General features: G+C 68.9%; 45 protein-coding genes (1 of these 45 only partly in view). 25 read left to right on the forward strand and 20 right to left on the reverse strand.

Going from position 1 to position 45198, the window contains the following annotated elements; all coding sequences use genetic code 11:
* Positions 1-136 carry the 3' end of an AAA family ATPase gene (locus ACFSVL_RS21910; RefSeq protein WP_378306951.1) on the forward strand. The gene continues 2522 nt to the left of window position 1, outside the view, so 136 of the gene's 2658 nt are visible here — the last part of the coding sequence; the start codon falls outside the window, past its left edge; its stop codon occupies positions 134-136.
* A gap of 9 nt (positions 137-145) precedes the next feature.
* Here ACFSVL_RS21910 and ACFSVL_RS21915 read toward each other — a convergent pair whose 3' ends face one another.
* Genes ACFSVL_RS21915 through ACFSVL_RS21925 form a run of 3 tightly spaced genes read right to left on the reverse strand, consistent with a single transcriptional unit; the run spans position 146 to position 1528 of the window.
* On the reverse strand, positions 146-349 hold the full coding sequence (locus ACFSVL_RS21915; RefSeq protein ID WP_378306953.1) for a hypothetical protein: 204 nt from the start codon (positions 347-349) through the stop codon (positions 146-148).
* A 56-nt stretch (positions 350-405) separates the two neighbouring features.
* A complete protein-coding gene (locus tag ACFSVL_RS21920) occupies positions 406-840 on the reverse strand; it encodes a hypothetical protein (RefSeq protein WP_378306955.1) in 435 nt (144 codons plus the stop codon).
* A 52-nt stretch (positions 841-892) separates the two neighbouring features.
* The gene (locus tag ACFSVL_RS21925) at positions 893-1528 is read right to left on the reverse strand and encodes a DJ-1/PfpI family protein (RefSeq protein ID WP_378306957.1); all 636 of its coding nucleotides are present in this window, start codon (positions 1526-1528) and stop codon (positions 893-895) included.
* A gap of 122 nt (positions 1529-1650) precedes the next feature.
* Between ACFSVL_RS21925 and ACFSVL_RS21930 the strand changes: the two genes are divergently transcribed.
* The 9 genes from ACFSVL_RS21930 to ACFSVL_RS21970 all read left to right on the forward strand — a co-directional run bounded on the left by ACFSVL_RS21930 (position 1651) and on the right by ACFSVL_RS21970 (position 12000).
* Positions 1651-2595, forward strand: a complete 945-nt coding sequence (locus ACFSVL_RS21930; protein ID WP_378306959.1) for a GlxA family transcriptional regulator — start codon at positions 1651-1653, stop codon at positions 2593-2595.
* Between the two features lie 613 nt (positions 2596-3208).
* Positions 3209-4243: an ABC transporter permease gene (locus ACFSVL_RS21935; protein ID WP_378306961.1), complete on the forward strand. Its 1035-nt coding sequence runs from the start codon at positions 3209-3211 to the stop codon at positions 4241-4243.
* Positions 4240-5205: an ABC transporter permease gene (locus tag ACFSVL_RS21940; protein ID WP_378306963.1), complete on the forward strand. Its 966-nt coding sequence runs from the start codon at positions 4240-4242 to the stop codon at positions 5203-5205. Before ACFSVL_RS21935 ends, ACFSVL_RS21940 begins: the two co-directional genes overlap by 4 nt.
* Entirely contained in the window at positions 5202-6194 is a 993-nt protein-coding gene (locus ACFSVL_RS21945) for an ABC transporter ATP-binding protein (protein ID WP_378306965.1), read from the forward strand. Before ACFSVL_RS21940 ends, ACFSVL_RS21945 begins: the two co-directional genes overlap by 4 nt.
* Complete coding sequence (locus ACFSVL_RS21950) at positions 6194-7186, forward strand: ABC transporter ATP-binding protein (protein WP_378306967.1); 993 nt, start codon at positions 6194-6196, stop codon at positions 7184-7186. The genes ACFSVL_RS21945 and ACFSVL_RS21950 overlap by 1 nt, the downstream gene beginning before the upstream one ends.
* Complete coding sequence (locus ACFSVL_RS21955; protein WP_378306969.1) at positions 7179-8123, forward strand: LysR family transcriptional regulator; 945 nt, start codon at positions 7179-7181, stop codon at positions 8121-8123. The genes ACFSVL_RS21950 and ACFSVL_RS21955 overlap by 8 nt, the downstream gene beginning before the upstream one ends.
* A complete protein-coding gene (locus ACFSVL_RS21960; protein WP_378306971.1) occupies positions 8120-9817 on the forward strand; it encodes an ABC transporter substrate-binding protein in 1698 nt (565 codons plus the stop codon). The genes ACFSVL_RS21955 and ACFSVL_RS21960 overlap by 4 nt, the downstream gene beginning before the upstream one ends.
* A 37-nt stretch (positions 9818-9854) precedes the next feature.
* Positions 9855-10925 carry a hypothetical protein gene (locus tag ACFSVL_RS21965; protein ID WP_378306973.1) on the forward strand — a complete coding sequence of 357 codons (1071 nt, stop codon included), beginning with the start codon at positions 9855-9857 and terminating at the stop codon, positions 10923-10925.
* 49 nt (positions 10926-10974) lie between these two features.
* Positions 10975-12000 carry a LysR family transcriptional regulator gene (locus tag ACFSVL_RS21970; RefSeq protein WP_378306974.1) on the forward strand — a complete coding sequence of 342 codons (1026 nt, stop codon included), beginning with the start codon at positions 10975-10977 and terminating at the stop codon, positions 11998-12000.
* On the opposite strand, the gene ACFSVL_RS21975 is transcribed toward ACFSVL_RS21970, so the two are convergent.
* From ACFSVL_RS21975 to ACFSVL_RS21990, 4 genes are all read right to left on the reverse strand, one after another.
* A complete protein-coding gene (locus tag ACFSVL_RS21975) occupies positions 11994-12659 on the reverse strand; it encodes a putative bacteriocin export ABC transporter (protein ID WP_378306976.1) in 666 nt (221 codons plus the stop codon). The two genes, ACFSVL_RS21970 and ACFSVL_RS21975, sit on opposite strands and share 7 nt — an antisense overlap.
* A 3-nt stretch (positions 12660-12662) precedes the next feature.
* A complete protein-coding gene (locus ACFSVL_RS21980; RefSeq protein WP_378306978.1) occupies positions 12663-13970 on the reverse strand; it encodes a hypothetical protein in 1308 nt (435 codons plus the stop codon).
* A complete protein-coding gene (locus ACFSVL_RS21985; RefSeq protein WP_378306980.1) occupies positions 13967-14929 on the reverse strand; it encodes a hypothetical protein in 963 nt (320 codons plus the stop codon). Before ACFSVL_RS21985 ends, ACFSVL_RS21980 begins: the two co-directional genes overlap by 4 nt.
* Positions 14930-15035: 106 nt before the next feature.
* Positions 15036-15374, reverse strand: coding sequence for a lactococcin 972 family bacteriocin (locus ACFSVL_RS21990; protein ID WP_378306982.1), 339 nt, complete (start codon positions 15372-15374; stop codon positions 15036-15038).
* A 582-nt stretch (positions 15375-15956) separates the two neighbouring features.
* Between ACFSVL_RS21990 and ACFSVL_RS21995 the strand changes: the two genes are divergently transcribed.
* Positions 15957-16562, forward strand: coding sequence for a TetR/AcrR family transcriptional regulator (locus tag ACFSVL_RS21995; RefSeq protein WP_378306984.1), 606 nt, complete (start codon positions 15957-15959; stop codon positions 16560-16562).
* Between the two features lie 18 nt (positions 16563-16580).
* Here the strand turns inward: ACFSVL_RS21995 and ACFSVL_RS22000 are convergent, their stop codons facing one another.
* Positions 16581-17780: an MFS transporter gene (locus ACFSVL_RS22000; protein WP_378306986.1), complete on the reverse strand. Its 1200-nt coding sequence runs from the start codon at positions 17778-17780 to the stop codon at positions 16581-16583.
* 94 nt (positions 17781-17874) lie between these two features.
* Here ACFSVL_RS22000 and ACFSVL_RS22005 point away from each other — a divergent pair, with 94 nt between their 5' ends.
* Positions 17875-18435 (forward strand): hypothetical protein, encoded by a 561-nt coding sequence (locus ACFSVL_RS22005; protein ID WP_378306988.1) that lies wholly within the window; start codon positions 17875-17877, stop codon positions 18433-18435.
* A 277-nt stretch (positions 18436-18712) separates the two neighbouring features.
* Here the strand turns inward: ACFSVL_RS22005 and ACFSVL_RS22010 are convergent, their stop codons facing one another.
* Genes ACFSVL_RS22010 through ACFSVL_RS22025 form a run of 4 tightly spaced genes read right to left on the reverse strand, consistent with a single transcriptional unit; the run spans position 18713 to position 22034 of the window.
* On the reverse strand, positions 18713-19453 hold the full coding sequence (locus ACFSVL_RS22010) for an SDR family oxidoreductase (RefSeq protein WP_378306990.1): 741 nt from the start codon (positions 19451-19453) through the stop codon (positions 18713-18715).
* A 1-nt stretch (position 19454) separates the two neighbouring features.
* A complete protein-coding gene (locus ACFSVL_RS22015; protein ID WP_378306992.1) occupies positions 19455-20090 on the reverse strand; it encodes an O-methyltransferase in 636 nt (211 codons plus the stop codon).
* Positions 20087-20650 carry a nuclear transport factor 2 family protein gene (locus ACFSVL_RS22020; protein ID WP_378306994.1) on the reverse strand — a complete coding sequence of 188 codons (564 nt, stop codon included), beginning with the start codon at positions 20648-20650 and terminating at the stop codon, positions 20087-20089. The genes ACFSVL_RS22015 and ACFSVL_RS22020 overlap by 4 nt, the downstream gene beginning before the upstream one ends.
* Before the next feature lie 13 nt (positions 20651-20663).
* A complete protein-coding gene (locus ACFSVL_RS22025; protein ID WP_378306996.1) occupies positions 20664-22034 on the reverse strand; it encodes an MFS transporter in 1371 nt (456 codons plus the stop codon).
* Positions 22035-22176: 142 nt separating this feature from the next.
* On the opposite strand from ACFSVL_RS22025, the gene ACFSVL_RS22030 reads away from it, so the two are divergent.
* Entirely contained in the window at positions 22177-23034 is an 858-nt protein-coding gene (locus tag ACFSVL_RS22030) for an AraC family transcriptional regulator (protein ID WP_378306998.1), read from the forward strand.
* On the opposite strand, the gene ACFSVL_RS22035 is transcribed toward ACFSVL_RS22030, so the two are convergent.
* Both ACFSVL_RS22035 and ACFSVL_RS22040 read right to left on the reverse strand, forming a co-directional pair.
* Entirely contained in the window at positions 22942-24246 is a 1305-nt protein-coding gene (locus ACFSVL_RS22035) for a carboxylesterase/lipase family protein (protein WP_378307000.1), read from the reverse strand. The two genes, ACFSVL_RS22030 and ACFSVL_RS22035, sit on opposite strands and share 93 nt — an antisense overlap.
* Before the next feature lie 10 nt (positions 24247-24256).
* Positions 24257-25162, reverse strand: coding sequence for an MBL fold metallo-hydrolase (locus ACFSVL_RS22040; RefSeq protein ID WP_378307002.1), 906 nt, complete (start codon positions 25160-25162; stop codon positions 24257-24259).
* 102 nt (positions 25163-25264) lie between these two features.
* Between ACFSVL_RS22040 and ACFSVL_RS22045 the strand changes: the two genes are divergently transcribed.
* Positions 25265-26134, forward strand: coding sequence for a helix-turn-helix domain-containing protein (locus ACFSVL_RS22045; RefSeq protein ID WP_378307004.1), 870 nt, complete (start codon positions 25265-25267; stop codon positions 26132-26134).
* 18 nt (positions 26135-26152) lie between these two features.
* Here ACFSVL_RS22045 and ACFSVL_RS22050 read toward each other — a convergent pair whose 3' ends face one another.
* Positions 26153-27043, reverse strand: coding sequence for an RNA polymerase sigma-70 factor (locus ACFSVL_RS22050; protein ID WP_378307006.1), 891 nt, complete (start codon positions 27041-27043; stop codon positions 26153-26155).
* Between the two features lie 131 nt (positions 27044-27174).
* Here ACFSVL_RS22050 and ACFSVL_RS22055 point away from each other — a divergent pair, with 131 nt between their 5' ends.
* Positions 27175-27936: an SDR family oxidoreductase gene (locus ACFSVL_RS22055; protein WP_378307008.1), complete on the forward strand. Its 762-nt coding sequence runs from the start codon at positions 27175-27177 to the stop codon at positions 27934-27936.
* The gene (locus ACFSVL_RS22060) at positions 27933-29111 is read left to right on the forward strand and encodes a cytochrome P450 (RefSeq protein ID WP_378307010.1); all 1179 of its coding nucleotides are present in this window, start codon (positions 27933-27935) and stop codon (positions 29109-29111) included. Before ACFSVL_RS22055 ends, ACFSVL_RS22060 begins: the two co-directional genes overlap by 4 nt.
* On the opposite strand, the gene add is transcribed toward ACFSVL_RS22060, so the two are convergent.
* Positions 29094-30119 (reverse strand): adenosine deaminase, encoded by a 1026-nt coding sequence (gene add, locus ACFSVL_RS22065; RefSeq protein ID WP_378307012.1) that lies wholly within the window; start codon positions 30117-30119, stop codon positions 29094-29096. The two genes, ACFSVL_RS22060 and add, sit on opposite strands and share 18 nt — an antisense overlap.
* A gap of 206 nt (positions 30120-30325) precedes the next feature.
* On the opposite strand from add, the gene ACFSVL_RS22070 reads away from it, so the two are divergent.
* Positions 30326-31186, forward strand: a complete 861-nt coding sequence (locus tag ACFSVL_RS22070) for a hypothetical protein (RefSeq protein WP_378307014.1) — start codon at positions 30326-30328, stop codon at positions 31184-31186.
* On the opposite strand, the gene ACFSVL_RS22075 is transcribed toward ACFSVL_RS22070, so the two are convergent.
* Positions 31187-31585, reverse strand: a complete 399-nt coding sequence (locus ACFSVL_RS22075) for a hypothetical protein (protein WP_378307016.1) — start codon at positions 31583-31585, stop codon at positions 31187-31189. It abuts the gene before it with no gap.
* Between the two features lie 942 nt (positions 31586-32527).
* Here ACFSVL_RS22075 and ACFSVL_RS22080 point away from each other — a divergent pair.
* From ACFSVL_RS22080 to ACFSVL_RS22105, 6 genes are all read left to right on the forward strand, one after another.
* Positions 32528-32758, forward strand: a complete 231-nt coding sequence (locus tag ACFSVL_RS22080) for a DUF397 domain-containing protein (protein WP_378307018.1) — start codon at positions 32528-32530, stop codon at positions 32756-32758.
* 147 nt (positions 32759-32905) lie between these two features.
* Positions 32906-33808, forward strand: coding sequence for a Scr1 family TA system antitoxin-like transcriptional regulator (locus ACFSVL_RS22085; protein WP_378307020.1), 903 nt, complete (start codon positions 32906-32908; stop codon positions 33806-33808).
* 31 nt (positions 33809-33839) lie between these two features.
* Positions 33840-34721 (forward strand): SAM-dependent methyltransferase, encoded by an 882-nt coding sequence (locus ACFSVL_RS22090; RefSeq protein WP_378307022.1) that lies wholly within the window; start codon positions 33840-33842, stop codon positions 34719-34721.
* A 48-nt stretch (positions 34722-34769) separates the two neighbouring features.
* Positions 34770-35237 carry a GbsR/MarR family transcriptional regulator gene (locus ACFSVL_RS22095; RefSeq protein WP_378307024.1) on the forward strand — a complete coding sequence of 156 codons (468 nt, stop codon included), beginning with the start codon at positions 34770-34772 and terminating at the stop codon, positions 35235-35237.
* Between the two features lie 77 nt (positions 35238-35314).
* Positions 35315-36673 carry a serine hydrolase domain-containing protein gene (locus tag ACFSVL_RS22100; protein ID WP_378307026.1) on the forward strand — a complete coding sequence of 453 codons (1359 nt, stop codon included), beginning with the start codon at positions 35315-35317 and terminating at the stop codon, positions 36671-36673.
* Between the two features lie 137 nt (positions 36674-36810).
* Complete coding sequence (locus tag ACFSVL_RS22105; RefSeq protein WP_378307028.1) at positions 36811-38475, forward strand: hypothetical protein; 1665 nt, start codon at positions 36811-36813, stop codon at positions 38473-38475.
* A 2670-nt stretch (positions 38476-41145) separates the two neighbouring features.
* On the opposite strand, the gene ACFSVL_RS22110 is transcribed toward ACFSVL_RS22105, so the two are convergent.
* Positions 41146-41781: a response regulator gene (locus ACFSVL_RS22110; protein WP_378307030.1), complete on the reverse strand. Its 636-nt coding sequence runs from the start codon at positions 41779-41781 to the stop codon at positions 41146-41148.
* Positions 41774-42895, reverse strand: coding sequence for a sensor histidine kinase (locus ACFSVL_RS22115; protein ID WP_378307032.1), 1122 nt, complete (start codon positions 42893-42895; stop codon positions 41774-41776). Before ACFSVL_RS22115 ends, ACFSVL_RS22110 begins: the two co-directional genes overlap by 8 nt.
* A 185-nt stretch (positions 42896-43080) precedes the next feature.
* Here ACFSVL_RS22115 and ACFSVL_RS22120 point away from each other — a divergent pair, with 185 nt between their 5' ends.
* Positions 43081-43635, forward strand: a complete 555-nt coding sequence (locus ACFSVL_RS22120) for a GlcG/HbpS family heme-binding protein (protein ID WP_378307034.1) — start codon at positions 43081-43083, stop codon at positions 43633-43635.
* Between the two features lie 52 nt (positions 43636-43687).
* Here ACFSVL_RS22120 and ACFSVL_RS22125 read toward each other — a convergent pair whose 3' ends face one another.
* Positions 43688-44266: a TetR/AcrR family transcriptional regulator gene (locus ACFSVL_RS22125; RefSeq protein ID WP_378307035.1), complete on the reverse strand. Its 579-nt coding sequence runs from the start codon at positions 44264-44266 to the stop codon at positions 43688-43690.
* Between the two features lie 84 nt (positions 44267-44350).
* Here ACFSVL_RS22125 and ACFSVL_RS22130 point away from each other — a divergent pair, with 84 nt between their 5' ends.
* Positions 44351-45124: an oxidoreductase gene (locus ACFSVL_RS22130; RefSeq protein ID WP_378307037.1), complete on the forward strand. Its 774-nt coding sequence runs from the start codon at positions 44351-44353 to the stop codon at positions 45122-45124.
* Positions 45125-45198: the final 74 nt, after the last annotated feature.

Below are 45198 nucleotides of genomic sequence, written 5' to 3' on the forward strand. Positions count from 1 at the left end.
GTCGAAGGAGGTGGCTACGCGGCTGTTCCTCAGCCCGCGGACGGTGGACGCGCATTTGCGGAACATCTTCCGGAAGCTGGGGATTACCTCGCGGCGGCAGTTGCGGGGGATGCCGGATCTTCTCGATGCGGGATAGGCGCAGGGGCTACCGTTCCGCTCGTTCCGGAGAAGCGGCCCGCGCCGCCAGAAGGCCGCCGATTCCCGGGATCAGGGCCAGCAGCCACACCCGGTGACGGCCGCCCATCAGGAGCACCGCCGCGATCACCGTTGCCGTGTAAGCCAGTCCGTGCACCGGGCCGAGCACCCGCGAAACCTCCGGCAGATGCACAGTCGCCACATTTCCCAGCATCAACACCAGCGTAACCAACTCCACCGCACCAATGATCTCCAAAACCCGCCGCGGGCTCACAACCCGACCCCCGTCGTCGAGCCAGGGCGGTAGATCATCAAAACGACCACCACCGCCCAGAGCAGGTTGAAGATTCCGGTCAGCATTGCCAGCCGGGCCGCCACTCGGCGGTCGGATCCGCGCGCGTCGACAATGCGTTTCTGGCCGGGCAGGATAAAAGCAATAAGAATGGCTGCGGCCACAACGGTAAGGATCAGCGAGACAATCAGCCACGTGTCCCCCAGCACGCCCATGCTCGCGCCGGTCGCGATGCCGAAGACCGGGACCAGCACCCCGATCGCGGCGTAGACCCGGGTCGTGCGGTGGAGAACCTCCAGCGGGCCAACCTTTTCGGACCGGGCGGCGCTCGGGAACATGCTCGCGGCGACGGCAACCGGGCCGATCGCCAGAATGGCCGCTAGAACATGGATCGACAGCAGGAAAGCATTCACGCGCTGACTCGCTCCCCGATCACGCTGGCAATGATGTGCATACCCTTCCCTTTCACGATTGAGCAGCCAAAGCTTTCCAAGTAGTGCCGCGCCGCTCATACTCGAAAAGCTCCTCGACGGCATGCGCGGTCTGCGAACCGAAATCCCGCTCCAGCACGTAAAGCGCCACATCGAGGCCTGAAGTAACGCCCCCGCCGCTGATGAGGTCGCCGTCGTCCACGACGCGGGCGCGGACGGCGTTCACGCCAGCGGCACCGAGCCGGTCGACGCCAAACGCATGCGTGGTCGCGGTCCGGCCTTCGAGCAGACCCGCCATCGCCAGCGCCAGCGAACCGCCGCAGACAGTCACGACCGTGCTGTCGGCATTGTCGAACGCGCGCCGCATTAACGGCATCGCCGCACCCGAGGCGAAGCGCGACAACAGGACCGGGATGCTCTCGTCGCCCTCGAACGGGCCGGCCGCGCCCGGGACGAGGACGTAGCCGAGGGCATCCGGGTCGAATGCGGAGGTCGCGGTCAGGGTGAGGCCGGGGATGCCGGAGCGCACGACGCCGGGGCCATCGGCGCTCACGAGTTCCACCGCGAGCGAACCGCCGAGGAAGTCGCTTCCGGCCGTCAGCACCTCGAAGGGCGCGATGACGTCGAGCGGGTCGAACCCGTCGAAGAGCACGAACTGGGCCCGCAGCATGGGCGGCTCCTTTCACTGGACGCTTTCGTCCATCGAAGGCCACCCGCGATGATCAACACAATGGCGATATGGACAGCTTTCGCCGATATCTGGCCACATCACGGATAGCTTATCCTGCAGCGATGTACACCACAGCGGTGCTCGCGCTCCCGGATGCGATTGCCTTTGATCTGGCCACGCCCATCGAGACCTTCGGGCGCGTGCGGCTCCCGGACGGCCGCCCGGGGTACCGGACCGTCGTCGCCGGTCCGGAGCGCTCGGTCCAAGCGGGGCCGCTGCGGCTGGCGATCGACGAGGGGCTGGACGCGCTCCAGCGGGCCGACCTCATCGTCGTGCCCGGGCGGAACAACCCGCTGGAACCGACCCCGCCGGAAGTCCTCGATGCGTTGCGATCCGCCGCGGAACGCGGGACTCGGATCGCGTCGATCTGCGTCGGGGCATTCACACTCGCCGAAGCGGGATTGCTCGACGGCCGGGACGCGACGACACATTGGCTCTCCGCCGACGAATTCGCGCGGAAATACCCGGCCGTTCGCTTGAATCCCGACGTGCTTTACACCGATAACGGGAAAATCCTCACCTCCGCGGGCGCGGTGGCCGGAATTGATCTGTGCCTGCACCTCGTCCGGAATGATTACGGAACCGCAGTCGCGGCCGATGCCGCCCGGCTCGCCGTCGCGCCATTGCACCGGCCCGGCGGGCAAGCGCAGTACATCGTCCGCAATCGCGCGCCCAGCCGTCCGACCACGCTCGACCAGGTGCTGCCGTGGATCGAGGAGAACGCGTACCGGGACCTCTCGCTCGCCGACCTCGCCGACGCGGCCGGGCTGAGCGTGCGCACGCTGACCAGGCGATTCAAGGACGAAACCGGGCAAAGCCCCATGCAGTGGGTGGCCGGGGTGCGCCTCCGGCACGCGCAGGAACTGCTCGAAACCACCGACCACACCGTCGACCGGATCGCCGCGCAGACCGGATTCCCCACGACGAGCAACTTCCGCGCCCAATTCGGGCAGGTCGTCGGCGTCACGCCCGGCGCTTACCGCAAAGTGTTCCGTTCGGCGCGCTGACGTTCGCGGTCCGTGCGGGGAACCTTCACAGACTCAGAGTCCATGCCAGGGCCTTAAGCCGGGTGGCCTCAGCCTGCCAACCGTCCACAAAGGACCCATTCGTCGTCGAAATGCCCGATCAGCTCCATTATGCCCGTTTCTTCAAGTCCGTGAGGGGCACCCTGAGGGAATCAGATTCCCTCAGGGTGTCCCTCACGGACGACACGCTCAGCTCCCGTCGCCCGCATCGGCCGCGACGCGAGCCAACCCGGTCCGCCAGCCGTTTCAGCCTGGGTGGACACGCCTCGGCCGCACTCATAGCGCCGCCGTAAGTTCCCTGGCAGTGACCTAGAGATCAACGCCAGGGACTTGCGGCGGCGCTGTGGCTGCGGCCGACGCTCGCCCGCCCAGACCAAAGGGGCTGACCAGCGCCTGGCACCACTCTCTGCGGGCCGAGCGGGGCCGGTCGTCAGTGAAGGACTCCTTGAGGGAATCAGATTCCCTCAAGGAGTCCTTCACGGACCTCCGCCCCATTAGCCCATCTTATCGAATGCGATGCCGGTCTTCTTGCCGGAAAACCGGAACCTTCTCTAGTTTTTGCCGACAGTACGGCTAATCCGAGGGGGGTGGCCAGGTGTCCGAGCCCCATTCCGCACTGCCTGCCGCCACCGGTGCCCGATCAGAACCGGAGTACGGGCCGTGGCGGCGCGGGCTCCGGGCGCTGTGCCGCAGTCCCCGGGTCGTGACGTCGGCGGCGATCCTCGCCCTGGTCGTCGCGCTGTGCCTGCTCGCGCCGCTGTACGCCAGTCACGTGTCCGGCACCGATCCGTTCGTGGCCGATCCGGTCGGCACCACCGTGCTCGCCGACGGCCGCGTGGTCCCGCTGCTGCAGCCTGCGGCGCAAGGCGTCGGCGTACTGCCGATCGGGCCGACCGGGCAGGCGCATTTCCTGCTCGGCGCGGACGGGGACGGCCGCGACGTCGCCGCGCGGATCCTGTACGGCGGCCGGAACACCCTGGTGATCGGGGTGCTCGCCGGGCTGGTCGCGTGCGCCGGAGGCCTGGTGGTCGGGCTGATCGCGGGGTACGCCGGGGGCGTCGTCGATGGCGTGCTGTCCAGGATTCTCGACGTCGTGTGGGCGTTTCCGGTGCTGCTGCTGGCGATCTCGATTTCGGCGATCAGCTTCGCGTCCGGGATCAGCTTCGGCTTCGTCCGGGTCAGTTCCGGCAGCCTCGCGCTACCGGTCCTGATTATCGGGGTGGTGTACGTGCCTTATGTCGCCCGGCCGGTGCGCGGCGCGGTGCTGTCCGTGCGCGCCGCGGACTACGTCGGCGCGGCAACGTCCTACGGTGCCGGGCACGGCCGGATCATCCGCCGGGAAATCCTGCCGAACGTGCTGTCCCGGGTGCTCGTGCTGTTCCCGCTGATGACGGCGACCGCGATGCTGCTGGAGTCCGGGCTGTCCTTCCTCGGCATCGGCGTGCATCCGCCCGCCGCGAGCTGGGGCACGATCATCGAGGACGGCACGCAGCTGCTGCGCAACCGGCCGCTGATGGCGATCGTGCCCGGCGCGCTGCTCGCGATCACCGTATGCGTGCTGAACATCCTCGGCGACGCGATCCGGGACGCCTTCGACCCGAAGGCCGAGCTGCGGATGCGTGCCCGGTGATCGGCTACGCGGTGCGCCGGCTGTTCTCCGCCGCCGGGGTGCTGATCGCGGTGAGCGTCCTGGTGTTCCTGATCTTCTTCAAGACCCCGGGCGTCGACCCGGCCCGGCAGATGGCGGGCAAACAGGCGACGCCACAGGTGATCGCGCAGATCCGGGCCGACTTCGGCCTCGACAAACCGTTGCCGGCGCAGTACTTCGAGATGATGAAGCGCCTGGTCGTCGACCGGGACCTGGTTTCCTACACCGATCGCGGCCCGGTGCTTTCCCGGGTGGCCAAGACGATCCCGGTCACCCTGTCGCTGGTCGGCGGGGCGGCGGTGATCTGGGTGCTGCTCGCGCTCGGCGCGGGCACGCTCGCCGCGGTCTTCCGCGGCCGGGCGCTGGACCCGCTGCTGATGGGCCTCGGCCTGCTCGGCATGTCGCTGCCGGTGTACTGGCTCGGCGGCGTCATCAACCTACTCACCCAAGGCACCTTGCACCACAGTGTGTTCAGCTGGCTGCCGGAACTCGGCTACACGCCGATCAACGTCAACCCGCTGAAGTGGTTCGGGCAGCTGTTGTTCCCGTGGATCACGCTGGCGATCGGCACTGCCGGGCTCTACGCGCGCGTGCTGCGGGCCGATCTGATCGACGTCGACCGGTCCGATTTCGTGCTCACCGCCCGGGCGAAGGGGCTTTCCGAATCCCGGGTGCTGCTGCGGCACGTGCTGCGGAATTCGCTGATCCCGTTCGTCAGCCTGTTCGGCCTCGACCTCGGGGCCATGCTCGGCGGGGCCGCGGTGCTCACCGAGCAGGTGTTCGGCCTGCCCGGGGTCGGCAACCTGACCTTCCATTCGCTCAGCCGCTTCGACCTGCCGGTGCTGATGGCGGTCACGCTCTACGGCGCGTTCGCCGTCGTGCTCGTGAACCTCCTGGTCGACCTCGGGTACGCGGCGCTCGACCCGAGGATCCGAGTGCGATGACGACCTTGATCGCGGAAGGCCTCACCGTCGAGTTCCGCACGCCGGGCGGCCTGGTGCGGGTGGTGGACGACGTGTCGTTCGAGCTGCCGGCGGGCGAAACCCTCGGCGTGGTCGGCGAATCCGGCTCCGGCAAGTCGGTCGCCATGCTCGCGTTGCTCGGGCTGATCCGCGGCGACAACGCGATCGTCCGCGGCCGGGTCTTCTTCGACGGCCAGGACCTCCTCGCGTTGCCGCCGAAGCGGATGCGCGCCTACCGGGGCGAGAAGATCGCGATGATCTTCCAGGATCCGATGACGTCGCTGAACCCGGTGTACCGGGTGGGCTGGCAGATCGCCGAGCAGATCCGCCAGCACCGCCGGACGACCGCGCGGGCCGCCCGCCGCCGCGCGGTCGAACTGCTCGACCTGGTCGGCATTCCGGGCCCGGAGGCCAGGGCGCGGGACTATCCGCACCAGTTCTCCGGCGGCATGCGGCAGCGGGTAATGATCGCGATGGCGTTGTCCTGCGACCCCGACATCCTGATCGCCGACGAGCCGACCACCGCGCTGGACGTCTCGGTACAGGCGCAGATCCTGCGCCTCGTCCGCGACCTCAGCGCCCGGACCGGCACCAGCGTCATCCTGATCACGCACGATCTCGGCGTGCTGGCCGGGATCGCGTCGCGGGTGCAGGTGATGTACGCCGGGCGGATCGTCGAGCGGGCCCCGACCGCGCAGCTGTTCGCCCGGCCGCGGCATCCCTACACCGTCGGGCTGCTCGGCTCGATTCCCCGGCTGGACGCGCCCCGGCCCGCCCGGCTGCCCTCGATCGAAGGCCTGCCGCCGCTGGCCGCCGACGTCGGGCCGGGCTGTGCGTTCGCGCCGCGGTGCCCGTCTGCGGAGGCGATGTGCGTACAGCAGCGGCCGGTTCTGCTGCCGTCGGCCGCGGAGCATTTCGACGCTTGTCTGGTGCGGCAGGCGCAGCTGCCGGACGGAAAGAGGACGGCCTGATGCCTGCCCTGCTCAGCACCACCGACCTGGTCAAGTGGTTCCCCGTCCGCCGCGCCCGGCTGCGCGCCGTCGACGGAGTCTCCCTGTCCGTGCGCCACGGTGAAACACTCGGTCTCGTCGGCGAATCCGGCTGCGGCAAGTCCACCCTCGGCCGCTGCCTCGTCCGCCTGTACCAGCCCAACAGCGGGTCAATCGTGTTCGACGGCAACGACATCACCCGAACCGGCCGCCGCGGCTTGCGCCCAGTGCGCCGCTCGGTACAGATGATCTTCCAAGACCCGTACGCCAGTCTCAATCCACGCCGCCGGATCGGCGATTCGGTCGCCGAACCGCTGCGCGTGCACCGGCGGCCCGCGACCCGCGCGGACATCGCCGAACTCCTGGTTCTGACCGGGCTTTCCGCCGAACTCGCCGACCGGTTCCCGCACGAACTGTCCGGCGGGCAGCGGCAGCGCGCGGTGATCGCGCGGGCGCTGGCGCTGCGGCCGCGCGTGGTCGTCGCCGACGAACCGGTGTCCGCGCTGGACGTTTCGGTGCAGGCGCAGATCCTGAACCTGTTCGACGATCTCAAGGAACGCCTCGGCCTCACCTACGTGTTCATCGCGCACGACCTCGGCGTCGTCCGGCACACCTCCGACCGGGTCGCGGTGATGTATCTCGGCCGGATCGTCGAACAGGCGCCGGTCCGGGAGATCTTCGCGGCGCCGCGACATCCCTACACCGCGGCGCTGCTGGCGTCGGTGCCGATCCCGGATCCGGCGGCGGGCGCGGACTGGCGGGACACCACGCTGGCCGGGGACGTGCCCAGCCCGCTCGCCCCGCCGAGCGGCTGCCGTTTTCACCCGCGCTGCCCGCGCGCCACCAGCGTCTGCCGCACGACGGAACCCGCGCTGAACCGCGAACGCGCGGGCCACGAAGTCGCCTGCCACCACCCGCTCCAACCAGCGACCCCGCTGGCCCCCGCCAAACCGAAGGCCGCTCGCGATGACTAGCGCCGACACCGACCAATCCGCCCGCCCCACCCTGCCGCAACTCGCCGCATTGATCGCGATCTCCGCGACCGGCTCGTTCGCCGGCGCGGCAACCGCACTCGGCTGCACCCAGTCGGCGGTGAGCCAGCGCGTCGCGAGCCTCGAACGCGGGCTCGGCGTCCTGCTGGTGCACAGATCCCGCCAGCAGCGCCGGGTTTCGCTCACCGAGGCGGGCGACACCCTGCTCGCCGCCGCGGAGCAGGTCGGCGGGATCCTCTCGGCCGCGGTCAGCCAGGTGGAGACGATCCGCAAGGGGCTGAACGCGACCGTCCGGATCGGCTTGTTCACCAGCGCGAGCGAACGGGTGATCCCGCCGATGATGGCGCTGCTGCGGAGGCAGCCGGTCGACTACCGGATCGAGCTGATGGAACTGGACCAGCAGACCGAGGTGTCCCGGCTGGTGCGCAACGGGGACATCGACCTCGCCTTCGTGAAGCTGCCGCTCACCGACCCGGCCCTGCACACCGCCGAACTCCTCACCGACCCGTTCGTGCTGCTCGTGCCGCCGGACGCCGGCCCGGTCTCCCCCGGCCGGATCGCCGGGCTGCCGCTGATCGGCCTGCGCGGCCAGCTGGATCCGATGGAAGCCTGGGCCGCGTCCGCCGGCGCCGAGCTGAACTGGGTGCTGGAGATGGAAACCAACCACGCCGTCGAGGCGATGGTCGCGGCCGGCCTCGGGTACGGGGCCGTGCCCCGGCTCACCCTCGGCGGCCGGATTCCCGGCGTGCGAAGGGTTTCGCTCGCCGGCATCGTCCCGGCGCGGACCGTCGGCATCGCCTGGCGGCGCTATCACCCGAGGCTGGCGTTCATCCGCGGGGTCATCGACATCATCCAGCGGGTGTGCGCGCGGCCGGCGGAGATCCTGCCGCCGGTCGACGGCGAGAGGACGCACCGGTGAACCGCAAAGCCGTGCTCGCGGCGTGGGTGCTGCTCGGCGCGACCGGCTGCGCGGTGGACGACACGCTGGACCTGACGTCGGTCGCCCCCGGCGACAGCGGGCACCAGGGCGGGATCGAGGTTTTGCTGTCGTCGGGCAACATCGGCACCGCCGATCCGATGGTCAACTTCTCGACGTCGTCCTGGACGCTCTTCACCGCGACTTACGACGGCCTGACCGCGTTCACCAAATCCGGGCCGGACACCGGGCAGCACGTCGCCCCGGATCTCGTCACCGAAATCCCGAAGCCCACCGACGGCGGTCTCAAGTGGACATTCACGCTGCGCTCCGGCATCCGGTTCAGCGACGGCCGAGAACTCCGGCCTAAAGACGTCAAAGCGTCCTTCGAGCGGATGTTCAAGGTGCACGGCCCGACGACGTCCTCGCAGTTCGACGTCATCGCTGGCGCCAAGGACTGCCTGGACACGCCGGAAACCTGCGATCTGTCGAAGGGCATCGCGATCGACGAGGCGACCAACAAGCTCACCTTCACCCTGACCGAACCGGATCCCGAACTGCCGCAACAACTCGGCCAGCCACTGGCGTCGATCCTGCCCGCGGACACGCCGCCCGCCGACGTCGGCTCGGACGTCACGAAACTGCGTTCAACCGGCCCGTATTACTGGGCGAGTTACGATCCGACCGACCGGGTCGTGCTGAAACGCAATCCGTATTTCCGCTCGTGGTTGCCGCTCGCCGCGCCGGAGGGATATCCGGACCAGATCGTGCAGAAATTCGGCCTCGAACCGACCGACCAGATCACCGCGGTGATCAACGGGCAGGCCGATCTCGCGGTCGACCAGCCGCCGCCGGACCGGCTCACCGAGATCAGCGTCAACCATCCGGGCCAATTGCATCTCGACCAGCTCGGGCACGTCTGGTACTGGGCGCTGAACACCCGGATTCCGCCGTTCGACAACCTCAAGGCCAGACAGGCGCTGAATTACGCGTTCGACCGGAATTCGGCGATCCTGCAGGCGGGCGGCCCCGGACTGGCGACCACGACGTGCCAGGTGCTGGTGCCGAACATCCCCGGCTACCGGCAGTACTGCCCGTGGACGATCGACCCGGGGCCGGACGGGTTCGGGCCGTGGCGCGGGCCCGACCTCGCGAAAGCGAAACGGCTCGTCGCGGAATCCGGCACCGCCGGAGCCGCGGTTTCGGTGGTGCCCGGAAACAACCGGATGCACATCGCGATGGGCGAATACATGCAAACTTTACTGACCGATCTCGGCTACCATGCGACGCTGAAACCGATGGACGAAGGATTGCAGTACCCGTTCGTCCAGAATTCCGGAAACCGCGTCGAAGCCGCCCTGACCGACTGGTCGCAGGACTATCCGGCCCCGAGCGATTTCCTGAAAGTGCTCACCTCGTGCGCCGCGTTCGTGCCGAATTCGGACGCGAGCCCCAACATCGGCGGCTTCTGCGATCCGGCCGTCGACGCCCGGATGGCCGACGCCGCGCGGCTGGCCAACACCGACCCGGAAGCGGCGAACGCGGTGTGGGCCGAGGTCGACCGCGCGGTCACCGACCAGGCCCCGTGGGTCTCCATGTACGTGCCGAAGTGGATTGATTTCACCTCGGCGCGGCTCGGCAATTACCAGTTCAGCGCCCAGTTCGGGTTCCTGCCCGGCGTCGCCTGGCTGCGCTGACCCGTCCCGGAAAACCCCTGTCCCGCAAAGGAGTGGCATGCCGAACCCCGACGGTTCCTCGCTCTACGCACCGGACGCCGCCGCGTTGCGCCGACGTCTCCTGCTGCTGCTCGCCGCGCGCGGGCCCTCCGGCTACGAGGAAGAACCGGTGCGCGCCTGGCTGGAGGCGGCCGGGGAATTCGCGGACGTGCGCGTCGACCCGCTCGGCAGCGGGCACGCGGTCGTGAACCCGGGCGGCACCCCGCGGATCACGCTGATCGGGCACATCGACGAAATCGGGCTGAGCGTCAGCCACATCGACGACGCCGGGCGGCTGTGGGCAGTCAGCATCGGCTGCTGGGACGCCGCGATCCTGTACGGCCAGCACGTCGTGGTCCTCACCGAGAACGGCCGCGTGCCCGGCGTGATCGGAACCGCGCCGCCGCACCTGAACACCCAGGATTCGTCGCCGAAAATGGCCGACCTGTGGATCGACATCGGCGCCACCGGCCGGGCCGACGCGGAATCGGCGGTCACCGTCGGCGACCCGGTGGTGTTCGGCGCGCCTCCGGTCCGGCTGCGCAACGGCCGGATCGCCGCGCCGGCGCTGGACAACCGGCTCGGCGCGCTGGCCGTGCTCGAAGCGGCTCGCGCGGCCGCCGCGGCACAGGTCACCGCGGAGATCTCCGCGGTGGCGAGCGTGCGCGAGGAAACGAGCTACCACGGCGCGATGGGCGCGGTCTACGCGACGAAACCGGATTTCGCGCTCGCGGTGGACACCACGTTCGCCAGCGACATCCCGGAGGACGGCATCGAGCACCGGACCGGCGACCACCGGCTCGGCTCCGGACCGGCGATCGGCCGCGGCGCGGTCACCGACGAACGCATGGCGCGCTGCCTGCGCACGTTGGCCAAGGAGCACGGAATCCCGTACACCATCGAAGCGTACGGCGACGAAAGCGGCTCCGACGCCGACGCGATGGCCGCCGTCTCGGCTGGTATCCGGTGCGGCGTCCTCAACATCCCCCTCCGGCACATGCACAGCTCCGGCGAGGTGGCCGACCTCGCCGACCTGGCCAGCACCATCGACCTGGCCGCCGCGTTCTGCCTCGCCGGCGGCACGACATGACCGAGTTTCCCGGTGCGCGACGGGAACGCCTCAGCAAGGAGGTCAGTCCGTGATCGGTGTGGAACGACGGAACCGGCTCGGCCGGGTTTCCCTGGACGCCATCTGGTCGGACGGCGGCCGGCTCACCCTGCTGCAACTGAGAGCGCTGTACGCGGTCGCCAACGAGGGGTCGTTCGCGGCCGCCGCGGTGGCGCTCGGCTGCAGCCAGCCCGCGGTGAGCCAGCGCATCGCCTCGATCGAACGGCGGCTCGGCGTCGTGCTGGTCCGCCGGATGTCCGGGCAGCGGCAGGTGCGGCTCACCGACGCGGGCGCCGCGCTGGTCAACGCCGCCGAACAGGTGCAGGTCATCCTGCGCACCGCGACCAGGCACATCCAGGACATGCGGGACGGCCGCGAGCCGACCGTCCGGATCGGCGTGTTCTCCAGCGTCGCCGTGCGGGTGATGCCGCTGGTGCTGGCCGCGATGCGCACCCAGCACCTGCCGTGCCGGATCAAGCCCATCGAGGTCGACGACGACGTCCGCCTGCAGGAACTACTGCGGTTCGGCGAAATCGACATCGCGTTCGTGATCTTCCCGCTGCAAAGCGGCGAGGCACACGGGCTGGAGCTGTTCAGCGACCCGTTCATCCTGCTCGCGCCCCGGGAAACCCCGCTGACCTCGGTCGCCCGCATCCGCCCGGCGGACCTGCGAGGCCTCCCGATGGTGTGCCTGACCAGCGAACAGCTCGAGGTCGCCGCCGAACTCCGCCGCCAGGGCATCGAACCGAACTGGGTCTTCGGCACCGACAAGATCCACGTCGTCGAACCCCTGGTCGCGGCCGGGGTCGGGTATTCGATCGTGCCGCAGCTGGCGCTGGGCCAGCGGCAGCCCGGCGTCACGCGGTTCTCCCTCAGCGAGATCGTCTCACCCCGGGAAATCGGCATCGCCTGGCCACCGCACCACCCCCGGCTCGGCCTGCTCCTGCGAGTCGCCGACGTGATCCGCAGCGTATGCGCGGACTCCTCAGAGATTCTGCCCCCGATCGACGAACTGGGCCGCGCCCCGGGCACCCAGCGCATGCTCCGGCTTCAATGACCGACCGACACCACCCCGTGCCCGGAAAGATCCACCACCCGGGAACACCGCTCGGCCACCGCCGCGTCGTGCGTCGCCACCACGACCGTCTTGCCCGCCTCGTTCAGCTTCTGCAGGAGATCGAGCACACGGTCGCGGTTGCGGGCGTCGAGCGAGCCGGTCGGTTCGTCCGCCAGGATCAGGTCGCAGGGTTTCAGCAGGAGCCGCGCCACGGCGACGCGTTGCTGTTCGCCGCCGGAGAGCGAGTGGATCTTCCGGCGCTCCGCCCGGCGCAGCCCGACCTGGGCGAGCGCGTCCGTGATGCGGTCCGGCTTCGGGGTTCCGCGCTTCGCGTAGGTGAGCGCGACCTCTAGGTTGGCCGAGACGGTCTCGCTGTCGATGAGCGCGAAATTCTGGAACAGGTAGCCCAACCGGTTGCGGCGCAAGAGGTTCGCCGCCCGCGAGCGCGGCCGGGGCGCGTGCTCGCCGAAGAGGCGGACCTCACCGGCGTCCGGCGCTTCCAGCAGGCCGAGCAGGTTCAGCACGGTCAACTTCCCGGCTCCGCTCGCGCCGGTCAGCGCGGTGAATTCGCCGGCCTCGATGCTGAGGTCGAAGTCTTCCAGGACGGGGTGGCCGTCGTACTGTTTCCGGACTCCCCGGAGTTCGCACGAGAATTCCATGGGTCACAGCTCCTTCAAGCGCTTGACCGTGTTCCGGCGTTCCACGATGCGCGCGGTCACGACCACGAACAGCACCTCGATCGCCAGCGACAGCACTGATACGGCGGCAAGTTCCGGTATTCGGTCCCACGGGCTCGCCTCGGCGCCCGGCGGGGACAAGGTGTTCATCGCCAGTACTGCCAAGGCGATCCCGGCCAGCACCGTCTGGCCCAGCCACGTCCCGCCGAGCGCGAGCAGCAGTTCCCGGTACGAGCGGGTGAAGCCGATGCCGTGCAGTCTCCGTACGGTCAGCCGGCGGCGCAGCCGGTCGGAACCGACGATCACGATCGCCGCAGTCAACGCGACCAGAACGAACAGCGCCACGCCAGCGAACACGGTGACCTGCGTGATGCCGCCGCGCACCTCGTCGATCTGCGTGGCCATCGCCTGGTGCACGGTGACCAGATGCCGCAGGTTGTCGTCGAGCTTGAGTTCCTTCAGCTTCGGGCCGAGCGCCGCCAGCGTGGCCGCCGGATCGTCGCCTACGCGGACCTTCAGCCCGGTGTCCAGGCCGCCGGTGATCGCGTTGAGCCGGTCGACAGTGAGGCTGTTCGCCGGGGTCATGATCTCGACGATCGGGTCGGTGATCAGGTTGCCGTGCCCGGGATTGACCTGCGGGTCGTAGCTGAACACGCCCTGCCCGGAGGCCGTCCAGACGATCCGGACCTGCTGCGTCGAGAACCGCGGCCGGTCGCCGGTGATGCGCTGCTCCGCCTGCACCGCGCCGGTGATCCCCGGGCCGCCGGTGCGCGTTTCCTGAAGGAGTTCCCGGATTTGCGCTTCCCTCGGCTTGAACTGCTCCGGAACGGCGACGACCCACGCCGGATCGTTCGCGGCGACGGTGATCGGCTTCCGGGCGGCGTCGAGAATCGGGTACTGCGCAAGGTAATGCGTGTTCACCCGGATCGGCGGCACCGGCCAGCGCCCGGTCGGGTCCGGCGGCGTGTCCGGCGCGTAGTTGGCGGCGTCGACGAAGAGCGCGCCGGCCTGGTCCAGCACCGGATACAGGTCCCGGGCCTCCGCGACCGACGAGGCGTTGCCGCCGGTTTCCATTTCCTGCTGGTCGTTTCCGGTCAGGCGCGGGTAGAAAACGCCGTAGCCCTGGACTTTCTCCCACGGCGCCAGCAACTCCTGCTGCTTGGCCAGTTCGGAGAACTGCTGCCAGACCACCACGGCCAGCACCGCGAGGATCGCCCCGCACACAGCTTTCACGACGGCGGGCGCCGCGATCGCCAGGCCGAACGGTGAACGGTTTCGCGTCCGGTGATTCACTGCAAACTTCCTTTGACAAGGTCGGAAATGCGCACCCGGTTGACGACGAACAGCCCGAGACCGGCCGTTGCCGCGAATCCGGCGGCCATCACCGGTGCCACCGCGGCGGCCAGGGTGTACAGGAACGAAGTGTCCGCGCCAGGCACGGCGAGGACGACCGCGGCGCACGCGCCCAGCCCGGCAAGCACGGTGATGATCTGCGTTCTCCCCACCACCTCGTACCAGATCCGCGGCGCCGGATGCCCGATCAAGCGCAGCACACCGATCCGCTTTCCCTCGCGCAGCAAGCGAAACGCGATGACCACCGTGGCCGCTCCGGCCAGCAGATAAGCCAGAATGCGCAGCCCCGGCCCGGATTCCGGCGCGGTGCCGCCGTGGTCCGCCGTCAGGTCTCCGACGGTCAGCCCGGTAACGCCCGCGTCGACCAGCCGCTGGCTGACGATCGAGAGAAAGCGTTCGGTGGCTGGCCCTTCGACCACATAACGGCCGGAGGTGGGCAAGGCGTCGAAAGCCCGGCGCAACGGTGCGAAGGTGAGTTCGTATCGGTTCGCGAACACTGCGGGCGCCCCGACCCCGGACCGAGCCGACGACACCGTCGCCGAGCCGCCGCGCGTCTCCGCCGGGCTGAGCCAGCGGCCTCGCGCGAGACTGAATTCGTCGAACAGAGCCGTCCGGTCGCCGCCCATGAGGACGTAGTGCGTAATGCGTTTGCGGTCCGCCTGATCCGTCACGGCGGTGCGCACCACGGTGGTGCCGGTCGCCGCCGTCGCTTCGCCGAGAATGCGCAGCGTCGTCTCGGGATCGGCCGCCTGCGGACGGTCCGGCCAGGCAAACGACGTCCCGACGCGATCAGCGGCCGTCTCGCTTCGCGTTTCCTGCTCGAGGACGGCGTCCACGAGAACCACTGCCGGAATGGCGAGCAGGATTCCCGCGAAAAGCAGAGAGAGGATCAGGCGCACGATGGCTCGCTCTCGTCGCTGATGCGCTGTAGTGGAGACGCGGTGCCGGGACGCCGTTGCCCCGGCACCGCGTCGTCGCGTTCATGCCCGGGTTTTCAGGCCGCTATCACGCGTTCGGGTTGTAGTACGTGTAGCAGGTGTGGGCCCACCCGGCCTTGGCCCGAGCGTTGGACCACGACCCCGCGGAGTTGTACCGCTTGTCGTTGGCGCCCCCGATGGCCGCCGTCGAGCTGTGGTAATTGCGCGGGTGGTTGTAATTCGAGTAGCAGCCCTTCCAGATCCCGTCGGCGCCGGAACCGTGGCACCACGTTCCGCCGCCGGCGCTGCCGCAGCCCGCCGGAACAGCCGCGTGCGCCGGTGCGGCATTCGCGGCCGAAACAATCCCCGCGGACATCACGGCCGCGAGCGAAGCGACCGAAGCGGCCCTGGCGATCTTCAGAGACACAGACCCCATTGTCATGACTTCCCCATTCTTATTGCTATTTTCCCCTGCACGGACGTCCTCGTACCCGAACGAAAAACATTCAGGTTCACCCGGCACGGCAATGCCGGACGAGGACCGCCGTGTCCTCTCCCGCCGGCTCCCGACGCCGGCGGGACGCATGCGCCGGACCATTCCGGCGAACGGGCTCTGACCAGCGCGAACGCCAGCGCGCGCCGTCGGCGCGAGCCCGTGGACCTGCGATGAAAGCTACTCCGTCACGGAGTGCGGCGAGCACGCGTTCTCATGCGCGGCTCGAAGACAAGCGGTGAAAACACCTGGATCCCCCTAGCGCTTCGACTCCCCATCTGACGCTGGGAAAAACACTACCGAACGTACCCGCGCTCGGCCAAACGTCCCAGTGCGATGTCACCGAGATGGCGTAATAGCCTCGGGGTCTCCGGGCACGCGGAGCAAGCGGCACCGCCGAATGCAGCCGCTCGCATTCCGTCCGGAATTCCGCCGATATCCCCTGGTCGTTTCGGGATTATCGCGGCGCGCGGACTGGTAGAATCGCCGGACAATCGCGGACAGGAAGGACGCGCGGTGTCACGCGCTGCTGAGCCGGAAACGCTCGCCGAGCCGCCCGGCGCCTACCGGAGCCGTTTCACTCGCGCCCTGGAGTCGCTGCTGGCGGAGAAGCGGTTCCAGAAGGTCACGATCGGCGACCTCGTCGGCCGGGCGCACACGTCCCGCCGCGGCTTCTACGAGCATTTCGACTCCAAAGAGGCCTGTCTGCTCGCCCTGCTCGCGGAGGCGGCCGAGTCCGGGGCGGCACAGGTGTCCGCCGCGGTCGACCGCACCGCGCCCTGGCAGACGCAGATCCGCCAGCTCGTCACGGCCTGGATCGCCGTCGTGGACGCCCGGCCCGCCGTCATGCTCAGCCGCATCCGCGACCTGCCGCTGGTGGACACCAGCGCGGACGACGACGCTTACCGCACCGTCGTCCGCGCCGTCTCGGCCGGCAGCGAATTCCAGGCGTCCGGCGGCACCCCGCTCACGCGGATCCGCGCGCTGATTCTGGTGGGAGGGCTGGAAAAACTCGCGGAGGACGCGATCCGCAGCGGCAGGGAGCTGAGCGCGCACACCGAGGAGGCGGTGCGGGCCACGCTTCTCCTCACTCAGGCGGACACCGCGTCCACCAGCGTCTGACAGGCCCGAATCGTCGATCTACGTCGCCAATGGCGCTGGACGGCAAGTCTCGCGCGGCCGAGCAAGCAAAGTGACCACCGCCGCCGCCCCGATCACCGCCGCGGTGACCAGCACCGTCAACGCCCACCCGACCCGCTCGGCCGCCGCCGCGCCAAACGCCGTGCCAAGGCTTCCGCCAGCGAAATACACCACCATGTAAGCACTGTTGAACCGCGCGGGCGCATCCGGTTCAATCGCCAGCACCGTACTCTGGTTCGCGACCTGCGCAGCGAAAAGCCCCGCGTCGAACAACGCCAGGCAGACCAGCGTCGAAACCGTACTCGGCAATGCGACGGCAAGGACCGCACTCGCAAGACCAGCCAGGCTCAGCCCACCGAGGACGACCCGGCGAGCACCCACCCGGTCAGTCCACGATCCGGCGATTCGCGTAGCGAAAATCCCCAATATGCCAGCGAAAGCGTACAACCCGATGCGTTCGGCGGAATACGAAAAGGGCGGCTTCGACAGTGCCACCGCGAGCCCGGACCACACCGCGCAGAACGCGAAGAACCACAACGTGCCCCGAACCGCCGCGAGCCGCAGTACCGAGTATTGCCGGTACAGCCCGGGAATCGAGCGCAACGTCGCGAGATAGCCACGATCGTTCGCCCCAGCCGCCGAAGGAAGCACTAGCAGCACCGCCATCGCGACGACCGCGCATCCGCCCGCGAAAACGCCCAGCATCGCGCGCCAGCCGATGAGGTCGGCCAGCCAGCCGCCGACGATCCGGCCAGCCAGGATTCCCGCTGAAATCCCCGCGGTGACCACCCCCAGCGCAGTGGCCCGCCGGTCCGGGCTCGCCAGCCGCGCGGTCACCGAACTCAGCCCGGCCCCGACCGACGAGCACGCCCCGATCACCCCGAGCACCAGACCGAGCAACCACACCTGCCCGACGAGCGCGTTCAGCCCCAGCGCGACGGCGAGCGCACCGAACTGCGCGGAGAGAACGTAACGCGGCGGAAACTGGTCGACGAGCGGCACCAGCAGGGCGAGCCCGCACAGGTAGCCGACCGGCCCGCACGCGAGCGCGACGCCGACCGAGCCGAGCGATGCGCCGAGCGCACCACCGACCTCGGCGATCGCAGGCTGCAACGGATAAACGGCCGCGGTGCCCAGCGCGGCGGCGAGCGAGATGAACCCGACGATCTGGCCGCGAAGACGCGAATGATCTGTATGCACGAGGCGAGCGTAGGAAGCGCGGGATGCTGTGCGCTGGCGAGAAAACGCCATTACCCGTGCGAAGAACACCGCTGTTGTGGGATGATCGAGTTCCATGACGACGCGACCACAGCCCCGGGAGATCGACGTCAACCGCCTTCCCGAGGACGTCGTCGCGTTCCTCGACGCTGGCGAGAACCTGATCGTCACCCGGGACGGGGTCCCGATCGCGGCGGTTACCAGCGTCCAGCCCGACCCCGGACCGCCGCGCGAGGACTACGACGACGTGACCGTGGTCGCCACCGCTATGAAGCTTTCCGCCTCGGCCCGGATGTCGCTGTCGGCCGAACTCGGGCCGGACTATCTCGTGCTCGACCTGCATTCGGCCCCGGCCACCGCCGACGTGCTGCTCGTGCCGCCGGTCAGCCCGCAGCTGATCGGGGGTCTCCGGGCGAAGTTCCCGAAAGCGCGGGTCGTGCTCGCCGAGGTCGAGGACGCCGAGCTGGGGGTCAGCTACCACGGACCGGTCCGGCGGCTGCTCGACGCCGGCGCGGAGACCTACCTGACCTCGGCGAACGTCCCGCATCTGGCGAGACAGCTCGACCACGCCGTCACCCAGCGGCAGCAGCTCGAAGGCGGGGCCGCGACACCGTTGGAGATCGCTCCACCCTCGTGACCGGGCTGCCAATGCCAGGGATTAAGGCGGCGTTGTGGGTGCGGCTGAGGCGGCTGGCGGACCGTTGGCTTGCGTCGGGGGCGACGCGGGCGGAGGGAACTGGGCGTGTCGTCCGTGAGGGACTCCTTGAGGGAATCAGATTCCCTCAAGGGGCCCCTCACAGACTTGAAGAAACGGTCATACTCGCATTAATCGGGTATTTCGCTGACGTTTTCGTCCATTATGGACGGTCAGCAAGCTGAGGCCGCCCGGCTTAAGTCCCTGGCATTGGACCGGGCTACAAACCGACGCCACCGGACACGTCGACTTTCGTACCCGTGATCCAGCGCGCGTCCTCGGAGGCCAGAAAAGCGACCGCGTCCGCGATGTCCTCGACTTCCCCGATCCGGCCCAGCGCAGTCCGGCTGACATTGCCCGCCACGTTCTCCGGAACCTCAAGCAGCTCAGCGGTCATATCGGTGCGGGTATAGCCGACCCCGACGGAATTCACCGTGATCCCCCGGGGAGCCAGGTGCTTCGCCAGGGTCTGGCTGAACACGTCGAGCGCGCCCTTGGTCATCGGGTAGGCGATCCCGTTCGGCGCGGTGACGCGGGTGGCGACCGACGAGATCGCGATGATCCGCCCGCCGTCACGCAGGCGCGGCAGCAGGCGCTGGGTCAGGAAGAACGGCGCTTTGACGTTGACCGCGAACATCTTGTCGAACTCCTCAGAGGTGAGGACCTCGATCGGCCGCCGCAGGACATAGCGGCCGGCGTTGTGCACCAGGATGTCGAGGTGGGTGTCCAGTGCGGCGACGAGAGTGTCAACGTCGCCGGGAACACCCAGCTCGGCACCCACGGGAAAGGCTCGGCCACCGGCAGCGGCAATCGCCTCGACCGTCTCCCGCGCTGCGGCTTCGTTGCTGCCGTAATGCACGGCGACCAGGGCACCGTCCCGCGCCAGACGTTCGGCGATGGCTCGCCCGATGCCCCGGCTGGCACCGGTGACCAGGGCGACCTTGCCGTGCAGATCCCCCATCTCAGCGCTCCCGCCGATCGGCTACCTTGACGCACAGCTCGGTGCCGCCGTGCAACGGAAGCGAGACCGACACGAATCCGTTAGCCGGATCGTGGACATAAGCCAGAAAATCGGGTTCGGCGTTGTCGTTCAGCACATAGCCGCCGATCCGGACTTGCGGCGCGACGAACTCGATGACCTCCCGGGCGAGCGACGGTTCAGCGCCCAGCCACCCGTCGATCAGGGCGAAGTCGACCTGCCCGCCGAGGTCGCGCAAGGTGACCCGCGCGTCGCCTTCGCGGATTTCGGCGTAGTCGGCCAGCCCGGCCTCGGCGAGGTTGCGCCGGGCGGCGGCAATCTTGGCAGGGACTAGTTCCGCGCCGATCACCGTGCCTCCGCCGTTATCCCGAACGGCGGCAGCGGCGTACAGCGTCGACATACCGACCGACGTCGCGAACTCGACTGTCCGGGTAGCGCGGAGGCCCCGGCACAGCAGATAGATCAGGTCGCCCTGGTCCGGGGAAATGGAGAAGCCGTACTCACTGTATTCGTGCGGGTCGCGTTCACGGCCGGAACGCGGGTCCTTCGCCGGATACTGTTGTGCGGCAACGAGCTTGTCGATGACGGCGTTGACGGCTGGGTCGCGAAGCGGGGTCATGCGGAAGCTCCTGTCAGCCAGGCGTGGCCTTCTTCGATGATCTCCTGTTCCCGTTTGCTGAAACGGGTCGGGCAGTTGTCCGGCACCTGATGTCCGCTGTGCTCCAGCAGGTACGCCAACGCCGCGTACTCGCGCGGGTGCCGGAGCGGATCGAGGTCGTCCGTGCGCCGCATTCCGAAGGGATAGGTGAAACCGCCCATGTCGTAGACGGAATCCCGGCGCACGATCCGCCAAACGCCGTCGCGACGCTCGACCCGGTCGAGGAATCGGTTGTGGACAGTCACGCCGAGCTGCAATTCGAGGTGGTCGGCGACGAGCATCGCGTTGGTCTCCACAAAAGCGCGGTCGCCGACGACGTCCATCACCGGTGTGCCGATGAAGTGCTTGCTGTGCAACGGACCTCCGCTCATCCGCCGCGAGCCGTCGACGAAGTCCTTGGCCTTGCCGGAAAACCACAGGATCGTCAGGGTCGCGTCGTCGTGGAACAGGTCCGCCAGCGCGTCCCAGTCCTCGCGGTCACGATGGATCCAGCCGGTCATCACATCGTTGATTTCGTGCATGACAAGGAACCTCCTAGTTTCGAGTGGACACGAACAAGGCGGCGAGCGCGGCGACCACCGCGAAGGCCGCCAGGATGAGGAAAGCGACGGTGAATCCCGCTTCGCCCGGAACTCCGGAGATCACCGCGGCGGCGACCTGGGTGCCGATCGCACCGCCGATCATCCGGACAACGGTATTCATCCCGGTCGTTTCCGCGACGTTCTCGGCCGGAACGGAATGCACGCACACGGTCATCAACGTCGGGAAGGCAATGCTGAAGCCGAGGCCCATGAGCCCGAGGCTGATCATCATGTCGTAGGGATGCGCGTGCCAGGCAGCCATATAACCGAAGCCCGCCGCGGCGATCAGGGTGCCGAGAACGAGCGTGACGGTCGCGCCGATGCGGTCGGCCAGCCGTCCGGCGAAGGGGCTCACGACAATCGAGGGAAGCGACATGGGCAGGCAATACAAGCCACAGGCCAGAATCGTCGCGTGGTAACCGAATTCGGCAGACTGGGCGAAGATCGGATACACCGCGAAAGCGGCATACATGCCAGCACCGAAAAGGAAAGCGACGACGTTGGTCGTCCACACTCCGCGCAGCCGCATCAGCCGGACGTTGATCAGCGGGTTGCCGCTGGCCGCCTCGGCAAACCCCCAGAGCACGCACACCGCGACCCCGCCCGCGAGCAGGCCGAGCGTGCCGCCGGAAGACCAGCCCCACGTCCCGCCCTCGCTGATGCCCAGCACCACCGCCGTGACCCCGGCGACCAGCAACAGCGTGGTGAACCAGTTGATCCGGCCGCCGGGACGCACCGGCGATTCGCGCACCAGCAGCCAGGTCCCGGCGAACGTGACCAGCGTGATGACCAGCGGGATCCAGAACAGCCAATGCCAGCTCAACCGCGGCAGCAACAATCCGGGCAGGATGATCCCGACCGCGCCGATCCCGATGGTCGCGGTCACCGCCCCGATGCCCGCCGCGACGCGTTCGCGCGGAAACTCGTCCCGGATGATCCCGATCGCGAGCGGGAACAGCCCGCCCGCGAGCCCCTGGAGCGCGCGTCCGGCGATCTCCGGCGCGAGCGAATCCGACACGGCGCAGACGAGCTGGCCCACCGCCATCACGCACAGGACGATCAGCAGCATCCGCCGCTTCCCGAACATGTCCCCCAGCCGCCCGACCACCGCGGTCGCCGCCGCCGCGGCGAGGAAGTAGGCGGTCAGCAGCCAGGTCGCGCCGCTCTCGTTCGTGTGCAGATCCTGCTGCAGCAACGGCAAAGCCGGCACGACGACGGACCCCAGCACGCCGTAGGTCAGCGCGCCCAGCATCAACGGAGCCAGCACCAGCCCCACCTTGACGCCGCCCTCCGGCGGCCGCGTTTCCCTCGCCGTGATCGACATCCGGCTCCCCCTCAGGCACGTTGGTTAGGCTTGCCTAATCAGGATCACCGGCGGGAGAACGGCCCGCTACCGGCCGTCGGACAGCGGATACCGGTATCCCGCCAAGATCGCCCGCGGCCGATCGGCGGTATCCTGGAACCCGATGCCGAAACGCCGCCACATCTGCTGGTCCGGCGACGATCCCGTCCAGGGCCGGTGGGCACTGGTCCACGGCGAGGGGGTCGCCGCGCATCAGCATGCGCAAGGACAGCTGCTGTACGCGGCGAGCGGTCTGCTGGCCACCACCACCGAACGCGGCACCTGGGTCGCGCCGGCCGACCGCATCTCGTGGACCCCGCCCCGATTCGCGCACTGGCACCGCGCCTACGGCGAGACCGAGATCAGCATCCTCGAAGTGCCCGCCGAACTGTGCGCCGAGCTTCCCGCCACACCGACGGTGTTCGCCGTGTCCGCGCTGCTGCGGGCCGCGGTCCTGAAGCTGACCGGCGGCACCGCCGCGGCACCGGACGTCGGCGACCGGTTGCTCCGGGTGCTGGTCGACGAGCTGACCGAACTCCCGGAACAGCCGATGTACCTCCCCGCGCCCGCCGACGACCGGCTCCGCGCAATCACCGGCCTCCTGCGCGAGAACCCGGCCGAGTCCGCCACCCTCGGCGAACTCGGCCGGGCCGTGGGCGCCAGCGAGCGGACGCTCAGCCGGCTGTTCCGCGCCGAACTGGGGATGAGCTTCTCCCAATGGCGCTCTCAGCTGCGCATCCAGCACGCGTTGGTGTACCTCGGCCAAGGCCTTTCCGTCACTGATACCGCGCTGCGGTGCGGATGGGCCAACCCGACCAGCTTCATCGAAACCTTCTCGGCGATCCTCGGGCAGACTCCGGGAAGCTATCTGCGCCAGGTAAAAGTCGTCTCAACCGACGAAATGGTGCGGCTCGGACGCGGCCCAGCCCGGGTCGCCGGTCCGGGCGAACGCCACCCAAGCCGCATGAACCTCCGCCGCTAGCCCCGCCGGAGCGGAGTCCGGGCCGAGCAGCCCGGTGTCGCCGTGCAGCCATGGCTCGTCGGCGAGATCGAACACGAACGGCAGCTCGACGGTGTGCGCGGCACCGAGCCGCCCCTCCAGGGCCGTTGAGCGGTAGCCGAACGAATAGCCGTAGGTGCGGCCTGGCGCGATCTCCGCGTGCGCCTGCGCCATCCGGGCGGTGCCCGCGCCGAACAACCGCTCGCCTAGCTCATCCGCGGTGTCGGCCGGTTTTCCTTGTGGCACCAGGTAAAGCCGCCCCTCCTCGGTGTTCGTGCCGATCAGCAGGTCGACGTCGCAGACCAGACTGTCGGCCGGTTGTCTGGGCAGCACCAGGCTGAACGGACTGAGCCCCGCCAGCGGGTCCGTCGCGGTGCTGGTCCGCAGGTCAAGCCCGGCCAGCGCGGGCAAGATCTCCAGGAACCGCGCGTCCGGGATCTCCGCGAACGCCGCGGCGGTCGGCTCGACGCCCAACGCCGCAGCGGCCGCCACGGTCACCCGCTGCGCCTGCTCCGGCGTGAACGCGCCCGTGCCGCTTCCACTTTGGACAATCGCCCGGCGGAACAGCCCCTTGGCCTCCGGCGTCGCGAGCAGCGCGCCGGTGAGCGTGGCACCCGCGGACTGCCCGAAGACCGTGACGTTCGCCGGATCGCCCCCGAACGCGGCGATCGAATCGCGCACCCACCGGAGCGCGGCGAGGACGTCGAGCAGCCCGCGATTGTCCGGAGCACCTTGCAGGGAAAGGAAACCGAGGATGCCGAGGCGGTAGTTCACCGTCACGAGGACGATGCCGTCGCGAGCGAAAGCGCTGCCGTCGTAGAGCGCGGCGCGCGTCGATCCGGTGACGAACCCGCCGCCGTGCACGAACACCATCACCGGCCGGTTGCCAGCGTCCGCGGCCGGGGTGCGGACGTCGACCGTCAGATATTCCTCGCCAGGCACCCATCCCGGCCCGAAATACGGGGTCAGGTCGAGCCGCCCGAAGTCACGGGCGGGCTGCGGCGCGGTCGGCGACGGCTGTGTCCCGTCACGGACCCCGGACCAGCCACTGTGCGGCACAGGCGGGGCAAACCGGCCCGGGCCGATCGGGGCCGCCGCGTAGGGAATGGCCCGATACAGCTCGCCCGCCTCGTCACGACGCCCGCGGACAGCGCCCGCCGCGGTCTCGACGACCGGATTTTCCTGCTGAGACATAGGAACCCTTTCAGGAGATCCGGGAGAACCCGGCCCACTTCTTGATCGCGAACTTCGTCCCGTCCCGCTCGACCTCCGCCGCGCCCGAGCCGGGAAAGTGCGCCGGGAACAGGAGCGCGTTGTCCTCGGCGGCCTGGCCGAGCAGGTTGCGCCGGGTGGCCCGGGCCTCGGCCGGGTCCTCGCAGAAACAGGAGTTGGTCGCCGGTTCCGCGATCTGCAGCGGGGTATGCACCAGATCGCCGACGAACAACGCCCGGTCGCCGCCGGAATCCAGCGTCAGCACGGACGAGCCGGGAGTGTGCCCCGGCGCGAGGTCGAGGCGCAGATTCCGGTCGATCCGATACGTCCCGTCCCACAGTTCGGCCTGCCCCGCCTGCCGCACCGGCACGACGCTGTCCTCGAAGACGTTCTGGTTCCCGCGCCCGAGCACCGTCTTGTTTCCGTTGGCCGGGTCCCAGAACTCGAAGTCCCGCAACGGCATCAGGTACTTGGCGTTCGGAAAGGTCGGCACCCACGCGCGGCCGTCGAGGCGGGTGTTCCAGCCGACGTGATCGATATGCAGATGGGTGTTGATGACGACGTCGACGTCCTCCGGCCGCACCCCGGCCGCCGCGAGATGGTCGAGGTAGCTGGTGTCGAGGCGGCTCCACACCGGCGCGTACGGCCGGTCCTTGTGGTTGCCGACGCCGGTGTCGACGAGGATCGTGCGCCCCTCGCTGCGCAGCAGCCAGGACTGGATCGCCGACTGGCACTCGCCGGTCTCCGGATCCCAGAAATCCGGCGCCAGCCAGCCGCGATGCTCGTCCCAGGCACCATCCGGGCTGTCCGGGAAGAACTGCTCAGGGCTCATCTCGACCGACCCGTAGAACTCCTTGACGCGGGTGACCGTGACGTCGCCCAACTTGATCTCGTCCATGCCCTCGACCCTGCGCTGACCTGCGATGCTGGACCACTCCCCGGTTTTCCTACCCCGCGCAGGGTGTGGCAGAGCGAGGACCCGCGGCGGATAGTGGACGCCATGACCGCTGGCCCGCTGGGAGACTTCCTGCACGCGCGACGAGCCCGGCTGCGCCCGGAGGACGTCGGCCTGCAAGACCTCGGCCCGCGCCGCCGGGTCGCCGGACTGCGCCGGGAGGAACTGGCGCAACTGGCCGGCGTCAGCGTGTCCTACTACACGCGGCTGGAGCAGGGCCTTTCCCGCGGCGCCTCCGCCGAGGTCCTCGACGCGATCGCCGGCGCCCTGCGCCTCGACGCCCACGAACGCGCCCATCTGGACCGCCTCGCCGACGCCGCCCGCCGCACACCCCAGCCGCGCCGCCCACGCCCGGAGAAGCTCGCCGACGAAACCCGCGACCTGCTGCGCGCGGTCGACAACGTCCCGGCGCTGGTCCTCGGCCGCCGGACGGACGTGCTGGCCTGGAACACCCTCGGCCACGCGCTGCTCGCCGGCCACCTGGACCTGACGCAACGCCCCAACCTGAGCCGGATGCTGTTCCTGGACCCGCACTGCCGCGAGCTGTACGCGGATTGGAAACGCAAGGCCCGCGCGGTGGTCGGCAACCTGCGCATCACCGTCGGAAAGCATCCGGACGACCCGCTGCTGGCCGAGCTGATCGGCGAGCTGACCATGAAGAGCCCCGAGTTCGTCTCGCTGTGGCGGGACCACCGCGTCGGACCGTGCGACGCCGACTCCTACGAACTGCGGCATCCGGTGGTCGGCAAGGTCACGGTGACCCAGCAGACGCTGTCGGTCGCCCGCTCGCCGGAGCAGGTGCTGATCGTGTGCACGACCCCGGCGGGATCGCCTTCGGAGGAGGCGTTGCGGCTGCTCCGGCAGGTCAGCGAACGGGAGTCGATTGTGGACGCTCCGGTGCGGGTGCCTCGGTAGACGGGCTTAGCCGGAGGTTTAACCCCAGGGCCGACTACGGCTCACCGCGATTTCCCGTTCCACCCGAGACAGTTTCTCCGGATTCCGCACGTGGTACGCGCCCGTGACCAGCCCGTCCTCGACCCGCACCGCCAGCACCCCGTCGACCTCCCCTTCAACACGGATCAGCAGCCCCGGACCCCCGTTGATCTGCACCCATTCCACCGACCGGCGCGCGCCGCGCCGCCACCAGCCGGTGGCCAGCAGCCTCGCCACGCTGTCCGCGCCGACAACCGGTCGCAGCAGGGCGTGCTTTACTCCGCCGCCGTCGCTCAGGGCCACGACATCCGGGGCGAGAATGTCCAACAAACTCTGCAAATCCCCGGTTTCCACCGCGGTCTGGAACGCTTTCAGCGCCGCCCGGTGCTGGTCCGGCGAACCGGTTCCGCGCGGTTTGCGTTCGGCCACCCGCAGCCGGGCGCGGTGCGCGATCTGCCGTACCGCTGCCGGGGTTTTCTCGACGGCTTCCGCGATTTCGTCGTAGTCGACCGCGAACACCTCCCGCAGCACGAACACCGCGCGCTCGGTCGGCGCGAGCGTCTCCAGCACCAGCAGCATCGCCATCGAGACACTCGCCGCCAGCTCGACGTCCTCGGCCACGTCGGGCGCGGTCAGCAACGGCTCAGGCAGCCACGGCCCGACGTACGACTCCTTGCGCCGGCCGAGGGTGCGCAGCCGCTTGAGCGCCTGCCGGGTGGTGATGCGGACCAGAAAGGCGCGCCCGTCCCGCACCGTCGCCAGGTCGACGCCCGCCCACCGCAGCCAGGTCTCCTGCAGGACGTCCTCGGCATCGGCGGCCGAGCCGAGCATCTCGTACGCCACGGTGAACAGCAGATTGCGGTGCACCACGAAGGTCTCGGTCCGGTCCATGTCCCTACGATCCCGGCCGCCCCCGCGTTGTGACGCCGAAGCACAGTGGCCTGCGCCACACCGGCGAGCGGTCACACGGCGCGGGCCGCCGGGATCTCTTGGTCAAGTCCAAACCCGACCGAGGAGAGTCCATGAGCACATTCGCGGTAGCCGGAGCGACCGGGCGGTTAGGCCGCCACGTCGCCGACGTCCTCCGGGAGCGAGGGCACGAGGTCGTGCCGATGTCCCGGGCGACCGGTGTCGACGTCATCACCGGCGAAGGCCTCGCCGACGCGCTCGCCGGGGCCGACGTCATCATCGACGTCGCCTCCTGGCATTCGTCCGATCAGGACGAGGCGACGGCGTTTTTCCGTACGTCCGCCCGGAATCTGCACAAGCACGGCGAGCGGGCGGGGGTCAGCCGGATCGTCGCGGCGTCCATCATCGGCGCGGACAAGGCCACCGCCGGTTTCCTCGCGGCCAAGAAGGAGCACGAGGAACTCCTCCTGGCCGGACCGCTGCCGGTCCGGTTCCTGCGAGCCGCGCAGTTCCACGAATTCGTCAGCGATCTCCTGGACCGCAGCGGCGAGGTCGCCTACTTCCCGGCCCTGCCCACCCAACTCGTGGCCTGCCGAACGGTCGCCGAGGAACTGGTCGACCTCGCCATCGCTCCATCCTCGCCCGCACCGATCCCGGAAATCGCCGGACCGCGCAAGGAAATCATGGCGGAGGCGGCACGGCTGCTCGGCGAACGCCGGGGCATCAAGGTCGTCGGCGTCGACGGAGCCGCCATTCCCGACGCCGGCCTCGCCGCGAAGGGCGCGTTCCTGCCCAGCCCGCACGCGAAACTGGCCGGACCGTCCTTTTCGGAATGGCTCGCCACCCAGTCGGAGTCCGGAAAGGACGAACGATGACTACCCCGCCGGAAGTACCGTTGCCCATGCGCCGCAACGGATTCGACCCGGTCCCGGAACTGGGCGAGATTCGCGACGGCGAGGGGATCGCCCGCGTCGACACCGCGTTCGGCATGTCCGCGTACCTGGTCTGCCGCTATGAAGACGTCCGCCAGGTGCTGTCCGATCCGGTCCGGTTCAGCAGTGCCCTTTCCCCGGCACCCGGGGCCGAGCACCTGTCGGCCGAAGAACAGGCCACGATGCAAGCCGGGCAATTCATCGCCTTCGACCCGCCCGAACATACGCGGTTGCGCCGCGTCCTCACGCCGGAATTCACGGTACGGCGGATGCGGCGGCTCGAACCACGGATCGCCGAGATCGCCGAGGCGGCACTGGACGATCTGGAACGCGCGGGCAAACCGGCCGACCTCGTCGAGCATTTCGCGCTGCCGGTGCCGTCTTTGGTGATCTGCGAACTGCTGGGCGTGCCGAAAGCGGACCGCGCGGAGTTCCACGAGCGATCCGTCCGCCTGCTGGACACCTCACTCCCGATGGAGCAGCGCGTCGCCGCGCAACGGGAAGACCGCGCCTACCTGGCCGGCCTCGTCGCCCGCGCGCAGGCCGAACCGGGCGACGACCTGCTGGGCACCCTGGCGCGCAACCACGACCTCAGCACCGACGAGCTGATCGGCATCGCCAGCCTCCTGCTCCTGGCCGGGCACGAGACGACCGCGAACATGCTCAGCCTCGGCACGCTGGCGCTGCTGCAGCACCCGGAGCAGCTGGCCAAGCTCCGCGACGACCCGGCGCAGGCCGAACCCGCGGTCGAGGAGTTGCTGCGGTGGCTGTCCGTGGTGCAGGCGGCGCCCCCGCGCACAACCACCGAGGACGTCAAGATCGCCGGGCACGCCATTCCCGCGGGCTCGCTGGTGAGCTTCTCGCTTCCGGCGGCCAACCGCGACCCTGGTTTGCTCCCCGATCCCGAAACCCTGGACATCAGCCGCGGCGCCGCCGGTCACCTCGCCTTCGGCCACGGCGTGCACCATTGCCTCGGCGCACCGCTGGCGCGGATGGAGATGCGGATCGCGTTTCCCTTGCTGCTACGGCGTTTTCCGCAGCTCAAACTCGCCGCGCCAGCGGATTTCCGAGCGTTCAGCGTCGTTTACGGCCTCCGGACGCTACCGGTGACCTGGTGAGACAGCGTCGATCCCGGCGAGCATCGCGGACTTGGCCGGCGCGTCCAAAAACGATGCACGCACCGCGTTCCTGGCCAGCTCCGCCACTTCCGCCTCGCGCAGGCCGAGCGTCGTAGCCACCGCGCGGTACTCGCCCTCCAGGGTCGCGCCGAACATCGGCGGATCGTCAGTGTTGAGGGTGACGACGACACCGTGGTCGAGCATGCGGCGGACCGGATGCGCGGCGATCGAGGACACCTGACGCGTCCGCACATTGGACGTCGGGCACACCTCGAGCGGGATCCGGTGTTCGGCGAGGTACGCCAGCAACGCCGGATCCGCCGCGCAACTGGTGCCGTGCCCGATCCGTTCCGCGCCGAGATCGTGCACGGCCGACCAGATCGTCGCCGGCCCGCTGGTCTCCCCGGCATGCGGCACGCTGTGCAAACCAGTCTCGCGCGCGGCGGTGAAGAACGGTTCGAACTGCGCCCGTCCGACGCCGACTTCCGGGCCGCCGAGCCCGAAACTGACCAGCCCGTCCGGCCGTTCCCGCAACGCGAACACCAGCGTCTCTCGCCCGGCCCGGACGCCCTTCTCCCCGGGAATGTCGAAGCACCAAGCCAATTCGACGCCGTGCTCGGCCTTCGCGGCACTGCGGCCCTCGGTGAGCCCGGCAAGCAGCTCGTCGCCCGGCATACCGTCGAGGAGGTGGTTGTACGGCGTGACCGTCACTTCGGCGTAGCGGACGTTCTGGCGCGCGAGTTCGGCGGCGAGGCCGACCACGAGCGTGCTGATGTCGTGGCGGTCTTTCAGCATTGACTGAACCGCCCAGTAGACCTTGAGAAAATGCTCGAAGTCGCGGAACACGAAAAACTGTTCCAGCTCCGCGCGATCGGCGGGCACCCCGGCCTCCGGATGACGGCGGGCGAGGGCGAGCACCGTGCCGACGTTCGCCGACCCGACGAGATGAATGTGCAGTTCGACCTTGGGCAGGGCATGGATGAAGGCGCGCAGGCTTTCGCCAGGCATGAGAAAGCTCCCTGAAGAGTGGAAGAGGTGACAGAGCAACGAAAACGGGACAACTCAGGGAGCGAGGTCGCCACGATCGAGGTCGGCTCCGTAGAGCGGCAGCTTGAACTCCGGCACGAAGGCACTGTAGCGGAGTTCGCTGTCCGGACGGAAGAAATCCGCCGGATCGAACCAGCTACCCTTGCCTCGACCGAGGGGGAAGACCGATGCACGACACTGCCGCGGAGAAGCCGGTTGCACCGCAAGACAAACCAGACCGGATGCGGCAGCTGCACACCATCCTGTACCAGTTGCTCGTCTTCGGCCCAGCGTTCACCACGCTGACTCTGATGGTCCTGCCGCCGACCATCGAGGAAAGGCAGATGCTCGCGGACAACGGAGTGTCCCGCGCGCAGCTGACGCGGGTCTTCTTGGCCACGTTCCGCCAGGCGAGCGCGGTGCTGCTCGGCGCGCTGGCACTGCTCGCCATGCTGATCGCGTTCCAGCTCGAATATCTGGAGAAGCCTCCCGCGCCGGTCGTGCGGCTCGTTCTCCCCTTCGCGCTGCTCGCCGCCGCGGGCTGCGCGGTGCTGTCCGTGGCGAGCCTGTCCCCGCGCACCCGGCTGCTGGTGTCGGCGGCACGGTGCGCTCGCCTGATTCTCCTTCTCGACCCGCGCGCCGCGCAGCAGCCGTTGCCGCGCGCGTTCGGCCCGCGCTTCGCGAACCCGGTGTTCCGCCGACGCCGCGTCGCGGGCGTGGCCTGGGCGGTCACCCGGGACAGCGCCCGGCTGACCGGAAAACCGGCGACCGACGGAATGACGGTCGGCGAACTCCTGCTCTGGTTCGCCGAGACTCCCGGCGATCGTCGGCGCCGGCCCGTGCTCGTCGGATACCTCGCCGAACTGACGGCCGCGGCCGCCGCCGGCGCACCGATCCCCGGTGCGCATTTCGCCCCCGCCGCCCGCTTCCGCACCCGGTCGCCCCGGGAGGCGGCGCTACGCCTGCTCCGCACTCTCGTCGGCGGCGCGCTGACGACGGGAATCGTGCTCGCCGTCCTCACCGCCTTGCTGCGCCTGTGGATCAAGTAGCTACCGGCGATGACTGGGCCGAGCAGAGCCGAACAGCACCGCGCTGCAGATCAGCACCAGCCCGGTGACCGCGACCCCGACCACCGGGCCGACCAGCAGCACCACCGTGCTGATCACGCTCGCCGCGAAGGCGTACTGCAGGCACGTCCACAACACCGGCGTCAGCCACGACAGCATCCCCGACGCCGCGCACACCCAGCGGCCGCGGGCGGCCGGCTTGCGGTGGCGTCCCGGGCCGCGGCGGGCGAAGACCTTCGTCGCGGCGGCCAGCATCTCGTCGCGGGTGGCGATGCGCCGTCCGCCGCGGGCCGGGGCGACCGCGGCCCCGAAATCGACGCGCCCCACCCTTCCGGCGCGGTCGTCGTCTAGCGGGTCCGTGTTCTCCAGCGGTAGAGTCATTTCGTCTGTTCCTTAGCCTCGAAGCGGGTTTCAGACATCTGCGTGGCCCCCTGTTGCCGCAGGGGGCCACGCCCTTCTCTCTCCCCGGGCGCGCGACCCAGTTCGACAGTTCCTATCTTGGTCGGGAGCCGCCGCAGACCTCGATACCCACTTACGGTCGTCTCGCTGAGCGGTCCGCACCCGTCGATTAACGGCTAAGTGACATGCCGAATTACCGTGCGCGATATCAGTCCGCCGGTTCAGACCGGCAGTCTCCTGGACTTCAGCGAAACAGATCGCCGCGGCCCAACTCCGCGTTGCACGCGTCCTCGCACCTTCCGACCCGCTCTCACCTGCGCGAAAAGCCGAATCAAGAACTGCACGTGCAGCAGCGCGAGCGCGCAAAGAACCCGGCACGGCGGCGGCAAGCAGGCAGTTTCTAGCGCATCACGGACCGCTTTTCATCACTCACACGAGTGGTAGCATAGGGCTGATTGAAAAAGATCACGAGGAACCGCCGCCGCCCGCGCCGACCAGCCGCACACAAAGTCCTGACCAGCAATTTTCCGACAGCGATCACGCCGAGGGGCACAAGTGACATTCGGACGGCCCACCGCGAAAACCCCCGCTTATCGCGCGCCCAGCGGCCTCTGCCGACTGGAATATGCATGCCTGCCCGGCCAGTTCAGAATATTCTGACATACCCCGCCGACACGGTTCGCGACACCCCGTGGCGCCGGAAATCTGTCGCCCAGCCAATAACAGTGGACAAATCCCGGCCAGGAAAAGGACACCGCGTTCGACACCGATCACCGCGAGACAACCGCCCCAAAGCCAAACAGGTGAAGCTATCGGTCCATCTCGGGAACTTGCAAGTCCGCGCCTTGCCATTGGCATATTCCATCCTCGATCCTGAGGTTTGAATATTCCAGCGCACACAATCGCCTTGACAAGGACGAAACCATGCAATCTTACAACCCGGACACCGTGAGTTCTTCGCTCGACGACGCCGCCTGGCAGCGGCCGGAGGCATGCGGCGGCAACGGCGGCGACTGCGTCGAGGTCAATCTCAGCGATCCGGACGTCGTCGCGGTGCGCGATTCCAAGATCACCCGCTCCCCAGCGCTCGTTTTCGACAACCGGGAATGGGCCGCGTTCGCCGGCGCGCTGCGCGAGGGGCAGTTCGACCGGTGACCGCGCACTGATCGTCAACCCCGGTCCCCCATCCGGAACCCGCCCGGACCAACCCGTCCGCCTTGGCCGGGCGTAATGCGAGGACTACTATGATTTCGTGTCCGGCACCGGTGTCGCCTCGTCCCCTGATCGGACGGCTTGTCCCTCGTGAGCAGGCTTTCCGTCGAGGCCCAGCTGGTCGAACTGGGCCGGATCCTCGTCGCGGCGCGCGTCGAGCGCGGGCTGACCCAGGGCGAACTCGGCGACGTCCTCGGCTACACGCAGCCGAACATCAGCAAGATGGAACGCGGCAAGACCCGCATCCACCCGCATCTGCTCGACAAGTGGATCGACGTCCTCGCGATCGAACCCGCCGCGGCGGCGACGATGCGGCACTACAACCAGGCCTCCCGCGCCGACCGGGTCTGGAACGCCCGCCGCCTCGCGGCCAGCCCGGCCTGGTTCCATCCGGTGTTCGAGGCCGAACAGGAAGCCGCCATCATCCTGAAATGGACGGGGGAACGCATCAGCGGAATTCTCCAGACCGAGGACTACATGATGGAGCAATTCCAGGCTTACGGCCGCACGGACGTGAACAACGCCGTGCACGAACGGAAGCTGCGGGCCAAGCTCCTCGAGGATTTCCCGGACCGCACCTACAAGTTCATTCTCAGCGAAAGCGCGGTCTACCGGCTGACCAGGGCACACACCGCCAATCCGTACGTCGCGCTCGGCCAGGTCCGGCATCTGCTCGACCTCGCGCGCAACCACCCCGGCGCGACGATCCGGTTCGTGCCGTTCGCGAAGGGCCCCTTGCACGTCGGCCCCGATTTCACCATCCTGCAGTTCGCCAACAACGCGCTCGACCGTTCGTTCGCCGAAACGTCCAACGGCGTCCAGGTGTTCAAGGCCGACACCGAAACCTACGAAACCGACCTGCAATCGTGGGAATCCCTTTCGAGTGTCGCCCTTTCGGCGGAGGAATCGGCAATTCTTCTGGAAGAGGCCGAAGCGGACCTGATCAGCTTCGCCGCGGCCGCCGCCGGAAGGCCCGGAGAACCGCTACGCTGACTCCCGCGCCGTCGACCACAAGGAGCATCCGGTGACAGGCCTTGACCAGGAGTCGTTTCCGCCGCCGGGGCTCGATCTCAGCCGCCCCAGCGTGGCCCGCGTCTACGATTATTACCTCGGCGGAACCGCCAACTGGGAAATCGACCGGCAGTTCGCCGAACGCATGATGCGCGATTATCCGATGGTGCGCCCGATCGCGTTGGCCAATCGCCGGTTCCTGCACCGCGTCGTCCGGTATCTGGTGCGCGCGGGAATCCGGCAAATCGTCGATCTCGGCTCCGGCGTCCCCACGATGGGGCACGCGCACGAAATCGCCGAGCAGATCGCGCCCGGCGAAGTGAAAGTCGCCTACGTGGACTGCGAACCGGTCGCCGTCGCGCATTCCACCAGCCTGCTGCGGGAAAACGGCGACCTCGCCCGGCACGTCGCCATCCACGCCGACCTGCGCGATCCGCGGCGGCTGTGGTCCCGGATCGCCGGCACCGGCGTGCTCGACCTCGACCGGCCGGTCGCGCTGCTGCTCATCTCGGTCCTGCACTTCCAGCAACCGCCCGCCCCCGGCAGCGGCGGCACCGAGGACCTCGGGCCCAGCCTGGTCGCCGCCTACCGCGAACTCCTCGCGCCCGGGTCGTGCCTGGCCCTGTCCCACGCGACCGACCGGGGCGTTCCGCCGGACTACGCACGCATGCTCGCCGACGCCAAGGAGCGGTACGCGGCCACGGGCAACGACCTCGTCTACCGCGACCGCACGGAAATCACCGCGCTGTTCGGCGATTTCACCCTGCTCGAACCCGGCGTCACCTGGACCCCGCTGTGGCATCCGGAGGAAGCCAGCCCGGACGACACCACCATCCGCGCGGACGCGCCCAACGAGTCGCTCCTGCTCGCCGGGGTGGCCCGCAAGGACTTCTGAGATGACGAATATTTGCGTCATCTCAGTTATTACGCTAACTTGAGTCGCATGGACGAGGATCTCGCGTTCGCCGACGACGCCGGCCGCCACTTCGCGCGGCAGTACGGCATGACGCCGATGACCGGGCGGGTGATCGGCTGGCTGCTGCTGTGCGAACCGCGGCAGCAGACGATCGCCGAACTCGCGACCGCGCTGCGGGCCAGCCGCAGCGCGGTCACCAGCGCGATCAGCGAACTCGAAGAATGGTCCTGGATCCAGCGCACGCGCACCGCCGGGGAACGCGTCGACCGCGTGCAGCTCGCTCCCGAGGTGTGGCTGCGCGTGCTCGACAACCAGTCCGAATACGCCTCGCTCGGCGCGCTGGCGCGGCGCGGCCTCGACCTGATGGCCGACCAGCCCGCCGAACGACGGGCGCGGCTGGAGGAACTGGCGGAGTTCACGAGGTTCCTCGCCGAGCGGATGCCCGAACTCGCCGTCGAATGGCGGGCCCGGCGAGAAGCCTTGCACCGCAAGTAAAACCGAGCTTCACCACGCGCCGGGCGAACCCGTCCGGCGATTTCATCCTGCCCGCAGGATTTCACTGGGGAGTACCAATGTCCTTCAACCATGCCCACTGGCAGCAGCGGTTCGACACTCTGCGCGCCACCCACGGCGTTCCCGGCGCCTCGCTCGCCGTACTGGCCGACGGCCAGGTGCACGAACTCGCGAGCGGCGTCCTGCACCGCGGAACCGGCGTCGAGGTCACCACTGACTCGGTGTTCCTGTCCGGTTCGCTCGCGAAGGCCTACACCGCCACCGTGGTGCTGAACCTGGTCGACGCGGGCGCCCTCGACCTCGACACCCCGGTCGTCCAGCTGCTGCCGGAATTCGCGACACCGGACCCGGCCGCCACCGAAGCGATCACCGTCCGGCAGCTGCTCAGCCACACCAGCGGTCTGACCTGCGACTTCACCTACGACTCCGGCCGCGGCGACGATTGCCTCGCCCGCTACGTCGAGGCCGCCGCCGGGGTGGCGCTGGACTGCCCGCCGGGCACGGCGCTGTCCTACAGCAGCGTCGGGTACGCCGTGCTGGGCCGGATCATCGAGGTCGTGACCGGCAAGACGTGGGACCAAGCGTTGAAAGACCTGCTGTTCACGCCGCTCGGGCTGACGCACTCGATGACGCTGCCCGAAGAGGCGCTGCGTTTCCGGGTAGCGATGAGCCACCTCGGCGAGGAACCGGCGCCGGTCTGGGACCTCATGCCGCGCTCGGCAGGTCCGTACGGCCGCGTCATCATCTCCGCTGGCGACGTCGCACGCTTCGCCAAGATGCACCTGGACGGCGGAGTCGCGGCCGATGGCGCCCGGGTGCTGTCCAGCGAGGCGGTCGAGCTGATGCAGCGCCGGGTGATCGACAGCCCGGACAAGTGGACGGTTTCCGCCGACGGCTGGAGCCTCGGCTGGACGCTCTACGACTGGAACGGCGTCGCCGGCTTCGGCCACGACGGCAGCTCCGTCGCCCAGCATTCGTTCTTGCGCATCGTGCCGCACGCCGGGGTCGCGATCGTGCTGCTGACCAACGGCGGCGACTACAACCGGCTCTACCACGACCTGTTCAGCGAACTGCTCGCCGAACTGGCCGACGTCCGGCTGCCCGCCCCGTTCGCCCCGCCGGCCAACCCGCCCGAGGTGGACATCACGCCGCTGCTCGGCACCTATGTGCGGGAAGGCGTGGTCACCACGATCAGCCGCGCGGACGACGGGTCGGCGCGGATCCGGTACGAGTTCGTCGACGGGATGAAGGACCTGTCGCCGCCGCTGGAGGCCGAGCTGGTGCCGGTGACCGACAAGGTGTTCGCCGCGTGCGGGGAGTCCTTCGGGGCGACCCCCGCCCCGGTGGTGTTCTCGGCGCTCGCCGACGGGAGCCCGTGCGTCTACATCGGGATGCGGGCCACGCCGAAGACCTCGTGACCACGGGCGGTGGTCACGGGTAATCCCACGACGGCCGGGTGCGGCAGGTAGGCTTCACCAGTGTTTCGCCAGGTGATGTGCCCAGTCTGATGGCAAATACCTTCCCCCCCCCCGGACTTTCGTCACGGAGAGTACCCGTGGATCCCGGATTTGACCGCTGGCTGACCATTGGTTTCGAGCGCCGGGTCCTGGTCGTAGTGCGGACCATGACGACGCTCAACCGGTTGCTGGACGTGCTGACGCTCTTCGGCGGCGACCACCGCGTCCAGACCGTCTTCACCTTCGACCGGGAGCGCCCGGCCATTCTCGGGGCGGGCGTTCCCGGACTGCTCGAACGCCTCGGTGCCGCAGTGATCCCCTGGCGGCAGGCGATCACGACCGAGTTCGACCTCGCGATCGCAGCCAGCGAGAACGACGATCTCCACCTGCTCCGCGCCCCGGTGGTCCTGCTGCCGCACGGGATCGGGCACCAAAAGTACTACCCCGGCAGCTCGGTCGTCGCCGGGCTCAACCCGCAGCGACTGGTGCACGAAGGCCGGGTCGTCCCAGCGCTGATCGCGGTCGCGCACGCCGAACAGCGCGACCAGCTGCACGCGGCGAGCCCGGAGGCGGCCGAGCGGGCGGAGGTGGTCGGCGACCCATGCCTGGACCGGCTCGTCGCCGGCGCGCACCGGGCCGCCGAGTACCGCACCGCGCTGGCCGGCCGGGGCAAACGCCTCGTGACGATCGCGTCCACCTGGGGCCCGTCGTCGGTGCTCGGACAGCATCCCGATCTCCCGCTCCGGCTCGTCGCGGAACTCCCAGTCGACACCACCGCGGTGTGCACGATCCTGCATCCGGGGATCGCCGCCGCGCACAGCTCCTGGCAGCTCGACGCCTGGCTCGCCGAAGCAAAAAAGGCTGGACTGCTGGTGATCCCGTCCGAAACCGGCTGGCAGACCGCGATCACCGCGTCCTCCTGCGTGATCGGAGACGAAAGTTCGGTCTCGCTCTACGCCGCGGCTTTGGACCTGCCGCTGCTGATGGCCGGAAGTCCTTCTCCCGCAACGGTCCCCGGTTCACCAGCCGCGATGCTGGCCGCCCGGGCCACCCCACTGGCCGCCGACCGCCCCCTGGCCGCGCAGATCGACGACGCGATCGACCGGCACGTGCCAGGAAGCTACGAACCCGTTGCCAAGCAAGCAGTCGCGGTCCCCGGACAGTCCGCCGAACTGCTGCGCGCCGCCTGCTACCGGTTGATGAACCTGCCGGAACCAAGCACCCCAGCGGAATTCACCAGCTATCCAGTCAATCCCGCTGCCCGCACCGAACCAGTCGCGTTCCTCGCCGGTATCCGCGAACACGGCAACACCGACGTACTCGTACGGCTGCCAGCAACCGAGGTGCCCCAGCGACTGCACCATCTCCACGTGCTCGCACACCACACCCGAGCCTCCCTGCGAGAACTGTCGGCAGCGGCCATCGTGTTCACCGACGACGCCGAGCTAGACTTCGCCGACTGGGCTCCCGTTGTCCTCAAACAGTGGCCAGACGCGCAATTCGCCGCCCTCCGCCTCGAGGACCGCTGCCTCGCGGCAGACCGAAGCGGACGACACTACGAACTGACCCCGGCTTCCCGCCAGGTCGATCCCTTGGCGGCGGTCTCAATGCTCTACTTAGGACGGTCCGAACTGGACTTCGGGCGACAGCGAGTCAGCTGTAGCGATTCAAGCTCGCTGATGTATTCATTCGTCCGGGGATGCCCGAGCCGCCACGCGTCCCAGATCAGCCGCCCCCACGCGGTACGCGCGGATTCCAGCTGACCTTCCGCGACGAAGATCCGCGCCTCGATTTCGCGGATCTCCCACTGGTACTGATCCGCACCAGCATCTTTCAGCTCGGCCCGGGCCCTGCTCCAGCATTCCCGGGCCCGCCCCGGATCGCCCAGCGCGAGGAAGACCCGCGCAGCCACCATGTCCAACCTGTTCAGGTTGCTCCCGGCAGCGTGCCGCCGGCCCTTCTCGATCTCCGACATCGCCTCCGCCGGACGACCGGCCTTGATCAGCACCGACGCAAGCATCCGATAGTGAATGCCGAGCGCGTAACCGTGGCCGAGCTGCTCGTCAAGCGCGATGGACTTCCGCAGCCAATCCTCCGCCTGGACCAGCAACCCGGCCCGCTCCGCCGCGTCCGTGTCCGCCCGTTCCTCGAAGAACCGCGCCCGAAACTCCGCCGCCGACGACCGCAGCCGATCCCGCCGCGCCGGCCGGATGTCGACCGCCTGGGCCAGCTCCCACGCCTGCCGGAGATCCGCGTCCGCCTGCTCGAACGAGCGAGCCAGGAACCAGACTTTGGCCCGCATCAGCAACGTCCGCGCGTGCAACGCCTGCGGCTCACCGTCCGCCAGCGCCGCGGCCGCGTGCACCGCGAGATCGCTGATTTCGGCGTACTCGCGCCACAACCAGCGCTTCGTGATCAGCACTTCCAGCGCACCAGCGAGCTGGCACACCTCCATGTGCCTCCCCCGCCGAGCCGCCGCCCGCACCACCTCGGTAATGAGCCCCCAATGCTGGTGCAACCACTCGAACCGATCCTCGGCAAGCGCCCACGGTTCGATGGACGGCACCACGTACTCCCGCAACCGGGTGGGGTCGCCCGCGAGATCAGCCGCGACCGCCCGGTCCCGGACATGGCTCAACAGCCGGGAAAACGCCGCTTCCCGATCCGCGGGAAGCTTCGCCGCATACTGCGCCACCAACGCGGTAAGCCGATACCACCCGCCCACCTTTTCGGTCATCATCGAGTCTTCGACGACCTTGAAGACCTGCCTGCCGTTCGGCATTCCCAGGTAGGCGATCGCGGTTTCCCGGTTGAACCAGTGGCCGGGGAACCCAGCCAGCAGCGCGACCGCTTCGCGAGTTTCCGGTTCTAGTGAAGAAAACGTCTGCTCAAGCGCGTCTTTGATGACCCCCTCGGCGTCCACGATGCCGTTCGCCTCGTAGTACGCGACCATTCCGCGGACCGGACGCGGTTCCCCGCTGTGCCGCGCGAGACTCAAGCCCACTTCACGAATCGCGGAGGGCATCCGCCCCGACATCTCCAGCAACGCGTCGGTCGCTTCGGGTTCCGCGTCGAGCCGGACCGCGCCGCAATAGTAGGCCAGCATCTCGCGCGCACCCTCGAGTTCGAGGCCGCCCAACAGGATCGGTGCCGGATCGAGCGCGTCGAGGTCCCGCGTGCGGACGGAAGCGGTCGCCAGCACGAGGTTCATCCGGGACAGGCGGAAGAGTTCGACCTCGCGCGCCGAAACGACGTTGTCGAGAATGACGGTGAACAACCGGGTCGCCAGCACCGAGTCGAACTGCTGGTCCAGGGTAGCGTCGTCGTAGGGGATCTGATCGGCCGGAATGCCCAGCTTCAGCAACGCCTGCCGCTTGACGAGCGCCAGATCCACCACCGCGCCCGTGCGCAGCTCCGCGACATCGATCTCGATCCAGCCGCTCGGGAACCGACCACGCATCAGCCCGGCGATCTGCCGGGCGAGTTCGGTCTTCCCCGACCCCGCCGGCCCGTAAATGAGGCGAAACCCCGACTCGCGCGGCTCCCGCAGATGTTCGGCATGATTGAAAAACGGCTCGACGCCCTCAGCCGCCAGCGGCCGTTGCCCAGTCGCGTTCAGCAGCGCGACCGCTTCCGTCAGCTCAGCGCGAAACACCGGATCACCCTGACAGGCGGTCAGCACCTGCTCGCGGAGATCAGCCACGGTGACCCCGCCGGAGCCGAACTTCGCCCCGAACTTGGCCCTGGCAACACCCGCCAGCCGCCCCAGCCCTTTGTCGACCCGCCCGACCAGGGCAGTGGCCAGCACTTTCGCCGCCTCAGTGGAAAACACCTCAACCGCGTCGATCAAGCCCCACCCCTAATTCCGCTACGCCCCAACAACGCTAGCAGCGCGCACCACACACGTCACCCCAAGTCACACCCACGCCCCGCCGACCGTGAGGGGAACCCTCACAGCCCCAGATTCCCGCAGGGTTCCCCTCACGACCCGCTCTGCCACCAGCGAAGTCCGTGAGGGGCCCCTTCACAGACCTGGATTCCCTCAAGGAGTCCTTCACGGACCGCCCCCGCCGCCGCTGTTGCGCCCCAATGTGGCGTTCGGTGCATCCCACGCACCCAATGTGGCGTTCGTTGCGTCAGACGCACCCAATGCCACATTGGGACGCAAGCCCCACCCCACCGCGAACCGCGACCAAAGCACCCAGCCCAGCGAGGCACTCAGCCCCCACCCCGCCACCGACGCACCCACCCAGCGAGGCACCCAGCCCCACCCTTGCACCCCGATACGAAGCCTCCCTGCGGTCGGTGGGTGCTTGTCAAGGCATCTTTCCCGCCTTGACAAGCACCCACCGACCGTCAGCACAATCGGGCTTCGGGGTGCCCCACGCCAACACCCCGGCGCAATGTCGCCGCCAGGCGACGAGCCCGCCCCCTCAAGACAACAACCGCTGCTCCTTAGCCACCGCAACAGCCCCAGCCCGGGTATCCACCCCCAACTTCTCATAAATCCGCCCCAAATGCGTCTTAACCGTAGCCTCGCTAATAAACAACCGCCGCGCAATCTCCCGATTCCCCACCCCCTGCGCAAGCTGCCCCAGAATATCCCTCTCCCGAGCAGTCAGCGAAGGCCGAGGAGCCCGCAACTGCGCCATCATCCGATCCGCCACCGGAGCCGACAACGCCGCCCTCCCCTCCGCCGCAGCCCGAATAGCCGCATACAATTCATCAGCAGACTCCGCCTTCAGCAAATACCCCGTAGCCCCAGCCTCAATAGACCGCGTGATATCCGCATCAGTGTCATAAGTAGTCAACACCAAAACCCGAGGCGGCGAAGAAAGCCCCAGAACCCGCCGAATAGCAGCGACCCCGTCCTCCCCGTCCCCCAGCTGCAAATCCATCAACACCACATCCGGCGCCAACGCGGCAGCCAGATCGACCGCCTCCCGCCCGGTAGCCGCCTCCCCCACCACCTCGATCCCACCAGCCCCAGCCAGCAACGCCCGCAACCCGGCACGAACCATCGCATGGTCATCACAAAGCACCACCCGGATAACCCGCTCCTCAGCCATGACCAGCCCCCAACGGAATCGCCACCGAAATAACCGTCCCCTGCCCAGGCGCCGATTCCACCGTCAACCGCCCGCCAAGCTGCAGCGCCCGCGCACGCATCGCGGGCAGTCCGTGACCACGCCCCTCGGCGCTAGGGACAGCGGCCGGATCAAACCCCCGGCCGTCATCAGTAATGTCCAGCACGACCTCATCGTCGAGGTAGGTCAGGGTCAGCGCCACTCCCGACGCACCCGCGTGTTCCCGCGCGTTGGCCAACGCCCCCTGCGCGATCCGCACCAAAGTGGACTGCACCCGCCCAGGCAACTGCCGCACCGGCCCGTCGACCCGAACTCGCACCGGCCGCGGTTCGCGTTCAGCGACGTTGCGCAGCGCCTCCTCAACCGAATGCCCGTCCAGATCAGCCGGGGACAGATCCTGCACCAGACCCCGGGCCTCAGCCAGATTCCGGACCCCGACCTGTTGTGCCGCATGCAAATGCTCGCGCGCCAGGTCCGGGTCGGCCCACGCTCGGTCCGCCGCTTGCAACAACATCGCCTGACTGGACAAACCCTGCGCCAACGCGTCGTGGATCTCCCGCGAAAGCCGTTGCCGTTCGTCCAGCATTCCCGCGCGCCGCTCCGTTTCCCGCAGCCGCACCGCCTGCCGCCGCAGGTACGTGATCACCGCGGCGGTCACGGCGGCGACGGCCACCGGCACGATCGTCAGGTTCGGGTCGAAGCCGGTCGAGAGCCGGTTCTGCGAGAGCACCACCAGTGCGGTCACGAGCGTCACGAGCACCAGCGCGGGTCCGGTCGGCAGCGTGCGAAGGCCGGTGACGAACAGCGGGACCGCGCACCAGGCGAAACTCGGCGCGAGCAGCACCAGCACCACCCACAGCACGGTCACGACGGTCAGCCAGGCCAGATACGGCACGGTCACCTGCTCCGGCCCGGTGATCCGCAGCAGCAGGCCGACCGCGTAGACCGCGGCGAGGCAGCCGGTCAGGGCGATCACCCAGGGCGCGGCCGGTTCGCCGTGGTGGTGGTCGAGAAAGCGCACGATCGACGCGACCAGCAGCAGGAAGAACGCCGTGTGCATGGTCGCGGCCAGCCACCGCGCGTCCCGATCGGTCATCGCCGCCCTCCGTTTGCCGTTCCGCTGTGGAGCCTGACCGGTGCGCATCCGGTCGACATCAGCCGATCGGATGACATGAGTGTCGGCCGTTCCTCGCCGCGAAGCGAGCCGAGACTCCGATCCGGTGAAGGGGCTCCCGGACGCACGATGAACGCATCAAGCCGGACAAGCCAAGGAGCCCCCCGATGAAGAACCTCACCGCCAAGACCCGCATCGCCACCGTCGTCGGCGGTCTCGTCGTGATCGGCGCCGCCACCACCGGCGCGCTGGTCGCCAACGCCGCTACTCCGGCCGCCGCCCCCGCCGCGGCTCCGGCTCAGGCCGCGCCGAAGGGCTTGGTCCAGACCACGCACCTGTCGATCGCCGCCGCGCAGAAGGCCGCGCAGGCCGCGTTGAGCGCAGCCGAGAAGGCAGGCCAGCACGTGTCGGTCGCGGTGGTCGACCGCGACGGCAACACCATCCTGACCCTGCGCGGCGACGGTGCCGGCCCGCAGTCGTACTCGTCGGCCGAGGAGAAGGCGTTCACCGCGGTTTCGTGGAACGCCAAGACCTCCGAGCTGACCGGCCGGCTCCAGCAGACGCCGACCCTGAAGGACATCAAGGGCACGCTGTTCCTCGCCGGCGCGGTCCCGGTGGACGCGAACAACACCCCGATCGCGGCGGTCGGCGTGGCCGGCGCCCCGTCCGGCACCCAGGACGAGAGCTTCGCCCAGGCCGGAGTGGACGCCCTCGGCAAGTAGCACCCGTCTGTGAAGGACTCCTTCCGGGAATCTGATTCCCTCAAGGAGTCCTTCACGGACCGGCCTGCTGCCCGGCCCCGAAGCGCAGTCCGTCCAGCAGGATCTCGGTGATCCGGACCGCCTCCTCCTCCCAGCCCTCCGCGAGCCGCATCCCGCAGATCCCGCCGAGGGCGCGCAGCACGGTCCGCCCGCCGACGTCAGCTCGGAGCTTCCCGGCTGCGGCACCGGCTTCGAGCAGCTGGTCGAGGGCACCGGCCATCTGGGCGCGGGCGTCGTCGAAGACCGGCGAATCCGTCGCCATGATGCTCTCCAGCGCGATCGCCATGCCCTTGCCCACGGCCGAATGTTCCACCAGCAGCAACAGAAAACGCCGCAATGCTTCATCAGGCGCGTGCCCCGCAAGGAGCTGCGCGGGGGCGGCGCACAACTGGTCGACTTCCTGCCGGTAGACCTCCTCCACCAGGGCTTCGCGCGTCTCGAAATGCCGGTAGAGCGTGCCGACCGCCACCCCGGCCCGCTTGGCGATTTCGTCGACATACGCGTCGGCCTCCCCGGCGAGGAACGCTTCCCGCGCTGCGGCCAGGAGCGCATCCCGGTTGCGCCGCGCGTCGGCGCGCAACGGACGTGGCACTTGCTACCTCCATAAGGTGAGTCCGGTTCAGCTTAGGCGTACAGTTTCCGGAGTCAGACTCACTTTACTGCAGGGAGCACCGTCATGACAGTTCCGGACGAGGGCCTCGCTGGCCTCCGTGTGCTGGTCACCGGGGGCAGCCGCGGCCTGGGAGCCGCAACGGTCCGCCGCTTCGCCGCCGCTGGCGCGACCGTGGTGACGGCTTCGCGCACCGCACCGCCGGACGATCTGCCCGCGACCTTCCTCCCCGCGGACCTCTCGACCGAAGCCGGCGCGGCGGACCTCGGCCGCCGGGTGATCGACCTCGTCGGCGGGATCGACGTCCTGGTCAACAACGCGGGCGCGGCGACCGGTCCGACACCGACGCTCAAGCGGGCCGACGAATCCTGGCTCACCGATCTGGAGATGAACCTCCTGAGCGCGGTTCGCCTCGACCGCGCACTGGTGCCGGGGATGGTCGAGCGCGGCTCCGGTGTGGTCGTGCACGTTTCGTCGATCGCGAGTCACCTGCCGCAGCGCGGCGAAGCTTCGTACGCGGCGGCGAAAGCAGCGCTCAACGTGTACAGCCGTTCGCTGGCGACTGAGGTCGGCACGCACGGCGTTCGGGTCGTGTGCGTGCTGCCGGGCTTCGTGACGACGGAGGGCGCGGTCACGCATCTCTCGAAGATGGCAGCGCAGGAAGGCGTTGGGGTGGACGAGATTCAGCAGCGGATCGTCGACCACCTGGACGTGCCGATGGGGCGGCCGGGCGATCCGTCGGACGTGGCGGAGATGATCGCGTTTCTCGCCTCCAGCCGGGCGAAATGGTTGACCGGGGCGGAATTCCGGGTCGATGGCGGAATCATCCCGGCGGTCTGAGGAGATGAACGTGAAACTTGGCGCGGTGATCATCGACGCGGCTTCGCTGGAGACGGAGAGCGCGTTCTGGCATC

This window comes from Amycolatopsis silviterrae (genome assembly GCF_042684085.1).
Taxonomy (GTDB): Bacteria; Actinomycetota; Actinomycetes; order Mycobacteriales; family Pseudonocardiaceae; genus Amycolatopsis; species Amycolatopsis silviterrae.

Coding starts and splice junctions, on each gene's coding strand:
- ACFSVL_RS22060 (WP_378307010.1), top strand. CDS start 27,933: ATGACTACCCCGCCGGAAGTACCGTTGCCCATGCGCCGCAACGGATTC.
- ACFSVL_RS21915 (WP_378306953.1), bottom strand. CDS start 349: ATGCTGGGAAATGTGGCGACTGTGCATCTGCCGGAGGTTTCGCGGGTG.
- ACFSVL_RS22095 (WP_378307024.1), top strand. CDS start 34,770: ATGGACGAGGATCTCGCGTTCGCCGACGACGCCGGCCGCCACTTCGCG.
- ACFSVL_RS22070 (WP_378307014.1), top strand. CDS start 30,326: ATGCACGACACTGCCGCGGAGAAGCCGGTTGCACCGCAAGACAAACCA.
- ACFSVL_RS21930 (WP_378306959.1), top strand. CDS start 1,651: ATGTACACCACAGCGGTGCTCGCGCTCCCGGATGCGATTGCCTTTGAT.
- ACFSVL_RS22050 (WP_378307006.1), bottom strand. CDS start 27,043: ATGGACCGGACCGAGACCTTCGTGGTGCACCGCAATCTGCTGTTCACC.
- ACFSVL_RS21975 (WP_378306976.1), bottom strand. CDS start 12,659: ATGGAATTCTCGTGCGAACTCCGGGGAGTCCGGAAACAGTACGACGGC.
- ACFSVL_RS22130 (WP_378307037.1), top strand. CDS start 44,351: ATGACAGTTCCGGACGAGGGCCTCGCTGGCCTCCGTGTGCTGGTCACC.
- ACFSVL_RS22025 (WP_378306996.1), bottom strand. CDS start 22,034: ATGTCGATCACGGCGAGGGAAACGCGGCCGCCGGAGGGCGGCGTCAAG.
- ACFSVL_RS21945 (WP_378306965.1), top strand. CDS start 5,202: ATGACGACCTTGATCGCGGAAGGCCTCACCGTCGAGTTCCGCACGCCG.
- ACFSVL_RS21950 (WP_378306967.1), top strand. CDS start 6,194: ATGCCTGCCCTGCTCAGCACCACCGACCTGGTCAAGTGGTTCCCCGTC.
- ACFSVL_RS22040 (WP_378307002.1), bottom strand. CDS start 25,162: ATGGACGAGATCAAGTTGGGCGACGTCACGGTCACCCGCGTCAAGGAG.
- ACFSVL_RS22045 (WP_378307004.1), top strand. CDS start 25,265: ATGACCGCTGGCCCGCTGGGAGACTTCCTGCACGCGCGACGAGCCCGG.
- ACFSVL_RS22020 (WP_378306994.1), bottom strand. CDS start 20,650: ATGCACGAAATCAACGATGTGATGACCGGCTGGATCCATCGTGACCGC.
- ACFSVL_RS22055 (WP_378307008.1), top strand. CDS start 27,175: ATGAGCACATTCGCGGTAGCCGGAGCGACCGGGCGGTTAGGCCGCCAC.
- ACFSVL_RS22015 (WP_378306992.1), bottom strand. CDS start 20,090: ATGACCCCGCTTCGCGACCCAGCCGTCAACGCCGTCATCGACAAGCTC.
- ACFSVL_RS22110 (WP_378307030.1), bottom strand. CDS start 41,781: ATGGCTGAGGAGCGGGTTATCCGGGTGGTGCTTTGTGATGACCATGCG.
- ACFSVL_RS22080 (WP_378307018.1), top strand. CDS start 32,528: ATGCAATCTTACAACCCGGACACCGTGAGTTCTTCGCTCGACGACGCC.
- ACFSVL_RS22005 (WP_378306988.1), top strand. CDS start 17,875: ATGACGACGCGACCACAGCCCCGGGAGATCGACGTCAACCGCCTTCCC.
- ACFSVL_RS22010 (WP_378306990.1), bottom strand. CDS start 19,453: ATGGGGGATCTGCACGGCAAGGTCGCCCTGGTCACCGGTGCCAGCCGG.
- ACFSVL_RS22115 (WP_378307032.1), bottom strand. CDS start 42,895: ATGACCGATCGGGACGCGCGGTGGCTGGCCGCGACCATGCACACGGCG.
- ACFSVL_RS21965 (WP_378306973.1), top strand. CDS start 9,855: ATGCCGAACCCCGACGGTTCCTCGCTCTACGCACCGGACGCCGCCGCG.
- ACFSVL_RS22120 (WP_378307034.1), top strand. CDS start 43,081: ATGAAGAACCTCACCGCCAAGACCCGCATCGCCACCGTCGTCGGCGGT.
- ACFSVL_RS22030 (WP_378306998.1), top strand. CDS start 22,177: ATGCCGAAACGCCGCCACATCTGCTGGTCCGGCGACGATCCCGTCCAG.
- ACFSVL_RS22100 (WP_378307026.1), top strand. CDS start 35,315: ATGTCCTTCAACCATGCCCACTGGCAGCAGCGGTTCGACACTCTGCGC.
- ACFSVL_RS21925 (WP_378306957.1), bottom strand. CDS start 1,528: ATGCTGCGGGCCCAGTTCGTGCTCTTCGACGGGTTCGACCCGCTCGAC.
- add (WP_378307012.1), bottom strand. CDS start 30,119: ATGCCTGGCGAAAGCCTGCGCGCCTTCATCCATGCCCTGCCCAAGGTC.
- ACFSVL_RS21955 (WP_378306969.1), top strand. CDS start 7,179: ATGACTAGCGCCGACACCGACCAATCCGCCCGCCCCACCCTGCCGCAA.
- ACFSVL_RS22035 (WP_378307000.1), bottom strand. CDS start 24,246: ATGTCTCAGCAGGAAAATCCGGTCGTCGAGACCGCGGCGGGCGCTGTC.
- ACFSVL_RS22075 (WP_378307016.1), bottom strand. CDS start 31,585: ATGACTCTACCGCTGGAGAACACGGACCCGCTAGACGACGACCGCGCC.